Source organism: Streptomyces sp. H27-H1 (assembly GCF_026627445.1).
In the GTDB taxonomy this organism is placed as follows: domain Bacteria; phylum Actinomycetota; class Actinomycetes; order Streptomycetales; family Streptomycetaceae; genus Streptomyces.
This window is the reverse complement of sequence record NZ_JAPNLJ010000013.1, coordinates 1-57,671: the sequence shown is the minus strand read 5'-3', so window position 1 is coordinate 57,671 and position 57,671 is coordinate 1. Positions and strand designations below refer to the sequence as shown.

The 57,671-nt window shown below is 70.9% G+C and carries 44 protein-coding genes (1 of these 44 running past the window's edge); 11 read left to right on the top strand and 33 right to left on the bottom strand.

The annotated features are described in order from the left end of the window. From OTB20_RS16375 to OTB20_RS16320, 12 genes are all read right to left on the bottom strand, one after another. Positions 1–652: the 5' portion of an ABC transporter ATP-binding protein gene (locus OTB20_RS16375; RefSeq protein WP_267757442.1), read on the bottom strand. It extends 323 nt beyond the left edge of the window; the window shows 652 of its 975 coding nt (coding positions 1–652); it begins with the start codon at positions 650–652; its stop codon lies beyond the left edge, outside the window. A 12-nt stretch (positions 653–664) separates the two neighbouring features. Then, entirely contained in the window at positions 665–1,675 is a 1,011-nt protein-coding gene (locus OTB20_RS16370) for an ABC transporter permease (RefSeq protein WP_267818235.1), read from the bottom strand. Continuing rightward, positions 1,668–2,591: an ABC transporter permease gene (locus OTB20_RS16365; protein ID WP_267818233.1), complete on the bottom strand. Its 924-nt coding sequence runs from the start codon at positions 2,589–2,591 to the stop codon at positions 1,668–1,670. Before OTB20_RS16365 ends, OTB20_RS16370 begins: the two co-directional genes overlap by 8 nt. A 30-nt stretch (positions 2,592–2,621) precedes the next feature. Continuing rightward, the gene (locus OTB20_RS16360; protein WP_267818231.1) at positions 2,622–4,250 is read right to left on the bottom strand and encodes a peptide ABC transporter substrate-binding protein; all 1,629 of its coding nucleotides are present in this window, start codon (positions 4,248–4,250) and stop codon (positions 2,622–2,624) included. 135 nt (positions 4,251–4,385) lie between these two features. Next, the gene (locus OTB20_RS16355) at positions 4,386–5,309 is read right to left on the bottom strand and encodes a GNAT family N-acetyltransferase (RefSeq protein ID WP_267818230.1); all 924 of its coding nucleotides are present in this window, start codon (positions 5,307–5,309) and stop codon (positions 4,386–4,388) included. A gap of 90 nt (positions 5,310–5,399) precedes the next feature. Then, a complete protein-coding gene (locus OTB20_RS16350) occupies positions 5,400–6,452 on the bottom strand; it encodes an ABC transporter ATP-binding protein (protein WP_267818229.1) in 1,053 nt (350 codons plus the stop codon). Next, a complete protein-coding gene (locus OTB20_RS16345; protein WP_420716421.1) occupies positions 6,445–7,491 on the bottom strand; it encodes an ABC transporter ATP-binding protein in 1,047 nt (348 codons plus the stop codon). Before OTB20_RS16345 ends, OTB20_RS16350 begins: the two co-directional genes overlap by 8 nt. 20 nt (positions 7,492–7,511) lie before the next feature. After that, positions 7,512–8,462 carry an ABC transporter permease gene (locus OTB20_RS16340; RefSeq protein ID WP_267818226.1) on the bottom strand — a complete coding sequence of 317 codons (951 nt, stop codon included), beginning with the start codon at positions 8,460–8,462 and terminating at the stop codon, positions 7,512–7,514. Next, positions 8,455–9,387 (bottom strand): ABC transporter permease, encoded by a 933-nt coding sequence (locus OTB20_RS16335; protein WP_267818398.1) that lies wholly within the window; start codon positions 9,385–9,387, stop codon positions 8,455–8,457. Before OTB20_RS16335 ends, OTB20_RS16340 begins: the two co-directional genes overlap by 8 nt. A gap of 174 nt (positions 9,388–9,561) precedes the next feature. Beyond that, positions 9,562–11,196: a peptide ABC transporter substrate-binding protein gene (locus OTB20_RS16330; RefSeq protein ID WP_267818225.1), complete on the bottom strand. Its 1,635-nt coding sequence runs from the start codon at positions 11,194–11,196 to the stop codon at positions 9,562–9,564. Between the two features lie 454 nt (positions 11,197–11,650). Next, the gene (gene typA, locus OTB20_RS16325) at positions 11,651–13,558 is read right to left on the bottom strand and encodes a translational GTPase TypA (protein WP_267818223.1); all 1,908 of its coding nucleotides are present in this window, start codon (positions 13,556–13,558) and stop codon (positions 11,651–11,653) included. Positions 13,559–13,876: 318 nt separating this feature from the next. After that, positions 13,877–16,279: an ABC transporter substrate-binding protein gene (locus tag OTB20_RS16320; protein WP_267818221.1), complete on the bottom strand. Its 2,403-nt coding sequence runs from the start codon at positions 16,277–16,279 to the stop codon at positions 13,877–13,879. A gap of 358 nt (positions 16,280–16,637) precedes the next feature. Between OTB20_RS16320 and OTB20_RS16315 the strand changes: the two genes are divergently transcribed. The 6 genes from OTB20_RS16315 (at position 16,638) to OTB20_RS16290 (ending at position 23,868) form a co-directional block, all read left to right on the top strand. Next, entirely contained in the window at positions 16,638–16,859 is a 222-nt protein-coding gene (locus tag OTB20_RS16315; protein ID WP_267818220.1) for a hypothetical protein, read from the top strand. Between the two features lie 108 nt (positions 16,860–16,967). Then, on the top strand, positions 16,968–17,792 hold the full coding sequence (locus OTB20_RS16310) for a hypothetical protein (RefSeq protein WP_267757430.1): 825 nt from the start codon (positions 16,968–16,970) through the stop codon (positions 17,790–17,792). A gap of 1 nt (position 17,793) precedes the next feature. After that, the gene (locus OTB20_RS16305) at positions 17,794–19,722 is read left to right on the top strand and encodes a fumarate reductase/succinate dehydrogenase flavoprotein subunit (protein ID WP_267818218.1); all 1,929 of its coding nucleotides are present in this window, start codon (positions 17,794–17,796) and stop codon (positions 19,720–19,722) included. Continuing rightward, the gene (locus tag OTB20_RS16300; protein WP_267818216.1) at positions 19,719–20,492 is read left to right on the top strand and encodes a succinate dehydrogenase/fumarate reductase iron-sulfur subunit; all 774 of its coding nucleotides are present in this window, start codon (positions 19,719–19,721) and stop codon (positions 20,490–20,492) included. Before OTB20_RS16305 ends, OTB20_RS16300 begins: the two co-directional genes overlap by 4 nt. A 520-nt stretch (positions 20,493–21,012) precedes the next feature. Next, positions 21,013–23,112 carry a TPM domain-containing protein gene (locus OTB20_RS16295; RefSeq protein WP_420716420.1) on the top strand — a complete coding sequence of 700 codons (2,100 nt, stop codon included), beginning with the start codon at positions 21,013–21,015 and terminating at the stop codon, positions 23,110–23,112. Between the two features lie 45 nt (positions 23,113–23,157). Continuing rightward, positions 23,158–23,868 carry a PspA/IM30 family protein gene (locus tag OTB20_RS16290; RefSeq protein ID WP_267818214.1) on the top strand — a complete coding sequence of 237 codons (711 nt, stop codon included), beginning with the start codon at positions 23,158–23,160 and terminating at the stop codon, positions 23,866–23,868. Between the two features lie 83 nt (positions 23,869–23,951). Here the strand turns inward: OTB20_RS16290 and OTB20_RS16285 are convergent, their stop codons facing one another. The 8 genes from OTB20_RS16285 to OTB20_RS16250 all read right to left on the bottom strand — a co-directional run bounded on the left by OTB20_RS16285 (position 23,952) and on the right by OTB20_RS16250 (position 33,886). Continuing rightward, a complete protein-coding gene (locus tag OTB20_RS16285) occupies positions 23,952–26,552 on the bottom strand; it encodes a SpoIIE family protein phosphatase (protein WP_267818394.1) in 2,601 nt (866 codons plus the stop codon). A 184-nt stretch (positions 26,553–26,736) separates the two neighbouring features. Then, positions 26,737–27,165 carry an ATP-binding protein gene (locus OTB20_RS16280; protein ID WP_267818213.1) on the bottom strand — a complete coding sequence of 143 codons (429 nt, stop codon included), beginning with the start codon at positions 27,163–27,165 and terminating at the stop codon, positions 26,737–26,739. Positions 27,166–27,417: 252 nt separating this feature from the next. Next, entirely contained in the window at positions 27,418–27,816 is a 399-nt protein-coding gene (locus OTB20_RS16275) for a (deoxy)nucleoside triphosphate pyrophosphohydrolase (protein ID WP_267818211.1), read from the bottom strand. Between the two features lie 40 nt (positions 27,817–27,856). Further along, complete coding sequence (locus OTB20_RS16270) at positions 27,857–28,060, bottom strand: SPOR domain-containing protein (protein WP_254382854.1); 204 nt, start codon at positions 28,058–28,060, stop codon at positions 27,857–27,859. Between the two features lie 160 nt (positions 28,061–28,220). After that, positions 28,221–29,906 (bottom strand): purine-cytosine permease family protein, encoded by a 1,686-nt coding sequence (locus OTB20_RS16265; protein WP_267818208.1) that lies wholly within the window; start codon positions 29,904–29,906, stop codon positions 28,221–28,223. 191 nt (positions 29,907–30,097) lie between these two features. Next, positions 30,098–30,850: a GntR family transcriptional regulator gene (locus tag OTB20_RS16260; RefSeq protein WP_267818207.1), complete on the bottom strand. Its 753-nt coding sequence runs from the start codon at positions 30,848–30,850 to the stop codon at positions 30,098–30,100. Positions 30,851–30,968: 118 nt separating this feature from the next. Beyond that, the gene (locus OTB20_RS16255) at positions 30,969–32,171 is read right to left on the bottom strand and encodes a DUF4190 domain-containing protein (protein WP_267818205.1); all 1,203 of its coding nucleotides are present in this window, start codon (positions 32,169–32,171) and stop codon (positions 30,969–30,971) included. 140 nt (positions 32,172–32,311) lie between these two features. After that, the gene (locus OTB20_RS16250; protein ID WP_267818204.1) at positions 32,312–33,886 is read right to left on the bottom strand and encodes a S8 family peptidase; all 1,575 of its coding nucleotides are present in this window, start codon (positions 33,884–33,886) and stop codon (positions 32,312–32,314) included. A 225-nt stretch (positions 33,887–34,111) separates the two neighbouring features. Here OTB20_RS16250 and OTB20_RS16245 point away from each other — a divergent pair, with 225 nt between their 5' ends. Together OTB20_RS16245 and OTB20_RS16240 are read left to right on the top strand one after the other, a co-directional pair. Further along, on the top strand, positions 34,112–35,233 hold the full coding sequence (locus OTB20_RS16245; protein WP_267818203.1) for a threonine synthase: 1,122 nt from the start codon (positions 34,112–34,114) through the stop codon (positions 35,231–35,233). Positions 35,234–35,319: 86 nt separating this feature from the next. After that, positions 35,320–36,210, top strand: a complete 891-nt coding sequence (locus tag OTB20_RS16240; protein WP_267818201.1) for an EamA family transporter — start codon at positions 35,320–35,322, stop codon at positions 36,208–36,210. Between the two features lie 30 nt (positions 36,211–36,240). Here OTB20_RS16240 and OTB20_RS16235 read toward each other — a convergent pair whose 3' ends face one another. From OTB20_RS16235 to OTB20_RS16220, 4 genes are all read right to left on the bottom strand, one after another. Next, positions 36,241–37,125, bottom strand: a complete 885-nt coding sequence (locus OTB20_RS16235) for a trypsin-like serine peptidase (protein ID WP_267818199.1) — start codon at positions 37,123–37,125, stop codon at positions 36,241–36,243. Next, the gene (locus OTB20_RS16230) at positions 37,041–38,222 is read right to left on the bottom strand and encodes an alpha/beta hydrolase (RefSeq protein WP_324290377.1); all 1,182 of its coding nucleotides are present in this window, start codon (positions 38,220–38,222) and stop codon (positions 37,041–37,043) included. The genes OTB20_RS16235 and OTB20_RS16230 overlap by 85 nt, the downstream gene beginning before the upstream one ends. 136 nt (positions 38,223–38,358) lie before the next feature. After that, complete coding sequence (locus OTB20_RS16225; protein WP_267818197.1) at positions 38,359–39,414, bottom strand: alpha/beta hydrolase; 1,056 nt, start codon at positions 39,412–39,414, stop codon at positions 38,359–38,361. A gap of 292 nt (positions 39,415–39,706) precedes the next feature. Beyond that, complete coding sequence (locus OTB20_RS16220; protein ID WP_267818196.1) at positions 39,707–40,144, bottom strand: MarR family winged helix-turn-helix transcriptional regulator; 438 nt, start codon at positions 40,142–40,144, stop codon at positions 39,707–39,709. 77 nt (positions 40,145–40,221) lie between these two features. Between OTB20_RS16220 and OTB20_RS16215 the strand changes: the two genes are divergently transcribed. Beyond that, the gene (locus tag OTB20_RS16215) at positions 40,222–41,235 is read left to right on the top strand and encodes an SMP-30/gluconolactonase/LRE family protein (protein WP_267818194.1); all 1,014 of its coding nucleotides are present in this window, start codon (positions 40,222–40,224) and stop codon (positions 41,233–41,235) included. A gap of 24 nt (positions 41,236–41,259) precedes the next feature. Here OTB20_RS16215 and OTB20_RS16210 read toward each other — a convergent pair whose 3' ends face one another. Then, a complete protein-coding gene (locus tag OTB20_RS16210) occupies positions 41,260–41,895 on the bottom strand; it encodes a response regulator (protein ID WP_267818193.1) in 636 nt (211 codons plus the stop codon). 68 nt (positions 41,896–41,963) lie between these two features. After that, a complete protein-coding gene (locus OTB20_RS16205) occupies positions 41,964–43,238 on the bottom strand; it encodes a sensor histidine kinase (protein WP_267818192.1) in 1,275 nt (424 codons plus the stop codon). A gap of 109 nt (positions 43,239–43,347) precedes the next feature. On the opposite strand from OTB20_RS16205, the gene OTB20_RS16200 reads away from it, so the two are divergent. Continuing rightward, entirely contained in the window at positions 43,348–45,255 is a 1,908-nt protein-coding gene (locus OTB20_RS16200) for an FtsX-like permease family protein (protein WP_267818191.1), read from the top strand. Between the two features lie 74 nt (positions 45,256–45,329). On the opposite strand, the gene OTB20_RS16195 is transcribed toward OTB20_RS16200, so the two are convergent. The 7 genes from OTB20_RS16195 to OTB20_RS16165 form a co-directional block, all read right to left on the bottom strand. Next, positions 45,330–46,430: an AfsR/SARP family transcriptional regulator gene (locus OTB20_RS16195; RefSeq protein WP_267818189.1), complete on the bottom strand. Its 1,101-nt coding sequence runs from the start codon at positions 46,428–46,430 to the stop codon at positions 45,330–45,332. A gap of 337 nt (positions 46,431–46,767) precedes the next feature. Further along, positions 46,768–47,766 (bottom strand): class I SAM-dependent methyltransferase, encoded by a 999-nt coding sequence (locus OTB20_RS16190; RefSeq protein ID WP_267818187.1) that lies wholly within the window; start codon positions 47,764–47,766, stop codon positions 46,768–46,770. Continuing rightward, positions 47,763–48,842, bottom strand: coding sequence for a type III polyketide synthase (locus OTB20_RS16185; protein ID WP_324290376.1), 1,080 nt, complete (start codon positions 48,840–48,842; stop codon positions 47,763–47,765). Before OTB20_RS16185 ends, OTB20_RS16190 begins: the two co-directional genes overlap by 4 nt. A 339-nt stretch (positions 48,843–49,181) precedes the next feature. Further along, on the bottom strand, positions 49,182–50,681 hold the full coding sequence (locus tag OTB20_RS16180) for a class-II fumarase/aspartase family protein (protein WP_267818185.1): 1,500 nt from the start codon (positions 50,679–50,681) through the stop codon (positions 49,182–49,184). Next, positions 50,678–52,708, bottom strand: coding sequence for an FAD/NAD(P)-binding protein (locus tag OTB20_RS16175; RefSeq protein WP_420716412.1), 2,031 nt, complete (start codon positions 52,706–52,708; stop codon positions 50,678–50,680). Before OTB20_RS16175 ends, OTB20_RS16180 begins: the two co-directional genes overlap by 4 nt. 122 nt (positions 52,709–52,830) lie before the next feature. Beyond that, a complete protein-coding gene (locus tag OTB20_RS16170) occupies positions 52,831–53,967 on the bottom strand; it encodes a DegT/DnrJ/EryC1/StrS family aminotransferase (protein WP_267818182.1) in 1,137 nt (378 codons plus the stop codon). A gap of 15 nt (positions 53,968–53,982) precedes the next feature. Continuing rightward, positions 53,983–54,540: a cupin domain-containing protein gene (locus OTB20_RS16165; RefSeq protein ID WP_267818180.1), complete on the bottom strand. Its 558-nt coding sequence runs from the start codon at positions 54,538–54,540 to the stop codon at positions 53,983–53,985. Positions 54,541–55,648: 1,108 nt separating this feature from the next. On the opposite strand from OTB20_RS16165, the gene OTB20_RS16160 reads away from it, so the two are divergent. Beyond that, entirely contained in the window at positions 55,649–57,649 is a 2,001-nt protein-coding gene (locus tag OTB20_RS16160; protein WP_267818179.1) for a 4-hydroxy-3-methylbut-2-enyl diphosphate reductase, read from the top strand. The last annotated feature ends 22 nt before the right edge of the window (positions 57,650–57,671 follow it).

Sequence of the window (57,671 nt, the reverse complement as noted above, 5' to 3'; positions counted from 1 at the left end):
CGACCACACCGAGGTCGTGGGTGATCAGGATCAGGCCCATGTTGAGCTCGCGCTGCAGCTCGGCGAGCAGGTCCATGACCTGGGCCTGGACGGTGACGTCCAGGGCCGTGGTCGGTTCGTCCGCGATGATGAGCGAGGGTTCGAGGGCCATCGCCATGGCGATCATGATGCGCTGGCGCATACCGCCGGAGAACTGGTGCGGGTAGTCGCCCACCCGCTCCCGCGCCGCCGGGATCTTCACCCGGTCCATCAGCTCGACCGCCTTGGCCCGGGCGTCCTTGCGGGACATCCCGCGGTGGACCTCGTACATCTCGCCGAGCTGCGCGCCCACGCTCAGCACCGGGTTGAGGGAGGACAGCGCGTCCTGGAAGATCATGGCCATCCCGGCGCCCCGGATCTTCCTGCGGTCCTCCTCCTTCATCTTCAGCAGGTCCTCGCCCTTGAAGAGGATCTCGCCGCCCGCGATGCGCCCCGGTGGCATGTCGAGGATGCCCATGACGGCCTGGGCGGTGACCGACTTGCCTGAGCCGGACTCGCCGAGCACGGCGAGGGTCTCCCCTTCGGCCACGGAGTAGTTGACCCCGTTGACGGCCTTGGCGACTCCGTCCCGCGTCTTGAATTCCACGTGCAGGTCGCGCACTTCGAGCAGCATGTGCGGGGCTCCTCAGCGCAGTTTGGGGTCGAGGGCGTCGCGCACCGCGTCGCCGAGCATGATGAAGGCGAGCACGGTGATGCTCAGCGCGCCCGCCGGGTAGAGCAGCATGTGCGGGGCGTTGCGGATCTGGGAGGCGGCGTTGGAGATGTCGATGCCCCAGGAGACCGTGGGCGGGCGCAGGCCCACGCCGAGGAAGGACAGGGTGGCTTCCAGGGCGATGTAGGTGCCGAGTGCGATGGTGGCGACGACGATGACGGGCGCGATGGCGTTGGGCGCCACGTGCCGCAGCAGCATCCGGGCGTTGCCGGCGCCGAGGGCCCGCGCGGCCTGGACGTAGTCGTTCTGTTTGGCGGTGATGACCGAGCCGCGGGCGATGCGGGCCAGTTGGGGCCAGCCGAGCAGCACGATGAAGCCGACGACGGGCCAGACGGTGGTGCTGGTGACCACGGACAGGAAGACCAGGCCGCCGAGGACCACCGGGATGCCGAAGAAGATGTCGGCGGCCCGGGAGAGCAGCGCGTCGCCCCAGCCGCCGAAGAACCCGGCGAGCCCGCCGAGCGCGGAGCCGATCAGGGCCGCGCCGAGGGTGGCGCAGACGCCCACGGTGATGGAGGCGCGGGCACCGTAGACGGTACGGGTGTAAACGTCGCAGCCCTGGGTGTCGTAGCCGAAGGGGTGGCCCGGGGAGGAGCCCTGCTGCGATTTGGACAGGTCGCACTGGAGCGGGTCGCCGCTCGCGATGAGCTGGGGCCAGATCGAGATGACCACGAGGAAGAGGATGAGCAGCGTGGAGACGATGAAGACGGGGTTGCGGCGCAGCTGGTGCCAGGCGTCGGACCACAGGGAGCGGGCCTTCTCCTGCGGGCCGGCGGGCGGGCCCGCCCCGAGCTCCTTCTCCAGGCTCTCGCCCTCCTCCAGGGCGAGATCCATGGCCCCGCCCTGGCCGGTGGGGGCGATGGCCTCGCGGGGGCCGGGACGCAGCGGATCGTAGGCGGGGCGCTCCGGATCGGGCTCAGGCATAACGGATCCTCGGGTCCAGGACCGCGTAGAGCAGGTCGACGAGCAGGTTCGCCAGCAGGAAGACGATCACGAGGATGGTCACGAAGCCGACCACCGTCGGGGAGTTGTTGCGCAGGATGCCCTGGTAGAGCTGGTAGCCGACGCCGTGGATGTTGAAGATCCGCTCGGTGACGATGGCCCCGCCCATCAGGGCGCCGATGTCGGTGCCGATGAAGGTGACCACGGGGATCAGCGAGTTGCGCAGCAGGTGGCGGGTGATGACCCGGCGCCGGGGCAGGCCCTTGGCCACGGCGGTGCGGACGTAGTCGGCCTTGACGTTCTCGGCGATGGAGGTACGCGTCAGCCGGGTGACGTAGGCGAGGGAGACCAGCGCGAGCACGATGCCGGGCAGGATCAGCTCGCTGAAGGGGGCGTCCGGGGAGACGGTGGGCCGCACCCAGCCCCATTTCACGCCGAAGAGGAACTGCAGCAGATAGCCCGTCACGAAGGTGGGCACCGAGATGACCACGAGGGTGAGGACCAGCAGGCTGGTGTCGATGGACTTGCCGCGCTTTAGGCCGCTGACCACGCCGAGGGTGATGCCGACGACGATCTCGATGGCGATCGCGACGATGGTCAGGCGCAGGGTCACCGGGAAGGCCGAGGCCATGAGCTCGGTGACCTTCTGGCCGTTGAAGGCGGTGCCGAAGTCGCCCTGGAAGATCTGGCCCATGTAGTGCAGGTACTGCTTCCACAGGGGCTGGTCGAGGTAGAGGTCCTTGCGGATGCGCGCGGCGGTGGCGGGGTCGGGGGCCTTGTCTCCGAAGAGGGCGGCGACGGGGTCACCGAGCGCGTACACCATGAAGAAGATCAGGAACGTGCTGCCGATGAACACGGGGATCATCTGGAGCAGTCGCCGGATCACATAACGTCCCATGGACTGCTCCAGGATCGATCCGTGGACGGGTCAGCTGACCTTGATCTGGTCGTAGACGGGGACGCTGAACTGGTTGAGCGCCACGTCCGAGATCCGCTCCGAGTGGCCGGCGCTGCCGTTCTGGTACCAGAGCGGGATCGACGGCATCTGGGCGGCGAGGATCTTCTGCGATTCCTGGAACTTGGCCGTCGCCTTGGCCGCGTCGCTCTCCCGGTTGGCCTCGTCGATGAGCTTGTCGAACTCCGGGTTGCTGAACTTGCCGTAGTTCGACGAGGCGCCGGTGTAGTACAGCGGCTCCAGGAAGTTCTGGATCAGCGGGTAGTCGGCCTGCCAGCCGGAGCGGAAGGGGCCGGTGAGCTTGAAGCTGCTCTGCTGGTTGCGGAAGTCCGCGAAGGTGCCGATGGGGTTGACGGTGCAGACCGGTCCCTCGCCCAGCGCGTTGTTGACGCTGTTGCAGACGGCGTCCATCCAGTCGCGGTGCGAGCCGGTGTCCACGTTGGACGTCAGGCTGACCTTGCCGCCGGGCAGGCCGCCCGCCTCCTGGATGAGCTTCTTGGCCTCGGTGGGGTTGAAGGAGCAGGCATCGCCGCAGGCGGTGGCCGAGAAGCCGCCCTTCTCGCCGAGGGCCGGGGAGGTCCAGTCCTTGGCCGGGGTGCGGGTCTCCTTGAAGATCTGCTTGGTGATCTCGTCGCGGTTGATCGCCATCGAGATGCCGCGGCGGACCTTCTCCATGCCCTCCTTGTTCCACTGCGGGTCGTACAGCGGGAAGGTGAGGGTCTGGATGATGAGGGCCGGCTGGTTGATGTAGCGGTCGCCGAGGTCGTTCGCGACGTTCTTGAGCTGTTGCGCCGGGATGTCGTCGACCAGGTCGAGGTTGCCGGAGATCAGGTCGGTGTAGGCGGTGTTGTTGTCGGTGTAGACCTTCAGGTCCACACCGCCGTTGACGGCCTTGTCCTCACCTGTGTAGCCGTCCCACTTGCGCAGCTTCATGCCGGTGCCCTTGGTGTACGAGTCCACCGTGTACGGGCCGTTGCCGACGGGCTTCTTCAGCCAGCCCTCGTGGTCGGTGAAGAAGGCCTTGGGCAGCGGGGAGAAGGCCTGGTAGCCGAGGGTCTCGGGCCAGGTGGAGAACTTCTCCTTGAGGGCGACCGTGAAGGTCTTGGCGTCCTTGACGACCAGGCCGGACATGGTCTTGGCCTTGGGGTCGCCCGCCGCGGGGTGCACGTCCGCGTAGCCGACGATGTCGGAGAAGAACGGCGAGTTGTTCTGCTTCTTGCTGACGTCCGCGCCGAAGTTCCAGGCGTCCACGAAGGACTGGGCGGTGACGGGCTCGTCGTTGCTGAACTTCCAGCCGTCCTTCAGCGTGATCGTGAAGTTCTGGCTGTCGGTGGTCTCGATCTTCTCGGCGAGCATGTTCTTGGCCTCGCCGGTCTTCGGGTCGTACCGCTTCAGACCCCGGAAGAGCATGTCGAGGACCTTGCCGCCCTGGACCTCATTGGTGTTGGCGGGCTCCAGCGGGTTCTGCGGGTCGCCCCACGAGGAGCTGACGATGCCCGCCGCGCCGCCTCCGCCGCTGTCGCTTCCGCCGCCGCAGGCCGTCGCCGCGAGGGCGACGGCAGCCGCACATGCGGCCCACTTGGCGTGGGTGGCTCCGCGCATGGAGTGCCTCCTCATGGATCCCAAGACTCACTTAGGGGCCAATGTCACCCTATGTAGGATCTCGTACACTCCTTGTTGGACCGATTGCACCCTCGCGCCCCCCGCCTGTCACCCCTGCGAGTGCAAAGCCGGCGGTCACAGCATCAGCTCCCAGGTGTCCACCGCGTAGTGCGCCGTCATGCCGTGCGCCTCGTACAGCGCGAGCGCTCCGGTCGCGTTGGCCGTGTCCACGTTGAGGCCGATGGTGGCGCGGCCGCGTGCGGCGTAGGCGGCGAAACCGTGGCGCAGCAGGAAGCTGCCGATCCCCCGGCCGCGCGCTTCCTCGCGTACGCCGAGATGGCTGAGCCAGCCCATGCTGGTGCGGTCGTCGCGGGTGAGCAGGACGCCCGCGTCGCCCAGCGCGGGCAGGCTGGCGATCCACACCAGCGACCAGTCCAGGCCCCGGCCGTCGATGTGGTCCAGCCAGGAGCCGTACGACCGCCGCACGTGCCCGAAGTGCGCGGCGAAGGTCTCCTCGATGAGGGCGTGGGCGCGGCGGCGCTCGCTCTCGTCGCCGTCGCAGGGGCGAAGGGCGAGCCCGGCGGGCGGCGCCGGAGGCGTCTCGGAGGGGCCCAGTGCGCGGGTCATCACCCGGTGGCGCCGCACCGTGCGGTAGCCGCGGCCGGGCAGCAGGACGGGGTCGAGGGTGCGCCCGCTGTTCAGCGCGAGCCGCAGGAAGGCGCCGGGGGCTCCGGCGGCGAGCTGACGGGCCCGGCTCTCCACCAGGTCCAGCAGTCGGGCGGCGGCCCTGCGGTGGCCCGGCAGCACCCGGTAGTGGCAGTCGACGCGGCCGGGGCCGGAGTCGGCCCACACCAGGGCGTAGCCGAGGAGCCGGCGGCCCTGCAGGACGAGGAAGGAGTCCGCTCCCAACTCGACGTCGGGGTGGTTCAGATCGGCCTCGACGGCGGCGAGGTCGGTCTCCGGGCGGCCGATCTCGATCCTGTCGACGGCGTTCAGGAGCCCGCAGATGTCCTCGGCGTCTGAAGGCCCGGCGGGCCGCACGGTGAGCATGGCGGCCATCAGACCACGACGGTGGTCGGGAAGGCATCAGGGCGCCCGCCGCCGGAAAGGATCCGGTGACGGGCGCCCTGAGGTGTCGCGGGAGGAGGATCAGACGGCCAGGACGGCCTTCTCCTCGGCGAAGTGGCAGGCCGAGTCGTGCGCGGCCAGCGTCTTGACACCCTTGAAGCGCTCCGGGATCGCGAGGAGCGGCTCCTCCACGGAGCACTTCTCCTCGGCCTTCCAGCAGCGGGTGCGGAAACGGCAGCCCGACGGCGGGTTGGCCGGCGAGGGGACGTCACCGGTGAGGATGATCCGGTCGCGGCCCGCGCGGGCCTCCGGGTCCGGCACCGGCACCGCGGAGAGCAGCGCCTGGGTGTACGGGTGGGTCGGGTGCTCGTAGATCTGCTCGTCGGTGCCGATCTCGGCCATCTTGCCGAGGTACATGACACCGACGCGGTCCGAGATGTGCCGGACGATCGACAGGTCGTGCGCGATGAAGATGTAGGAGAGGTTGAACTCCTCCTGCAGCTTCTCCATCAGGTTGATGACCTGGGCCTGCACCGATACGTCGAGCGCGGAGACCGGCTCGTCGCAGATGATGATCTCCGGGTTGAGCGCGAGGCCGCGGGCGATGCCGATGCGCTGGCGCTGGCCGCCGGAGAACTGGTGCGGGTACCGGTTGATGTACTCCGGGTTGAGGCCGACGACGTCCAGGAGCTCCTGCACCTTGCGGCGCCGGTCGCCCTTGGGGGCGACCTCGGGGTGGATGTCGTAGGTCTCGCCGATGATGTCGCCGACCGTCATGCGCGGGTTCAGCGAGGTGTACGGGTCCTGGAACACCATCTGGATGTTGCGGCGCACGGCCTTCAGGGCGCGGCCGGACAGCTTGGTGATGTCCTGGCCCTTGTAGAAGACCTCGCCCGCGGTGGCGCGCTCCAGGTTCATCAGCAGCTTGGCGACCGTGGACTTGCCACAGCCGGACTCGCCGACGATGCCGAGGGTCTCGCCCTGGTACAGGTCGAAGGAGATGCCGTCGACGGCCTTGACCGCGCCGACCTTCTTCTTGAACAGGATGCCCTGGGTCAGCGGGAAGTGCTTGACCAGGTTGCGGACCTGAAGGATCGGCTCACGCTCGGGAGCGTTCTTGGTGAGCTCAGCCATGGAGCTGCTCCTTCCAGAAGTGGCACGCGCTGTGACGGCCGGCCAGCTCGCTGCCGTCCTGCTCACTGACGGGCTGGAGGGCGGGGATCTCGGACCGGCAGATGTCCTGCGCGGCGACGCAGCGCGGGCTGAACGAGCAGCCGGTGGGCAGGCGCAGCAGGTTCGGCGGCAGGCCCTTGATCGCGAAGAGCTCCTGGCCCTTCTGGTCCAGGCGCGGGATCGAGTCCAGCAGGCCGCGGGTGTACGGGTGCGCCGGGCGCTTGTAGATCTCGTGGACCGGAGCGGTCTCGACGATCCGGCCGGCGTACATGACCGCGATCTTGTCCGCGACGTCGGCGACCACGCCGAGGTCGTGGGTGATCAGGATCAGGCCCATGTTGAGCTCGCGCTGCAGCTCGGCGAGCAGGTCCATGACCTGGGCCTGGACGGTGACGTCCAGGGCCGTGGTCGGCTCGTCCGCGATGATCAGATCGGGCTCCAGCGCGATCGCCATGGCGATCATGATGCGCTGGCGCATACCGCCGGAGAAGTGGTGCGGGTAGTCGTCCACCCGCTGCTTCGCCGCCGGGATCTTGACCTTCTCCATCAGTTCGATGGCCTTGAGGCGGGCGTCCTTCTTCGACATGCCCTCGTGGACGCGGAACATCTCACTCAGCTGGTAGCCGACGGTGAGCACCGGGTTCAGCGAGGACAGCGCGTCCTGGAAGATCATGGCCATCTTCCGGCCACGGAGCTTGCGCCGCTCCTCGAAGCTCATCTTGAGCATGTCCTGGCCGCGGAAGAGGATCTCGCCCTGCGGGATCTTGCCGGGGGGCATGTCGAGGATGCCCATGATGGCCTGGGCCGTCACGGACTTGCCGGAGCCGGACTCGCCGAGCACGGCGAGGGTCTCGCCGGCGCTCACGCTGTAGTTGACGCCGTTGACTGCCTTGGCCACACCGTCGCGGGTGTGGAACTCGACGTGCAGGTCGCGCACTTCGAGGAGCGGCGTCTGCGGGTCCCCGTCACGCGGGGAGGGAACGCTGGAGGTGTTGTCCATGGTGATCACTTACGCCCTCCTCAGCGCAGCTTCGGGTCGAGGGCGTTGCGGACCGCTTCGCCGAGCATGATGAAGGCGAGGACGGTGATGCTGAGCATGATCGAGGGGTACAGCAGGATGTGCTGCGCCACTCGGATCTGCGCGGCACCGGCGGAGATGTCCACGCCCCACGAGATGGTCGGGGACGCGAGGCCCAGACCCAGGTAGGACAGGGTCGCCTCCGCCGCGATGTAACCGCCGAGCGCGATCGTGGAGACCACGATCACCGGGGCCATGGCGTTCGGCAGGATGTGCCGGAACAGGATCCGGGGAGTGCCGGCGCCCAGGGCCTTCGCGGCGTGCACGTAGTCGGCCTGCTTCACGGTGATGACCGCGCCGCGCATGACGCGGTTGATCTGCGTCCAGCCGAGGAAGGCCAGGGCGAAGACGACCGTCCACACCGTGCGCTTGGTGAAGGCCTGGAGGACGACCATCGCACCGAGCAGGAACGGGATGCCGAAGAAGATGTCGGTGATGCGCGACATGATCGCGTCCGTGACGCCGCCGAAGTAGCCGGCGATCATGCCCGTGAGGGAGCCGACGACCGTGACGATCGCGGTCACCGAGACGGCGACGATGATCGAGGCGCGGGTGCCGTAGATGAGACGGGCGTAGACGCTGCGTCCCTGGCCGTCCCAGCCGAGCCAGTTGGGGGAACCGATCGCTGACAGTTCCGGCTTGCCGAGGAAGTGGTGGACCAGGTCGCCCTTGGTGGGGTCGATGCTGGTGAACCAGCCCGGGAAGGCGGAAATCACGAGGAGCACGAAGATCAGTGCCGAGGAGACGACGAAGTAGGGGTTGCGGCGCAGGTCTGCCCAGGCGTCGCCCCAGAGGCTGCGTGCCTTCTCGGCCTTCACCGGCTCCACCGGGGCGCCGGGCGCCGCGGCAGGGGTCTCGGCCGCCACGATTTCGGTCTTGGTCAGATCAGGCATACCGGATCCTCGGGTCCATGACCGCGTAGAGGAGGTCGACGAGCAGGCTGGCTATCAGGTAGACGACGACCAGGACGGTGACGACACCGACCACGGTCAGGCCCTCGCGGCGGACGACCGAGTCGTAGATCAGACCGCCGACGCCCTTGACGTTGAAGATGCCTTCGGTGACGACGGCGCCGCCCATCAGGGCGCCGATGTCGGTACCGAGGAAGGTGACGACGGGGATCATCGAGTTGCGCATCAGGTGCACACCGATGACGCGGCGCTTGGGCAGGCCCTTGGCGACGGCGGTGCGCACGTAGTCGGCGCGCAGGTTCTCGGCCATCGAGGTCCGGGTCAGGCGGGCCACGTAGGCGAGCGAGAGCGAGCCCAGCACGATGGCCGGCGCGAGCAGTTCGCCCCAGGTCTCGTTGATGCTGACGTTCGGCGCGATCCAGCCGAGCTGGAAGGCGAACACCGACTTGACGATGAAGCCGAGGACGAAGACCGGCATCGAGATGATCAGCAGGGTCAGGATCAGGATCAGGTTGTCGGCCAGCTTGCCGGCCTTGAGGCCGGCGACGATCCCGAGGGTCAGGCCGAGCACGATCTCGATCGCGAACGCCAGGAAGGCCAGCCGGAGCGTGACCGGGAAGGCGGCGCCGATGACGTCGGTGATCTCACGGCCGCTGCGGATCTGGGACCCGAAGTCGAAGTGGAACAGGATGCCGGAGATGTAGTTGTAGTACTGCTGCCAGATCGGCAGGTCCAGACCGTGCTGGTGACGCAGGGCGGCCAGCGTGGCCGGGTCCGTTCCCTTGTCCCCGAAGAGTCCGGCCACGGGATCGCCGGGCAGGCTGTAAACCATCAAGAAGATGAGCAGGGTCGTCCCGAAGAAGACCGGGATCATCTGGAGCAGTCGTCGTGCGACATAGCGCCCCATCATGCCTCCGTAGAAGATGCGGCAGGCGCAGCCGGACGGGCCCTTTCGCCACGCACGCGCGTGACGGAATCGTCACTGCGTCGCGAAAGGGCCCCCCGGGCGCTGCGTATAGGCCCGGATGTGGGCCGGCTCCCCGCCGGCCCACATCCGTCGAAAGGAATTACGCGGTGGGACTTACTTCTTGACCTCGACACCCTCAAGGATCGGGTCGCCGTCCTGGGCGTACTTCACGTTCGAGACCTTCTCCGAGTAACCCGCGTTGACCTTGTAGTACCAGAGCGGGATCGACGGCATGTAGTTGACGAGTTCCTTCTCGATGGCCTGGTAGGCCTTCACGGACTCGTCCAGGCTCGCCGCGGTGTCGGCCGCGGCGATCTTCGCGTCGAGCTCGGGGCTGGTGAAGCCACCCTGGTTGCCACCGGCGCCCGTGCGGAACAGGTCGCTGATGAAGTTCGAGTTCACCGGGTAGTCGAGCACCCAGCCGGACCGGTAGAACGACTTGACCTGCTTGGACTTACGGGCCTGGAGGTCGGCCTGGAAGTCCGGCTTGGCGTCACCGGTGCACTTGACGCCCGTGGCGTTGGTGATGCTGTTGCAAACAGCCTCGACCCACTCCTTGTGACCGCCGTCCGAGTTGAACTGGATGGAGATCTCGTTGTTCGGAACGCCGCCACCCTCGGCGATGAGCGCCTTGGCCGCAGCGGGGTCGAACTTGGTGACGTCACCGGAACCGGTCGGCGTGTAGCCGAGGACGCCCTTGGCGACCCAGCCCGTGGCGGGGTCACGGGTGCCCTGGAGCACGGTCTTGGTGATGGTGTCGCGGTCGATCGCCTTCGACAGGCCCTGGATGACCTTCGGGTTGACCGGCTTCGGGGTCTTCCACTGGTCGGCGTAGAACGCGACGGCCAGCGTCTGGATCGCCGAGTAGGGCTGGTCCACGGCGCGGTCGCCGAGGTCGGCACGGTAGACCGGGAGGTCCTTCGGGCCGATCTGACGCAGGACGTCGACGTTGCCCGACTTCAGGTCCTCGTAGGCGGTCTCGAGGGTGGAGTAGTTCTTGAGGACCACACCACCGTTCTTCGCCTTGTTCTCGCCCTTGTAGTCGTCGAAGCGCGTGAGCTCGATCTGCTTCTTGTGCTCCCACGACTTGAACTTGTACGGGCCGTTGCCGACCGGCTTCTCACCGGCGGCGGCGGGGTCCGCGTAGAACGAGGCGGCGAGCGGGGAGAAGACCTCGTAGCCGAGCTTGTACGCGAAGTACGGCACCGCGTTGGCGAGCTCGATGGTGAAGGTGTTCTCGTCGACGATCTTCAGACCCTCGAGCGCCTCGGCGGTGGGCTTGGCGCCCTCGGCCTCGGGGTGCACGGCGTCGAAGCCCTTGATGTCGGCGAACCAGGACGCGTTGCCCTGCTTGTTGTTGGTGTTCGCAGCCCAGTTCCACGCCTTGACGTAGGACTCGGCGGTCACCTTGGTGCCGTCGTGGAAGGTCCAGCCCGGCTTCAGCTTGACGGTCCAGAGCTTGCTGTCCGTGCTGTTGACCGACTCCGCGTTCACCATGACGAGCTTGCCGTCGGCGTCGTAGTCGACCAGCTGGGAGAACAGACCCGACATGACGATCGAGCCGTTGGACTCCATCGTGTCGGCCGGGTGCAGGAGCTTCTCAGGCTCGCCCACCTCGACCGAGAAGATGCCGTTCGGGTCAACTTCGCCGTTGGCGCCGGCCTTGCCGCCGCCACCGCCACAGGCAGTCGCTGCCAGGGCGACGACAATCGCGCCCGCTACCCACTTGGCGCTCTTGGCACCGCGCATGGGTTTCCTCCTCATGAGTCCACTGTCTGATGTGAGGGACACCACGGTGTGTTTCGCCGACACCCCTGACGGCGATAGGACCGGTGTCCCGAGTGTGCTCGTGAGTCGACGCTCCCCACAGCGTGTGACCCATTGACCCGAGCTCAATGGAGCCATCCTCGGGGACGCCATGACCGTAAACCACACTTAAGTGGTCTCGTTTTCACAACATCGCACTACGGCTAAAACCCGAAATCCGGACAAACTGATAGGAGACAGACATGAACGAAACGGACTGTTAGCTCTTCTTCCGGAGTGTCACGGTCGGTATGCGGACACCGGACCGAAATAATCCGCTTGACAAAAGCGAACAGCCCCTCCCGTCACGGAGACCGTGACGGGAGGGGCTGCTCACAAAGGCCGATGCCGACGAGGACCCAAGTGTGATCTGGGTCCTACTCGACTACGTGCCGGACTACTTGCCGGACTTGGCGCGCGACGCGGAGCGCGAGCGGTCCTTCTGGTCCAGGACGACCTTGCGGATGCGGACGGACTCCGGGGTCACCTCGACGCACTCGTCGTCGCGGCAGAACTCCAGGGACTGCTCCAGGGAGAGCCTGCGGGGCGGCACCACGTTCTCGGTGTTGTCCGCGGAAGCCGCACGCATGTTGGTGAGCTTCTTCTCCTTGGTGATGTTCACGTCCATGTCGTCGGAGCGGGAGTTCTCACCGACGATCATGCCCTCGTACACCTCGGTGCCGGGCTCGGTGAACAGGACGCCGCGCTCCTGCAGGTTGATCATCGCGAACGGCGTGACCGAACCGGAGCGGTCGGCGACCAGCGAACCGTTGTTACGGGTCACCAGCTGGCCGAACCACGGCTCGTGGCCCTCGTGGATCGAGTGGGCGATGCCCGTGCCGCGCGTACCGGTCAGGAACTCGGTACGGAAGCCGATGAGACCGCGGGACGGGACGACGAACTCCATGCGGACCCAGCCGGAGCCGTGGTTCGACATGTTGTCCATGCGGCCCTTGCGGATGCCCATGAGCTGCGTGACCGCGCCCATGTGCTCCTCGGGGACGTCGACCGTCATGCGCTCGACCGGCTCGTGCACCTTGCCGTCAATCTCCTGCGTGACGACCTGCGGCTTGCCGATGGTCAGCTCGAAGCCCTCGCGGCGCATCTGCTCGACCAGGATGGCGAGCGCGAGCTCACCACGGCCCTGGACCTCCCAGGCGTCCGGACGCTCGGTGTCGAGCACGCGGAGCGAGACGTTGCCGACCAGCTCGCGGTCGAGGCGGTCCTTGACCTGACGGGCGGTGACCTTGCGGTCCTTGACCACGGACTTGTTGGCGTCCGCGCCCTTGCCGCTGCCGCCGCGGCCGACCATCGGGGAGGTGTTCGTACCGATGGTCATGGAGATCGCCGGCTCGTCGACCGAGATCAGCGGGAGGGCGATCGGGTTCTCCGGGTCGGCCAGGGTCTCGCCGATCATGATGTCGGGGAAACCGGCGACCGCGCAGATGTCACCCGGGCCCGCCATCTCGGCCGGCTTGCGGGTGAGCGCCTCGGTCATCAGCAGCTCGGTGATGCGGACGTTGGAGATCGTGCCGTCACGCTTGATCCACGCGACGGTCTGGCCCTTGCGGAGCTCGCCCTGCTCGACACGGACCAGGGCGATGCGGCCGAGGAAGTTGTCGGCGTCCAGGTTGGTGACGTGGGCCTGCAGCGGCGCCTCGTCGTCGTACACCGGGGCCGGCACGTGGGCCAGGATGGTGGAGAAGAACGGCTCCAGGCTGTCGCTGTCCGCGGGGACGGTGCCGTCCTCCGGCTTGGTCAGCGAGGCGACGCCGTCACGGCCACAGGCGTAGACGATCGGGAACTCGATCTGCTCCTCGTCCGCGTCCAGGTCGAGGAAGAGGTCGTACGTCTCGTTGACGACCTCGTCGATCCGGGAGTCCGGACGGTCCGTCTTGTTGATGCAGAGGATGACCGGCAGCTTCTGCTGCAGGGCCTTGCGCAGGACGAAGCGGGTCTGGGGCAGGGGGCCCTCGGAGGCGTCCACCAGCAGGACGACCGCGTCCACCATCGACAGACCGCGCTCGACCTCACCACCGAAGTCGGCGTGGCCGGGGGTGTCGATGATGTTGATCGTGATGGGCGCCCCGCCGTCCTTGGGGTGGTACTTCACCGCCGTGTTCTTGGCGAGGATCGTGATGCCCTTCTCACGCTCCAGGTCGTTCGAGTCCATCATGCGGTCGTCGAGGTGCTGGTGGGCGGCGAAGGCACCGGCCTGCTTGAGCATGGCATCGACGATGGTCGTCTTGCCATGGTCGACGTGGGCGACGATGGCGACGTTACGGATGTCGTGGCGCGTGGGCACTTCGGCGCTTCTCCCGGGATCGTGGGTGGCGGCGCGTACGGTCCGGCACGCGAGCCTCGACCGGGCGGAAAACCTGCCACGGCCTTACCCCATCGTACGTCGGCTGGCGGGAACTGGCTGCCGGGGGGTCTGTCAAGAGGCCGGACGACTGAGCGGGGCCGGGTACGGGGTGGGGGGTCCCGGCCATGGGTGGAGCCTGAAAACACGCGGGTCAACGGGTACGTACGACCTTGCCCGCCGGTGATCCGGCGGGCAAGGGACTTGAGTCACATCTGAGCTTGCGAAGCTCCGCTCAACCCTGGATGCACCCCTTCGTCATCACTTCTTCTTCTCGTTCTTGTCCTTGGCCGCCGCCTGCTTCTTCCAGCCGATGTCCTGGTAGCGCGGGGCTCCCAGACCGAAGGCGCCCGCGTTGCCGAGACCCGGCTTCACGGCCACCAGCTCGGGGCGCTGGTAGAGCGGGATGGATCCGGCCGTGGCCCAGATACGGGCGTCGGCCTTGCGCATCAGGTCGCGGGAGGTGGCCTCGTCCAGCTCGCCGAGCGCCTGGTCGAAGAGCTGGTCGATGTGGTCGGTGCCGACCCGGGTGTAGTTCTGTTCGACCAGGAGCGAGCCGTCGGCGGCCGGCTCCGGCTTGGCGAAGATGGGCCGGGCGTCGGTGGCCGGGTAGGCCGTCGCGGGCCACGAGTAGAGCGCCAGGTCGTACTGGCCCGAGGCGATGTGGTCCTTGAAGAAGCTCTCGTCGGCCACCTTGGTCAGCTCGGCCTGCACGCCGACCTTCTGGAGCATCTGGGCGATTCGCTCGCCGACCGTGCGCAGCGCCTCCGAACCGGGACCGGCCGGCAGGACGAAGCGCAGGGTGAGCGGCTTGCCGTCCTTGGCGAGGATGCTGCCGGAGGTGCGTACGGCCTGCTTGGCGGGGGCCGGGGCGGCGCTCCCCTTGGCCGGGTCCGCCGGTTCGGCCGCGGTTTCGGCGTCCAGGGCCGGGCTGCGCTTGCCGTCGTCCACCGCGTCGGCCTGGGCGCGCAGGAGCTGTTCCTGGCGGGCCGCGAACGGGGCCGGGGCGAGCACCGGGGAGGGCCCGCTGCTCTGGTCCGCGGCGAAGGCGTCGGCGTCGACGATCTCGCCGTCGTCGGCGGAGCGGCCGTACCGGCCTTCGGGCAGGTCCTCTCCGGCCGGGTCCTCGGGCCCTTCGGGGCGGCCGTCGGGGTGGTCGGCGCGTACGGCGGCACCGACTGCCCTGGCCGCGTCGCCGGGCTTCCCGTCGTCCTGGCCGACGATGTAGAGGCCGTCGTTCCCGGTGCCCGGGCCCGCCGGGGTCTTCGAGTCGTCCGTCTCCTTCGCGGCCTCCGAGCCGGCCTTCGCGCCCGCCGGCGCGGTGATCTTGCCGCCGCGGCGCCAGCCGGCGTCCGCGAGCAGGGCCTGCGCGGCCCGGGTGTCCTGGCCGCCGAGGGCGTCGCTGTTGTCGGCGTACGCCTGCTGACCGGCCAGCGCGAGGTGGCTGCCGACCGGCTTCGCGGGCAGGCCCAGCGGCTTCAGGACGATGTCGGTGAGGGCCTGGCGGTCCAGGGCGCGGGCCACGGCCCGGCGTACGCGCTCGTCGGCGAGCGGTCCGCTCGCGCCGTTCATCGCGAGCTGCGTGTAGGCGGGTTCCAGGGACTTGCGGACGGTGAAGCCGCGCAGGGCGCTCTGCTCCTCGGCGTACCGCTTGACCGCCTCCGCCTGCTTCTGGCGGGTCGCCAGGGCCTCCTTGGCCTTGTCCTCGTCCGCGCCGAAGGCCAGCGCCCACGACAGGGTGGCCTGCGCGGCCGTCACCGAGGCGGCGGGCCCGTTGGCCCCTTCGGCCTTGGCGGCCGCGCGGCGGGCCAGGGCGATCCGGTCGGCCCCGGTGCGGTCGATCTCCGCCAGGTCGAGCCTGCCGGCGGCCAGCGCGGCGGGGCGCTCGGAGCGGGGCACCGCGGTGAGGACCAGGCTGTCGAGCTTGGCGGGGGTGCCCCACCAGCGCGGGTTGCGGGTCAGTGCGGCGGTACCGGTCTTCTTGTCGATGGCGCCCAGCCCGAAGGGGCCCGCGGTGACCTTCAGGGTGCCCCGGGCCCCCTCGTTGAAGCTCTCCGGGGTGCCGGTGACCTGCTTGGGGTAGAGGGGGGTGAACAGCGAGCGCCAGTCGGCGTACGGCCTGACGAAGGTGACCTTGACCTCCAGGTCCGTCTTGCCGCGCTCGATCTTCTCGATCCGGTCGTAGCCGGCGTTGCGCGCCGTCCAGTACGCGGAGTCCTTGCCGTTCAGGGCCCGCCACTGGGCCACGAAGTCGGCGGCGCCGATCTCCCGGCCGTCGCTCCAGACCGCCTGCTGGTTGAGCTTGTACAGGACGACCTGCTTGGGCTCCCGCTCGACGACCTCGGCCTTCTCCAGGTAGTCGGGATTGGCCACCGGCCGCCCCTTGCCGTCCGGCACGAAGAGCTGGGGCAGTACCGCCCCGGCGATCCGGTTGGTGGTGGCGTCCGCATCGGCCTGGAAGGCGTTGAGGGTGCCCGGCAGGGAGTCGACCGCCCAGCGCAGCACCCCGCCGTCGGCGACCTTGTCGCGGGTGGTGGTCGCGATGTCCTGCCCGGCGGCGGCGGGGCCGCCCTCGTCGTCACCCGCGCCGCAGCCCGCAAGCAGCGGCAGTGCAAGAACTCCCGAGGTCAGGAGCGCCAAGGACCTGCGCCTTCTCTGGGACATGGGTGGTACCTCCGGGGCAGGGCGTGGGGGGTCGCGAAAGGGGTGTCTTGATCACGTTCGGCGGTATATGGAGCTGATCACACTGGGTGCCGAAACCCACTGAAATCGACACCCCGCCGCAGCCGCCGCAGCCGGTCCCCGCCACGCCGCGAACCCCACCCGTGCGGACCAATCCGGCTTGCCTTCCGGGCGCGCGTTCCCCCGTAAGAGGGATGAAAATGGAGCGAGGAGGGGCGCACGGTTCGCGCCTGCGCGCCTGCAATCGCTGCACGTCCCTTCACAACCGGGGACGGGAGGCGCGACACTCGCAGGCGCACATGAGCGTTGCCACCGCACCCAGCGGAAGTGAGGGCAAGTCATGTCCCTGCAAGACGATTTGACCGCCGTACGGCGCAACCTGAACGAGCTGGTCCGCTCCGTGGAGCAGCTGGAGAAGGATGTCGCCCGGCAGACACCGCCCGCCTCCCGGCCTCCGGGAGACGGCGCGATGGTCAGCGTCCCGGACACCCCGTACGACAGCTCGCTGTGGACGGACTCCGACGACGAGGGCCTAGGCGCCCGCGACCGCCACGCTCCCTGACCCACGCGCCGCGCACACCCCACCGGACCCGGTCACGGACCCGGCCGACCGCAGTGGCGGCGGCCGGGTCCCCCGGGCCACCCCTCATCACTCCACCCGGAGTCCCTCTTGGCCACAGGCACCCAACCATCACCCCAGCGGCCCGGCGGCGTCCACGACGCCTCGCGGGCCGCGATCGCGGCCCGGCACCTGCGGACCGACCGGTGGTGGCTCTCTCCCGCCGTCACCGCGGCCGGGCTGCTCGCCTTCATCGTCTACTCGACGTGGCGGGCCTTCGCCAACGCCGACTACTACGCGGCGCCGTACGTGTCCCCGTTCTACTCCCCGTGCCTCGCGGAGAACTGCGAGCCGATGCGCGGCGGCCCGAACCTGGACCTCCTCGGCAGCTGGTGGGGGCTGTCCCCCGCCCTGCTGATCCTGGTCTTCCCACTCGGCTTCCGGCTGACCTGCTACTACTACCGCAAGGCGTACTACCGCGGCTTCTGGGCCTCGCCGCCCGCCTGCGCCGTCGCCGAGCCGCACGCCTCGTACAGCGGTGAGACCCGCTTCCCGCTGATCTTCCAGAACATGCACCGGTACTTCTTCTACGCGGCGCTGCCGGTCGCCGGCATCCTCACGTACGACACGGCGCTGACCTTCCGCGACGAAAGCTACGCGTGGGGCCACATGGGCCTCGGGACGCTGCTGTTCCTGATCAACATCGGGCTGATCTGGGCATACACCCTGTCCTGCCACTCCTGCCGGCACATCATGGGCGGCCGCCTGCGGCACTTCTCGAAGCATCCGGTCCGCTACCGCCTGTGGGGCTGGATCAGCCGCCTCAACACCCGTCACATGCAGCTGGCCTGGGCCTCGCTGATCAGCGTGGCCCTGTGCGATTTCTACGTGTACCTGCTGGCCAGCGGCGCCTTCACCGACCCGAGGATCTTCTGACATGGCCCAAGTGGAACGGCAGCAGTGGGACGTGGTCGTGGTGGGCGCGGGCGGCGCCGGGCTGCGGGCCGCGATCGAGGCGCGCGAGCGCGGCGCCCGTACGGCCGTGATCTGCAAATCCCTCTTCGGCAAGGCCCACACCGTGATGGCGGAGGGCGGCATCGCCGCCTCCATGGGCAACGTCAACGAGCGCGACAACTGGCAGGTCCACTTCCGCGACACGATGCGCGGCGGCAAGTTCCTGAACCAGTGGCGGATGGCGGAGCTGCACGCCAAGGAGGCCCCCGACCGGGTCTGGGAGCTGGAGACCTGGGGCGCGCTCTTCGACCGCACGCCCGACGGGAAGATCTCGCAGCGCAACTTCGGCGGGCACGAGTACCCGCGGCTCGCGCACGTCGGCGACCGGACCGGCCTGGAGCTGATCCGCACCCTCCAGCAGAAGATCGTGCAGCTCCAGCAGGAGGACTTCAAGGAGTACGGGGACTACGAGGCCCGGCTCAAGGTCTTCCAGGAGTGCACCGTGACGCGGGTCCTGAAGGACGGCGAGCGGGTCGCGGGGACCTTCTGCTACGAGCGCGAGTCCGGCCGGTTCTTCGTGCTGGAGGCCCCGGCCGTGGTGCTGGCCACGGGCGGCATCGGAAAATCCTTCAAGACCACCTCCAATTCGTGGGAGTACACGGGTGACGGCCACGCGCTGGCGCTGCTCGCCGGGGCCCCGCTGCTGAACATGGAGTTCGTGCAGTTCCACCCGACCGGCATGGTCTGGCCGCCCTCGGTGAAGGGCATCCTCGTCACCGAGTCGGTGCGCGGCGACGGCGGGGTGCTGCGCAACAGCGAGGGCAAGCGGTTCATGTTCGACTACGTCCCGGACGTCTTCAAGGAGAAGTACGCGGAGTCCGAGGAGGAGGGCGACCGCTGGTACGAGGACCCGGACCACAACCGGCGCCCGCCCGAGCTGCTCCCCCGCGACGAGGTGGCCCGCGCCATCAACTCCGAGGTCAAGGCGGGGCGCGGGTCCCCGCACGGCGGGGTGTTCCTCGACGTGTCCACCCGGATGCCGGCCGAGAGGATCAAGCGGCGGCTCCCGTCGATGTACCACCAGTTCAAGGAGCTGGCGGACGTGGACATCACCGCCGAGCCGATGGAGGTCGGCCCGACCTGCCACTACGTGATGGGCGGCATCGCGGTCGAGTCCGATACGGCCGCCACCCTCGGGGTACCGGGCCTGTTCGCCGCCGGTGAGGTCGCGGGCGGGATGCACGGCTCGAACCGGCTCGGCGGGAACTCCCTCTCCGACCTGCTGGTCTTCGGCCGCCGGGCCGGGCTGCACGCGGCGCAGTACGCGGCGCAGGACGCCCCGGCCGTCGGCGGGCGGCCCGAGGTCTCCCAGGGGCAGATCGACGCGGCGGCCTCGGAGGCGCTGGCTCCCTTCCACGCCTCCGAGGGCGCGGAGAACCCGTACACCCTCCACCAGGAGCTCCAGACGGCCATGAACGACCTCGTCGGGATCATCCGCCGCGCCGGCGAGATGGCCCAGGCGCTGGAGAAGCTCGCGGCCCTGCGCGTACGGGCCGCGCGCGCCGGCGTCGAGGGGCACCGGCAGTTCAACCCGGGCTGGCACCTGGCCCTGGACCTGCGCAACATGCTGCTGGTCAGCGAATGCGTGGCCCGCGCGGCCCTGGAACGCACCGAGAGCCGTGGCGGGCACACCCGCGAGGACTGCCCGGCGATGGAGCGTTCCTGGAGGCCGGTGAACCTGCTGTGCCGGCCGGTCACTGCGCCCGGTGGAAACCTGGCCCCCACGGACCCGGCGGCGGACCGGATCGAGCTGACCCGGGTGCGCACCGACCCCATCCGATCCGACCTGCTCGCGCTCTTCGAGAAGGAAGAGCTGGTCAAGTACCTCGCCGAAGAGGAGCTGTACGGGTGAGTACCTACGATGCCGCGTTCCGGATCTGGCGGGGTGACGCCGAGGGCGGTGAGCTGCGCGACTTCACCGTGGAGGTGCACGACGGGGAGGTGGTCCTCGACATCGTCCACCGGCTCCAGGCCACCCAGGCCTCCGACCTCGCGGTGCGGTGGAACTGCAAGGCGGGCAAGTGCGGTTCGTGCAGCGCGGAGGTCAACGGCCGGCCGCGGCTGATGTGCATGACGCGCATGTCGACCTTCTCCCGCGAGGAGACGATCACCGTGACCCCGCTGCGTGCGTTCCCGGTCGTCCGCGACCTGGTGACGGACGTGTCCTTCAACTACCAGAAGGCGCGCGAGGTGCCCGCGTTCGTGCCGCCCGCCGGGGTGGCACCGGGCGAGTACCGGATGCAGCAGATCGACGTGGAGCGCTCGCAGGAGTTCAGGAAGTGCATCGAGTGCTTCCTGTGCCAGGACACCTGTCACGTGGTGCGCGACCACGAGGAGAACAAGGGCGCCTTCGCCGGTCCGCGCTTCCTGATGCGGGTGGCGGAGCTGGACATGCACCCGCTGGACGCCGCGGCCGAGGCGGGCCTGGACCGCAAGCGCACGGCGCAGGAGGAGCACGGGCTCGGCATGTGCAACATCACCAAGTGCTGCACGGAGGTCTGCCCCGAGGGGATCAAGATCACTGACAACGCCCTGATCCCGCTGAAGGAGCGGGCCGTGGACCGCAAGTACGACCCGCTGGTGTGGCTGGGGAGCAAGATCCGGCGCCGCTCCGGTCAATAGCCGCCCCCATCCGTTCACTTCGCAGGACAGACCGGGCCCGCACGCTGGTGCGTACCGCGCCCGTACGCAGCCCACCTCGGAACCCGACCGCCACACCGCGTGGGCGCCGGCGGCGTACAGGGCGTCGGGCCGGGCATCCGTGCGCCATGCCCGGGCGCCGGGCGTGGCGGCCCGCGCCCCGGTGGGCGTCACGGCGGCCGCCGGGCCCGGAGCGGCCGGTCCCGGCGGTACGGACCTCCCCGGGTCGGCGGCCGCCTCGGCCGGCCACGGAGCCCCGCCGGCCGGGCCCGGCCGGGGGCGACGTCCTGCTGGTCGGCTCCCGCCTGCTGCTGTCCCGCCCGACCCTCTCGGCGTACCCGCTGCCGTAGCCGCTCGGCACCCCGGTGCCGTAGCCGCTCCGGACCCCGGTGGCGGTGGGCGCGGGCGGCTGCGGGGCGGGCGGCTCCGGGTGCGAGGCCATGAAACCGCCCATACTCTCCCAAATGTGACTCCGCCGAGAAGCAGGACGAAGAGACGCACCATCACCGGGATATCCGTCCGGACCGGCCTCGCCCTCGCCGCCGCGCTGCTCGCGCTCACCGGCTGGGCGACGGCCACCGCCCCGGCCGCCCGCGCCGACGACCCCGTCACCTTGTCCCAGCAGGGGCAGATCACCGACCGCGTGGGCGCCCTGGGCGACCGCGGGCCCGAGGTCACCGCCGCGCTGGACAAGCTGTACGCGGACCGGAGGGTCCAGCTGTTCGTCACGTACGTACGCGACTTCTCCGGCCGGTCCGCGCAGAGCTGGGCCGACGCCACCGCCCAGAAGAACGGCCTCGGCCAGAACGACGTCCTGCTGGCCGTCGCCACCGGGGCCCGGCAGTACGCCTATTCGGCCGATGTCGACTCCGGTTTCACCAAGGAGCAGCTCGCGGCGGTGGCGCAGACCGCCATCGAGCCGGCCCTCAAGCAGAACGACTGGGCGGGAGCCGCGATCGGCGCCGCGAACGGCTACGACGCCGTCCTGGGCGGCCTGCCCGTCCCGGTCCCGGCCATCACCCCCGGCGAGGCCGACCCCGGAGGCGCCGCGGCGAGCGGCGGCGAGACCGGCGCCGGGGACTTCGTCCTCCCGGTGGTCGCGGTCGGCGCGGCCGGCGCCCTCGGGGCGTTCGCGTACACCCGCCGCAAGCGCAAGCAGGCGGGCGGCGGCGGTGGCGGTTCGAAGACCACGGGCTGGCCCGGGCAGGGCCCCGCCCCCCTCCCCCTCCCCGAGCTGGATGCCAGGGCCAAGGCCCTGCTGGTGGAGACCGACGACGCGATCCGTACCAGCACCGAGGAACTGGGCTTCGCCACCGCGCAGTTCGGTGAGGAGGCGGTGTCGGCGTTCACGCAGGCGGTGGAGTTCGGGAAGAGCGGGCTGACGGCCGCGTTCCGGCTGCGCCAGCAGCTCGACGACGCGTACCCGGAGGACGACGCCACCCGCCGCCGGATGCTCGACGAGATCGTGGCCCGCTGCACGGAGACGAGCCGGCGGCTCGACGCCGAGTCGGCGGACTTCGACCGGCTGCGGGACCTGGAGAAGAACGCCCCGCAGGCCCTGGCGACCGTGGAGGGCCACTTCCGCGCCCTGACCGGCCGTACGACCACGGCGGAGGCGACCCTCACGGCGCTCGGCCGCCAGTACGCGGACTCCGCGTCGGCGCCGGTGGCCGCCAACCCCGAACAGGCCAAGGACCGGCTGCTGTTCGCGACGACGAACCTGGGCGAGGCCCGGGCGGCCATGGCCACCGACGACAACGGCAAGGCCGCCGTGCACATCCGGGCGGCCGAGGGCGCAGTGGACCAGGCGGCGACCCTGGTCGACGCGGTGGAGCGGCGTGCGCAGGAGCTGGCGGAGGCGGCCGGGAAACTCCCCGGGGCGCTCAACGAGACGGACACCGACCTCGCCGACGCCCGCGGGCTGCTGACCGGCGCCACCGAGGGCTCGACCGCCGACCTGCGCGGCCGGATCAGCCGCGCGGAAGCCGTACTGGCCGACGTACGCCAGGAGCAGGGCGCCGGCCGGTACGACCCGATGGACGCCCTGCGGCGCGTGGAGGAGGCCGACGCGGCCCTCGACGAGGCGCTGGCCGGGGCCCGCGAACGCGAGTCGGGCCGACAGCGGGCGGCGGCCCTGCTGGAGCAGGCCCTGCTCACCGCCCGCAGCGCGATCGGCGCGGCCACCGACTACATCACCACCAGCCGGGGGGCGGTGGGCAGCCAGGCCCGCACCCGGCTGGCGGAGGCCCAGCGCCACCTGGAACGCTCCACGGCCCTCTCGGGCTCCGACCCGGCGGGCGCCCTGGCCGAGGCCCAGCAGGCGGACTCCTTGGCCCGCCAGGCGCAGCAGCTGGCCGAACAGGACGTACGGGGCTACCAGAACCCGTACGGCGGTGGCGGCCGGCAGCAGGGCGGCGGCATGAGCGGCGCGGTGCTCGGCGGGATCATCCTCGGCGAAATCCTGAACGGCGGCCGTGGCCGCGGAGGCGGCGGCTTCGGCGGGGGCGGCGGCTTCGGTGGCGGGGGCGGCGGCGGGCGCGGCCCCGGCTCCTTCGGCGGCGGCGGGACCCGCGGCCGCATGGGCGGCGGCGGCCGCTTCTGACGCACGCACTCCACTTCCACCCTCGTTCCCAAGGAGACAGAGCACATGAGCAAGCAGACCATCCTCGGCCGCGTCACCCAGCTCGCCAAGGCCAACATCAACTCCCTCCTCGACCAGGCGGAGGACCCGCAGAAGATGCTGGACCAGCTGATCCGGGACTACACGAACAACATCTCGGAGGCGGAGCAGGCCGTGGCCACCACCATCGGCAACCTCCGCATGCTGGAGGCGGACCACACGGAGGACGTGGACGCGGCCGCCGAGTGGGGCGGCAAGGCCCTGGCGGCGAGCAAGAAGGCCGACGAGCTGCGCGGTTCCGGCTCGGCGGCGGACGCGGACAAGTTCGACAACCTCGCGAAGGTCGCCCTGGGCCGCCAGATGCAGTCGGAGAAGGAGGCGAAGACGGCCGAGCCGACGATCTCCGCCCAGACCGAGGTGGTCGACAAGCTGAAGTCGGGCCTGATCTCGATGAAGTCCAAGCTGACGGAACTCCAGGCCAAGCGGGACGAGCTGGTGTCGCGCGCGAAGACCGCCCAGGCGCAGAACACGATGATGGACGCGGTCAAGAACATCGACGTACTGGACCCGACGAGCGACATCGCCCGCTTCGAGGAGAAGGTCCGCCGCGAGGAGGCCATGGCCCTGGGCAAGCAGGAACTGGCCGCCTCCTCCCTGGACGCCCAGTTCGAGTCCCTGGACGACCTCGGCAAGACCTCGGAGATCGAAGCCCGGCTGGCCGCCCTCAAAGCCGCCTGACGGCCGACCACACCCCGAAGGGCTCCACGGTCCGATCCCCGTGGAGCCCTTCGCCGTTCAGGACACGCTCCCCCGCGGCCGGACTACCCGTACATGCCCAGCAGCTGTTCCGCCGAGAGTTCCGTCACCGATTCCGCCAACGCGCCCGGGAGGGGGAGTTCGAACCAGACCGTCTTGCCCCGGTGGGTGCGGCGGGTGCCCCAGCCGGCGGAGAGGAGGCCGACCAGTTGGAGGCCCCGGCCGCCCTCGTCCGTGTCGCGGGCGCGGCGGCGGCGGGGCTGGACCAGGTTGGCGTCCCAGACCTCGCAGACCAGGGTGCGGTCCAGGAGGAGGCGCAGGCGGATCTCGCCCTCGCCGTAGCGCAGGGCGTTGGTGACGAGTTCGCTGACCAGGAGTTCCGTAGTGTCCAGGAGTCCTTCCAGGCCCCATGCCGGCAGCTTCGCCCTCGCCAGCTCGCGCGCCCGGCCCACCGAGCGGGCCTCGCGCGGGAGCTGCCAGTCGCCGACCGCGTCGACCGGGAGGCCCTGGACCCGGGCCATGAGGAGGGCGATGTCGTCCTCGCCGTGGCGGGTGTCCAGGGTGTTCAGGACGTGGTCGCAGACCTCTTCCAGGGGGCGGGCGGGGTCCGCGAGGGCGTCGCGCAGGCCCCGTAGGCCCTCCTCCAGCGGGTGGTCGCGGGATTCGACCAGGCCGTCGGTGTAGAGGGCCAGCATGGCGCCTTCGGGGAGTTCGACCTCGACCTCCTCGAAGGGTTCTCCGCCCACGCCCAGCGGCATCCCGGTGGGGATCTCCAGGAGCAGTCCGGGCCGCGGTACGCCGCCCTCCTCCACCGGTTCCACGAGCACCGGCGGCATGTGGCCGGCGTTGGCGATGGTGCAGCGCCGGGTCACCGGGTCGTAGACGGCGTAGACGCACGTAGCGAGGTACACCTCCGAGCGGTCGGCGTCCCGCGAGTGCAGTGCGGCCCGGGAGGCCTGCTGGGAGCCGCCGGGTGCGCCGAGGCCGCGGGCGACCTCGTCGAGGGCCGTGAGCACCTCCGCCGGTTCCAGGTCGAGGAGGGCAAGGGTGCGGACCGCCGTGCGCAGTTCACCCATCGCGACGGCCGCCCGCAAGCCCCGGCCCATGACGTCGCCGACGACCAGCGCCGTGCGGTGCCCGGGCAGCTCGATGACGTCGAACCAGTCGCCGCCGACCTCGGTGGCGGCGTTCCCCGGCAGGTAGCGGCAGGCGATGTCGAGGCCGGCGGCCTCCGGGTCGCCGGGGGGCAGCAGGCTGCGCTGGAGTATCAGCGCGCGCTCGTGCTCACGCCGGTAGAGCCGTGCGTTGTCGATGCACACGGCGGCCCGCGCGGCGAGCTCCACCGCGACCGCCCGGTCGCGTTCGCCGAAGGGCTCGCTGCCCTTCGTACGGGAGAACTGCGCGAGCCCGACCACCGTGTCGTGGGCGACCAGCGGGACGACGAGCGTGGACTGTACGAGGTCCCCGGACTCCGGCCCGCCGCCCTCCACCAGCCGCGGCCGCGCCGTGCGCAGGGCGAACGCTCCCGGCGATCCGGCCGGGTAGCGGTGGATCTCGCCTACGGAGACCAGCGCGCCCGGACCCGACAGCGGCGCGTCCGACACCGCCGAGGCGAAGGCGACCCGCCGCAGCGGCGCCGAGGGCGAGCGTCCCGGTCCCTGGCCGGGCAGGCTGGGCACGCCGGGGCCCTGCGGGCGGGCGGGGCGGTCGTCGTCGCCGAGCAGCAGCCCCTGGTAGAGGTCGACGGCGGCCAGGTCGCAGAAGCCGGGGACGGTGACGTCGAGGAGTTCGCGGGCGGTGGTCTCCAGGTCGAGGGAGTTGCCGATGCGGTGTCCGGCCTCGTTCAGCAGAGCCAGGTTGCGCCGGACCCCGGCGGCCTCGCGGGCGGCGAGGTGGCGGCGGGTCACGTCGATGCCGATGCCGGCGACTCCTACGGGCCGGCCGGTGCCGCCGTGGACCCGGTAGAGGTTGATGGACCAGTGGCGGTCCTCCCGGCTGCCGGGGGCGGCGCCGGCGATCTGCAGGTCGTTGACCGACTCACCGGTTTCCAGGACCCTGCGCAGCGCCTCGGCCATCCGGTCGGCCTCGTGCGCGGGCAGATAGTCGTGGACGGTGCGGCCGCGGTGCTCTTCGGCGGCGCCGCCGAAGACGGTCGCGAAACGGCGGTTGGCCCGCTGCACAGTGAGGTCGGTGCCGAAGAGCAGGAACCCGAACGGAGATTGGCCGAAAATCGCCTGTGAGGCGGCCAGATCGGATTCGATCCGGCGCAGCGCCCGTACGTCGACCACGACGCAGAGCGCGGCCCGCTCGGTGGTTTCGGTCTGGGTCGGCATCACATAGATCTCGGCCACCCCGTGCTCACCGTCGCCACCGGGGATCCGGAAGGGGATCAGGCCGGTCCATTCCTTGCCGTCGAGAATCTCGGCCACCCGGCGGTGTGCGCCGGCGCGCAGCTCAGGGGGCATGAAGGCGTCGACGGGGTCACGACCGACGGCCTCGGCCGCGGTCAGCCCGAAGAGTTCCTCGGCGCGCAGGCTCCATTGGTCGATCAGCCCGTCGGGCCCGATCGAGAAGGAAGCGACCTTTATGTAGTCATATATCGAGCCAGGCGGGCTGCTGTGCCACAGGGAGTCGCGCCAGGTGTCCCCCGACGCTTCCCCGGGCACACGGGCCTGATGTGCCTGTACAGGTATCTCGCTCACGCGACCGTCCCCTCCAGCTCACCGCAACCGGACCGGCCATGACCGAAGTATTCAGCACCACGGCGCTCTGCGACACGGCCTTCGCGATCACAAAAAGATCCCGTTGTTTTCCAGCCAAGGCTTGTGACCGCCGACTGCCCTCACCTTGTTACTCACCAGGAAGGGCCAACTCGAACCACACGGTCTTGCCCGACTTCCCGTGCCGGGTCCCCCAACGCTGCGCCGAGACGGCCACGAGGTGCAGCCCGCGACCCCCCTCGTCGTCGGGTTTGGCGATGCGCTCCTGGGGTGGATCCGGAAGCGGATCCGAAACCTCCACGAGAAGTGCCGGACTCGAGGGAGCCTCGGCGGCGGCTGGATTGCGTCGTACGAGACGGACTCCGATGGGGCCGGAGGCGTACCGCAGGGAATTGGTGACCAGCTCACTGACCAGCAGGACGGTGACGTCGCCGACGGCGTCGAGACCCCAGTCGCGAAGGGTGCCGCGCACCGCGTGGCGGGCGGTGCGGACGGCACCCGGTTCGGCGGGAAAGGCCCATTCGGCGCATTCACCGTCTGTGTCGATCACGCCGATCACTTCCCGGGCCGGCTGGCGACCCCAGTCCGGTTCGACAGGGAGAACGGAACCTCGTTACAAGTACGAGATAGGGATTAATAGCGACATACCCGATATTCACGGCGTCGTACCACTCGGCCCCCCACGGACCGGCGCACTGTGGCGCAGACGGCCTAGCGCGTGCGCTCACGCGCCCCCGCGAACCCTCACAGGCGGCGCTTCGGCCGACCCTCAGCCGGCGGGGCTCAGCCGGCGGCACTCAGCCCGCGACGCTCAGCCGGCAGCGCTCAGCCGGCGCCCGGCCTCGGCGACGGCCGGGCGGTCCTGGTCGAGCCAGTCCACCGAGTCCAGTTCCTCGGGCCCCAGCCAGCGCAGCTCGTCGTGGTCCTCCAGCGGAAGCGGATCGCCCGAGAGCAGCCGGGCCGTCCATACGTGCAGCACGAGGCCGGGCTTCAGCGGCCACTCCCCCGGGATCCGCTCCAGCGCCTCGGTCTCCACGCCGAGCTCCTCGCGCAGCTCCCGTACGAGCGCCTCGGGTACGGATTCGCCCGGCTCGGCCTTGCCGCCCGGAAGCTCCCAGCGGCCGGCCAGCTCCGGGGGCGCACTCCGGCGGGCGGCCAGCAGGCGGCCGTCATGACAAAGGGCTCCGCCCACGACCACTCGTACAGTCATGGGCGGAGCCTATGGCAGCGGCGACGGGGCGCCGCACCGCTCAGTTCCTCGTGCCGGTCCGGCCGGCGGTGCTGTCCTGACCGAGCCGCTCGATCCAGTAGAGCTGCTTGTGTCCTCTGCTTTCGAGGCTGTCGGCGACCTTCTGGGCCTCGGCCCGGGTGGAGTACCGACCCACCCGGTAGCGGTTGCCGTTGTCGTCCTCACGTATGACCAGCCACGGAAGCAGTGCACCGCTGTCGTTCATCGCGTTTCACCCTCCGCCGACGTACCCGCCCGGGAAACCGCATTGCGCATATGCCCGAGCCTACGCCCGACCTTTACTCAGCGGATACGCTTTTTCACGAAGAGGTACCTCACAGGCGTACGCATCCGGCCATGCGTACGAGTGGGCCGTGCGCGCCGGTTCAGCGCCCGCGCACGGTCGGCAGCGGCAGGATCACCGCCCCGCCCGGGTTCGCCTTGCGGCAGACGTCCCCGCAGGTCGCGTCGAGGGAACAACAGAGCGAGCAGATCGGGCCGGACCGGACGGGGCAGTCGGCGATGTCCGGGAGCTCGTACGAGGTCTCGCAGACGGCGCAGAGATGCTCGGCGGTGATGTCCGCGACCTCCACCCCGGGGCCGTTGACCGTGTTCGGCCTGGCCAGGTAGTACTTCCCCTTCGTCGCCCACGCGATCAACGGGCAGAGCACGAGTGAGAGTCCGGCCGCGATGAAAGTGGAGAAGGCTTCGGCGTATGTCCCGAAAAGACCGAAGAAGGCGAGGATCGAGACGGTCGAAGCGATCACCATCGAGCCGAAACCGGCCGGATTGACCGAGTACAGGTAGGCGCGCTTGAACTCGATGTACGGCGGGCTGAGGCCGAGCCGCTTGTTGATCACGAGGTCGGCGGCGACGGCGACGATCCAGGCGATGCCTACGTTGGAGTAGAAGCCCAGCAGCTTGCCGAGCATCGAGAACATGTTCAGCTCCATCAGCGTCAGCGCGATGCCGAGGTTGAGGAAGATGTACCAGACGCGGCCGGGGTGGCGGTGGGTGATGCGGGAGAAGAAGTTCGACCAGGACAGCGAGCCGCTGTAGGCGTTCGTGACGTTGATCTTGACCTGGGACACCACGACGAACAGCGCGGCCACGGGCAGCGCGAGACCGCCGAGCCACGGCCGCAGCGCCTCCAGCTGCGGGGCGATCGGCTCCAGCGCGTGGGTCTTGCCGACGGCTTCCAGCGCGACGAAGGCGAGGAAGGCCCCGCCGAGCTGCTTGGCGGCGCCGATGATCACCCAGCCGGGGCCGGCGGCGAGCACGGCGAGGTTCCAGCGGCGGCTGTTGGCCGGGGTCTTGGCGGGCATGAACCGCAAGTAGTCGGCCTGCTCCCCGATCTGCGCGATGAGCGAGAGCGCGATGCCGGTGCCGAAGCCGAAGCCGATCCAGGAGAAGCCGGAGCCGGCTCCTTCCGTCCCGCCGAAGTGCGCGAAGGCGCCCCAGGCCTCGGGGGCCTCGAAAGCGAGCACGAGGAAGGGCAGGACCAGCCCGATCAGCCAGACGGGCTGGGTCCAGGCCTGCACCTTGGCGAGGGCGCCCATGCCCTTGAAGACGATCGGGATGACGACGAGCGTGGTCAGCAGGTACCCGATCTCGACGGGCAGGCCGAGGGCCTGGTGCATGGCCTGGGCCATGATCGAGCCTTCGAGCGCGAAGAAAATGAAGGTGAAGGAGGCGTAGATGAGGGACGTGAGGGTCGAGCCGAAGTACCCGAAGCCCGCGCCCCGGGTGACCAGGTCCATGTCCAGGCCGTACGTGGCGCACGCGCGGGCGATGGGGATGCCGGTCAGGAAGATGACGGCGGCGGCCGCCAGGATCGCGGCGGCCCCGCTGGTGAACCCGTAGGCGAAGACGATCGAGGCGCCGATGGCGAAGTCGGCGAGGTAGGCGATGCCGCCGAGCGCGGTGCCGGCGACGGTGCCGGGGCCCCAGCGACGGAAGGAGTGGGGCGCGTACCTGAGCGAGTAGTCCTCGCGGCTCTCGTCGGCGGCGAGTTTGGCGTAGCTGCGGCGGGGTGGCGCGGGGGCCGGGGCGGGGGTGACGGTGTCGGTCATACCGCCGGAAGGTAGGCCCGGCACGTGACGGCCCGTCACCCTCGGGCGTTGCCCCCGGGTTACGCCCCCGGGCCCGGCGTCACGGCGGGGTTACGTCCGCCGCGACCCCCTGTCCGCGCTCCGGTGCGGCGCCCCTCCCGGGGCCGAACCCCGGACCCGCGCACCTCGAACTCCCCCTGCTACCGCCGGGGTCAGCGGACCGGCAGGTGGTACGCCAGGCGGTAGCGGTCGGCCGGGACGATGACGTCGGCCGTTTCCACGGCGCGGCCGGACGCGAAGTAGGTGCGCCCGATCACCAGCACCACGTGCCCCGGCACCCCGCCGAGCAGCATGCTCTCCTCCGCCAGGCCCGGGCGCGCCCCGACCTCCTCCACCACGTTGTCGACGACCACGTCGATCGCCGCCATCCGGTCGACGACCCCCGCGCCCCCGAGCGGCCCCTCCTCGGGCAGCATCACCGGCGTCCGCCCGGTCACCGTCAGCGGCTCCCAGGAGGTCGACAGCATCATCGCCTCGCCCGCGTCGCGGAAGACGTAGCGCGTCCGCATCACCCGCTCGCCCGGCTCGATGCCGAGCCGTTTCGCGATGTCCGCCGGGGCGGCGTCCTGTTCGCTGCTGGATTCCCAGGTGCCGCGGACGCCCGCCTCCGCCTGTTCCTGCCGGAAGGGGGTCGAGACCCCGCCCGTGCGGTAGCCGGAGCGGGCCACGCGCCGCGGGACGGGCTGCTCTCGTACGTAGGTGCCGGATCCGGACCGGCCCTCGACCAGGCCTTCCGCCATGAGGACCTTGCGCGCCTCCAGGGCCACCGTGTCGGAGACCCCGTACTCCTCACGGATCCGGGCCTGCGAAGGGAGCCGGGCATGCGGAGCCAGGGACCCATCGACGATCTTCCGTCGCAGATCCCCGGCGACGCGCAGATAGGCCGGCTGCTCGCCGAAAGTCACAAGGCCACTCCCATCAGGTTGACAGACAGCTACACCCTGGCAACCGACGGTTGTCCATCGCAAGCAGAGGCCAGAGTTTCACCCGAAGTGATGAAGCCAGGTCACTCAAACCCACGCGTCACAGAGGCAACACGGACGCCGACGCCGATCCCGAAGCCGACGCCTGCTCCACGGCCGGCTCCCGGCTCGGCTCGCCCGGCCCGCCCGGCCCGCCCGAATCGTTGTCGTCCTGCTCCCGCAGCCACTGCGGCACCTTCGTCGACAGACCGTACGCCCCGCGTACCGCCTTCTCCACCTCCACGGGGAGCGCGACCGCCGCCCGGTCCCACGCCTCCTCGAACTCGACCGCGGTCTTCGCCATCGCCGCCCGATGCCAGTCGCTCCGCGCGACCTCCAGCCGTTCCACCTGCACGCCCGCCGGTCCTGCCAGCTCCGGGCGGGCCTTCGCCTTGTCGAGCAGTCGCGACTCGGCCCCCAGCGCCTTGTCCATCTCCCACGCCCAGCCCTGGTACGCGGTCAGGTGGTCGTCCACGTCCCCGTCCGGCTGGTTGCCCAGCGCCACGTCGACCCCCTGCATCGTGCGCAGGAAGGCCACCTGGTCGGGCGTCAGCATGCCGGCGTCCTTGCGCAGACTGCCCCGGTGGTCCTGCTCCGCCGTCCCGATCACGCAGATGAGCCGCCGGTCACCGTCCTGCCAGCTCGCGCGCGAGGGAGTGAAATAGAACATCTCGGCGTGCGCGGGCAGCGCCCACGTGTCCATCGCGTAGTCGTCCTGCGCGGTCCAGCAGTCCCGCGTCGCGGTGTTCCTCAGCTCCTGCACGCCCGGGAACCGCTCCTCGCTCAGCGACGTGGCGGAGGTGACCTCCGCGTCGTGGACTTCGGCGCAGTCGATCCGGTACACGAGGGTCTCGTCGGCGAGCAGGTCCCCACCGGGGACGTTGAAGCAGTGGCCGACGCGCAGTTCGGCGGAGTCGACGAGCAGGCCCTCGACGTCCTCGTACGACTGCGCCGCGCCCCGGGATCGCGTCCGCTCGTCGAGCGCGTCCGCGGCCCGCCCCACGAAGGGGACCGCGAGGACGAGGGCGACGCTCATCACCAGCGAGACGACCAGCCCGCACACGGCGAGCGCTGTGCCCCGCTCGCCCTTCTTCGCTATCTGTACGAGGGCCACGATCGCGAAGACGGCGCCCAGCGGCGGGAAGCACAGCAGCCCCACGAGCAGCGAGGCGAGCGCGAAGCCGTTGAGGGCGGGTGGCCGCGGCGGCGGGGGCGGGGCGGGCCAGAAGGGCTGCGGCTGACGGCTCACGGGCTGGTTGCTCACGGGGGTGGGGTGCTCCATCAAGGCATGGCGGTGGCGGCGACGGAAGCGTTCGCTCAGGTACTTGCGCGAACGAATGCGCGAATAGTACGCAGCGGGGGCGACCGCCGAAACGGTCGCCCCCGTGGTTCACCGCGCTCAGGTCAGAACTGGAGCGCCCAGGAGTCGATCTTTCCGGTGTCGATGCTCGCGAGGTCCGCGACCCGGAGCTTCCACACGCCGTTGGCCACCTCGGCGGAGGCGTTCACGGTGAAGGTCTGGATGATGTTGTCCGCGCTTCCGCCGGTGCGGTTGCGCAGGTTGTAGACCGTGCCGTCGGGGGCGACCAGGTCGACCTTCAGGTCACCGACGTAGGTGTGCTTGATGTCGACCGGAACGCTCAGCGTGGCCGGGGCGTTGCCGGAGATCCCGCTGACGGTGATCGGCGACTCGACGGTGGCGTTGTCGTTGACCGCGTAGTCGGCCGTGTTCTCGAAGCGGGTGCCCGGGTTCGGCGGGGTGGTGGAGGTCCCGATGTTGAGCAGGCGGTTCGGGGAGCCGGTGCCGGGGCTGGTCACGACGTTCGGGGTGGCCGCGTTCACCAAAGCCGTGGAGACCTGGGCCGGGGTGGAGGCGGGGTTGGCCGCCAGGTAGAGGGCGGCGGCGCCGACCACGTGCGGGGTGGCCATCGAGGTGCCGGAGATGGTGTTCGTCGCGGTGTCGCCGGTGCCCCACGAGGAGGTGATGTTGGAGCCGGGGGCGAAGAGGTCCAGGATCGTGCCGTAGTTGGAGTAGCTCGCCTTGGCGTCGGTGTTGGTCGTGGCGCCGACGGTGATCGCCTCGGCCACGCGGGCCGGGGACTTGGTGTTGGCGTTGGTGGACTCGTTGCCCGCCGCGACCCCGTAGGTGATGCCGCTGGCTATGGAGTTGCGCACGGCGGTGTCGAGCGCGGAGTCCGCGCCGCCGCCGAGCGACATGTTGGCCACGGCCGGCTTGACGGCGTTCGCCGTCACCCAGTCGATGCCGGCGACGACCTGGGCGGTGGTGCCGGAGCCGTTGTTGTCGAGCACCCGGACGCCGACGATCTTCGCCTTCTTGGCCACGCCGTACGAGGTGCCCGCGACGGTGCCGGCGACGTGGGTGCCGTGGCCGTGGCCGTCCTGGGCGGTGTTGTCGTTGTCGATGGCGTCGTAGCCGTCGGAGGCCCGGCCACCGAGGTCCTGGTGCGTCTTGCGGACGCCCGTGTCGATGATGTAGGCCGTCACGCCCTCGCCGGCCTTGTCCGGGTAGGTGTAACTGTTGTCGAGCGGGAGCGCACGCTGGTCGATGCGGTCCAGGCCCCAGGAGGGCGGGTTCGGCTGGGTGGCGTCGATGGTGAAGACGCGGTTCTGCACGACCGACTTGACGGCCGGGTCGGCGGCGAGCTTCTTGGCCTGCGCCTCGGAAACCTCGACGGAGTAGCCGTTGAGGGCCGCGCTGTAGGTCCGGTCGATCCTCGCGCCGTACCGCTTGGCCACGGCCTTTCCGCTGTCGGCGGTGGAGCGGGCGGCGGAGTCGTTCAGGGTCACGATGTAGCTGCCGGAGACGGTGCCCTCGGCGCCGGCGTTCTCGATGACGCCCTGCGGGGCGAGCGGGGCCGCGGAGGCGGGTAAGGCGAGGGCGGCTCCGAGGGCGAGGGCCAGTGTGGCGGTCGCTCCGATGCCGGCGATCTTCCGGCGGGTGTGACGCATCACGGACATGTGACGGGTCCTCCTCATAGGTGGTGCGCTGCGGGGGGTGCGCGGCCAGCCGGGCGAGACCGGTCCGGGCATGGCTGCTTATGCCATGCCCATGACAAGCAATTCGGCCCAACGACGCGCCGCTGACGAAAGGTTGGCCCACGGAGTCGGTCCACCACAAGAGGTCAACGAACGCGTAACATCCGTGCCACACCTCCGCCATGAAAAGGCAAAGGCCCACCGCACATGACGCACGCACTCCCCGGATATCTCTGCGCCGAAGACGGCACCCGCGCCGACGCGCGGACCGCGCCCTGGTGCTGCCCCGTCTGCGCCGGCCCGTGGGACCTCGACTTCACCCCCGACCCGGCCGCCGTGCTGGACCCCGCCGCCGGGCCCAACTCGCTCTGGCGCTACGACTCCGCGCTGCCGCTCACCGGGGCCCTCTCCGTCACGCTGGCGGAGGGCAACACCCCGCTGGTGCAGCTGGCGGAGCGGGTGCACGCCAAGCTCGACTTCCTGATGCCCACGCTGTCCTTCAAGGACCGGGGCGCGGTGATGCTCGCGGAGCTCGCGCGCCGGCTGGGGCCCCGGCGGGTGGTGGCGGACAGCAGCGGCAACGCGGGGACGGCGCTCGCGGCGTACTGCGCGCGGGCCGGGCTCAGGTGCGAGGTGTTCGTCCCGGAGGGCACCTCGGAGAAGAAGATGGAGCAGATGCGCGCGCACGGCGCGACGGTCCGGGTGGTGCCGGGCGGGCGGGAGGCGGCGGCCGTCGCGGCGCGCGAAGCGGCCGGCCTCCCGGGGGTGTTCTACGCCAGTCACGTCTTCAACCCGTACTTCCTGCACGGCACCAAGACGTACGTCTACGAGGTCTGGGAGGCGCTGGGCGGCCACCTGCCCGAGGTGCTCGTCGTCCCCGTCGGCAACGGCACGCTGCTCCTCGGGGCCGCGCTGGCGGTGGAGGAACTGGCCCGCCGCGGGGTCCGCCCGCCGGCGCTGATCGGCGTCCAGTCGGCGGCCGTCGCCCCGCTGGCCTCCGCCTTCCGCTCGGGCGCAGAGAACGCCGAGCCGGTTCCCCAACTCCCCACCCTGGCCGAGGGGATCGCGATTCCGGTCCCACCGCGGGCCCGCCAGATCCTGGCGGCCGTCCGCAAGTCCGGCGGGACCTTCCTGACCGTCACCGACGACCAGGTCCGCGCGGCCCAGCTCGACCTGGCCCGGCGCGGCCTCTTCGTGGAACCCACGGCCGCCGCCTGCTGGGCCGCGGTAGGCCCCACCGCGGCCGAGGACCCCCTCCGGGGGCGTTCCGCGGTCCTCCCGCTCTGCGGCGCGGGTGCCAAGACGGGGCTGGCCGCGCCCGCGGTCTGACCGGGCTGCCGCCTGCCCGGGCGCCCGCCCGGGCGGGCCCGGTCCCCCACGCCGGACGCGAAGGCCGCCGACATAGGCTCCGCGTCATGCGCACCTCAACGACCCGCGTCTGGGTCGCCCTCGCCCTCGTCTACGTCGTCTGGGGTTCGACCTACCTCGGCATCCGGATCGTCGTCGAGACCATGCCGCCGTTCCTCTCCGCCGGGGCCCGCTTCATCGCCGCCGGCCTCGTCCTCGCCGCCCTCGTCGCCTGGCGGGACGGCCCGGCCGCCCTCAAGGCCACCCGCGCCCAGGTGCGCTCCGCCGTCCTGGTCGGGCTGCTGCTGGTCCTCGGCGGCAACGGCCTCGTCGTGCTCGCCGAGACCACGATCCCCTCCGGCCTCGCCGCCCTCCTGGTGGCCGCCGTACCGATGTGGCTGGTCGTCCTGCGCGCCGGCTCCGGCGACCGTCCCGCCCCGCGCACCCTGGCCGGGGTCCTGCTGGGCCTCGGCGGGCTCGCCGTTCTGACCAGCCCGGGGTTCGGCGGCGAGATCGGGCTGGGCGGGGTGCTCCTGGTGCTGGCCGGTTCGGTGCTCTGGTCGCTCGGCTCCTTCTCGGCGGCGAAGCTGACCCTGCCCGCGAACCCCTTCACCGGCAGCGCCTACCAGATGCTCGCGGGCGGGACCGGCGGGATCGTCGTCGGCCTGTGCCGCGGCGAGCAGCACGGGCTGGACCTCACCTCGTACTCCACCGCGTCCTGGCTGGCCCTCGGCTACCTCGTCCTGTTCGGCTCGCTCGTCGGCTTCACCGCGTACGTGTGGCTCCTGCGCGCGGCTCCGCTCTCGCTGGTGGCCACGTACGCCTACGTGAATCCGGTCGTGGCCGTCGCCCTGGGCTGGCTCATCCTCGACGAGGCCCTGACCTTGCCGATCCTGCTCGGTGGCGCGATCGTCGTGGCGGCGGTCTGCGTGATCGTCAGCACCGAGCGCCGCCGCTGACGGGCCTGGCCGGGCGCCTGTCGCCGCCCCTCAGCCCGCCGGCTTCGCCGCCCGTTCGTACAGGGCCTTCGCCCGGTCGTCGAACAGCGCGGCCGTCGAGTCCACGTCCGTGTCCCCGCCGCTCAGCACCCCGATCAGCTGCCCCGGCCGCCCCGGCCCGCCCCGGTCGGCGATCCACGGGCTGCCGCTCGTCCCCGTCCAGAACCCCGAGCAGTTGATGTAGAGCATGGCGGGGTCGTCCTCGTCGTGCCGGCTCTGCGTCGTGCAGGCGACGGGCTTGTTCTGGGGGTTGCGCTCGGATTCGGGATAGCCGACGACCGTGACCTCCCGGGCATAGCCCGAGGTCCACACCGGCTTCGGGGCCTCCCCGTGTCCGACGACCTCCTGCAGGCTGCGCCCCTGCCCGTCCGGTTCGACGCTGAGGAAGGCGAAGTCGGCGGTGTCCTCGCCCCACTTGGTCCAGCGCTCGTCGACCTGCACGGAGCGCACCTTCCACAGCCCGAGGGGCCGGCTCCCGGAGCCCTCCCCGGAGAAGGCGGGGGCGAAGGCGAGCGCGCCGATGGCCAGCCCGTCGTGCGCGGCCTCGCCCGGCTGCCCGTCCTCGCCGGCCGGGGCCACGCAGTGCGCGGCGGTGGCGACGACATCGCCCTGCGGGCTGTCGACGACGCTGGCCGTGCACCAGTGCTCACCGTTGGCCATGAGCACGCCGACGGTGGGGAAGGGGATCACGCCACGGTCCTCGTAGCCGCCGGAGTCCTTGACGAACACCACCGCGAGCAGCGCGGCGACCCCCGCGAGGGCGGCCGAGACGATCCACTTGGCCCCGAGGCTCACCGGGAGGCGGCGCCGCTCGCGCCGCCGCTCGGGGCCGGCCGGGGCTTCGGGGTCGGCGCGGACATCACCTTGCTGATCCACTCCAGTGCGCCCTCCCGCATCCCGCGTACGTACGACTTCCCGTTGTGCTGACCATCCTGGATCACTTGCAGCGTGGTGTGCACGGGACCCCTGCCGTAGTCCTTCATGAACCCTTCGGCCTTCTCCCGGCCGGACTCCGCGGTGCCGATCTGGAAGTTCACGTAGACGTCCGGGCCGCCCGCCGCGATCAGCTTCCCGGCGAGCTTCTGGGGGTTGTCCGCGTCCATGGCCTGCTTGTTTCCCTTCCACAGCGGGGAATCGGGGACGATGTCGACCCCGCTGGCGATGGCCGCCTTGAAGCGGTCGGGGTGCTTCAGTACGTGCTTGAGGGCGCCGAATCCGCCCGCCGAGGAGCCCATGAAGGCCCACCCGTCGCGGGAGGTGAAGGTCCGGAAATTGGCCTTCGTGAAATCCGGGACGTCTTCGGCCATCCAGGTGCCCATCTTGGGCTGGCCAGGGATGTCCGAGGCGTCGAAATGGTGCTTGGTGTCGGCGTTGTGCACCGGCATGACCAGGATGAAGGGCAGGCTCCTGCCGGCCTTCGCCCCGTCGCTCACGGCCTTCTGGAGGCCGAGGCCCGGCCCCGTCCCCCAGTAGTTCGTGGGGTAGCCGCGGCCGCCGGGCAGGGAGATCAGCACCGGGAAGGCGCTGTCGGCGTACGCCGGGTCGTCGTACTCCTTCGGCACCCACACCCATACGTCGCCCGTGAACCCGGACTTCCTGCCCGTCAGGGTGGTCTTGGCGATCTGGGTGCCGTCCGGCAGCCGGGAGGTCCGCACGAACGGCGCCTTCGGCCCGGTCGGCATGCTCACGCCGGGCCGGCTGTGGGAGGCGGCGGACGCGGCCGTATCGGGCTTCCCGAAGGAGGTGGGATCGCCTATGTCCGAGAAGAGGCCGTACTTGTACGCGGCCGCCCCGCCGCCGGCCGCCAGGACGAGGCCGAGCCCGCCGCTGATCAGGATCAGGCGCAGCCGGCGCCCGGGGCGGTGGCCGACCCCGGCCACCGCCGGGGTCTCGGTCCGGCTCCCCGCCGTGGTCATGACCGTGGTCGTGGTCGTGGCCTTGCGGCCGTCGTCACCCTGCTGGTCTTGGTGCACGGAATGTTCCCGTTCCTTCGCCGGCGCCCCGCGGGAGCGCGGGACGACCGATTGGTCCCCCCTTACATCCATAACAGAGGTATGAACGACCGGATGGGTTGCCTGGGACGGGTGGACGTGGCGAGGGCCACGCCGGTCAGCCGTCGGCGGGCTTCGGCCCCTTCAGAACCTTGCTGATCCACTCCAGCGAGCCCTCCTTCATGCCGCGCACGTAGTGCCAGCCGTTGTGCTCGCCGTTCTGGATGTCCCGGATGGTCATCTTGACCGGGCCCTTGGCGTACTTCTGCCGGAACTGCGTCATGCTCTGCTTGCCGGTCTCCTTGGTCCCGATCTGGAAGTTGATGTAGACCTCGGGACCGCCCGCGTCGATCAGCTCCTGGGCGAGCTTCTCGGGGTTGTTCGCGTCCATCTCCGCCTGGTGGCCCTTCCAGAACGGCGAGTCGGGAACGATCTCGCCGCCGCTGGCGATCACGGCCTTGAACTTGTCCGGGTGCTGCAGGACCTGCTTCATGCCGACGAAGGCGCCGGAGGAGGAGCCCATGAAGGCCCAGCCGTCGCGTGACTTGTACGTACGGAAGTTGGCGCGGGTGAAGTCCGGGACGTCCTCGGCGATCCAGGTGCCCATCTTGGGCCGGCCGGGGATGTCGGAGCCGTCGTAGTAGTACTTCGCGTCCGGGTTGAGCACCGGCATGATCAGGACGAACGGCAGGCTGGTGCCGTCCCGCACGCCCTCGCTGACGGCCTTCTGGAGGCCGAGGCTGCGGTCGGCCCAGTAGTTGTTCGGGAAGCCGTTGCCGCCGGGGAGCGCGATGAGGACCGGGAAGGCGCTCTTGGCGTACTTCGGGTCGCTGTACTCCTTCGGCGTCCACACCCAGACGTCACCCTCGAAGCCGGACTTGGCGCCCTTCAGCCGGGTTTTGGCGATGATCGTGCCGTCGTCGAGCTCGGCGGTCTGCTTGAACTGCGCGCGCGGGCCGGTCTCCAGCTGTACGTCCGGATCGCCGATCGGTGCGGGCGGGCTCGCGGGATCGCGGCCCGGGCCCTGCTTCCCCCCCTCCGCACCGGCGGGGGGCGGGGTCTTGCCGAAGCTCACCGCGGAGCCGTTGCCGGAGAACCGGTCCAGCTTCCAGGCGGCGAAGCCGCCACCACACAGGACGAGCACGAAGGCCACGGTCGCGCTGATCCACAGCACGCGGCGGGAACGGGCGCGGCGGCGGGGCGGACGCGGGGGTGCCGGCGGGCCTGGGGGCCCGGGTATGTGCGGGGGGACGTAGGCCTCCCGGCGGTAAGGCTGGTCATCGGGCCGCGGGCGCTGCGGGTCCTGGTGCACGAACTTCGCTCCGAACGGTCATGGCTGCCCCCCGGCGGGACAGAAGGGACTGACGTCCCCCTTGTCCTGATGCGTGAATCCCCCGGAGAGTTCCAAAACGCCGCAAACACATGACCCGTGTCCCGGTCGTACGAAAGCCCGCGCCGCGGGCGCCTCACCTCAGCGCGTCGAGGACTTCCGCGCACCGCCCGAGCAGTGCGATCAGCTGCTCCCGCTCCTCGCCGGTGAACTCGGCGGCCAGCCGCCGTTCCACCGCCACGGCCCCCGCGTCGGCCACCTCCATCGCCGATCGCCCCTCGTCGGTGAGCCGGGTCTCCAGGACGTTGCCGTGCAGTTCGTGCGGGGTCCGCTCGACGAGGCCGCGCTCCTGGAGGTTCTTCAGCACGGTGTTCATCGTCGGGGGCGTCACCCCGCACAGGCGCGCGAGCGCGGCGGCGGAGATCCCGGGCTTCTCGGAGAGCCAGAGCAGGGCGGCGTACTGCGGAACCGTTACTGCGGCCGGCCTCACCGCCGCGTTCTTGGCCCCGAGGAGAGCCTGTTCGGCTCGCTTGACGTGGGAGCCGATGCGCTCCTCCGCGGGCATGGAAGTCATCCACGCATCATAAAGCCCTTGCGTACATTAGGGCTCTAACTTACATTCGCACTCATCCATAGAGAAGAGGACGTCCGATGTCGAAGAAGTTCCTGCCCGCCGCCCTGGTCACCCTGACCGCCGTCCTCACCCTCGGCGCGGCTCCCGCCCCCGCCGCCACGGCATCGGCCGACGGCGCCGCCGAAAGCCGGGACGCCCGTACCCGGATCTCCACGGCCTTCACCCTGCCCGGCGCGAAGGTCTTCCCCGAGGGCATAGCCGCCGACCCCCGCACCGGCGCGGTCTACGTGGGCTCCTACAAGGACGGCACCGTCTACCGGGCCCGCTCCGGCGCGCGCACGGCGGAGGTCTTCCTGCCCGCGGGCACCGACGGCCGCCACACCGCGAACGGACTGCGGGTCGACGGCCGCGGCCGGCTCTGGGTGAGCGACTCCACCTCGGGCGTCTCGGTCTACGACACCCGGTCGGGGGCCCGGCTGGCCCACTTCGAGATCCCCGGGAGCGAACCGCGTTTCCTCAACGACCTGGCCGTCACCCCCGACGGCACCGCGTACCTCACCGACAGCGTCCGCGCGGTGGTCTACCGGGTCACCCCCCAGCAGCTCGCCGCCGGCTCCGGCCCGCTGCTGCCCGCGTACGACCTGAGCGGGCGGCTCACCCCCTCCCCGGCGGGGAGCTTCACCCTCAACGGCATCACCGCGGACCCGGCCGGGCGCTTCCTGCTCACCGTCGACATGACGGCGGGCGAGCTGTACCTCATCGACCCGGTCTCCGGCGCGGTCTCCCGCGTGGCCCTCACCGGCGGTGACCTGAAGACCGCCGACGGCCTCGACCTCGCCCCCGGCGGGGTCCTGCGCGCCGCCCAGAACACGCGGAACACCCTGAGCCGCTGGCAGCTGTCGGCCGACGGCACCCGGGCCCGCCTGGTCCGTACCGTGACGGACCCCTCGCTCCAGATCCCGACCACCCTGGTCCAGGTCCCGGGGCGGACCCTGGTGGTCAGGTCGCAGTTCGACAAGGACGGCGGGCCGATGCCCTCCCCCGGCGGCGCGCCGACCGCGTTCACGGTCGCCTCGGTCCGCGGGTTCTGACCCGCCGCCCCGCTCCCGGTCCGGTCAGCCGCGCAGATAGGCCAGGACGGCGAGGACCCTGCGGTGGGATTCCTGCGCCGGGGGCAGGTCGAGCTTCATCAGGATGTTCCCGATGTGCTTGCCGACCGCCGCCTCGGAGACGGTGAGCCTGCGGGACACCTCGGCGTTGGAGTGCCCCTCGGCGACCAGCGCGAGGACCTCCCGCTCGCGGGCCGTCAGCCGCTCCAGCGGATCGCGCCGGCGGCTGATGAGACGGCGTACCACCTCGGGATCGACCACGGTCCCGCCGGCCGCCACCCGCGCGACGGCGTCGCGGAACTCCTCCACCTGCCCGACCCGGTCCTTGAGCAGGTACCCGACGGCCGTCCCGTCGCCGGAGTCGAGCAGCTCGGCGGCGTAGGAGCGCTGCACGTACTGGGAGAGGACCAGGACGGGCAGGCCGGGCCGGGTCTCGCGCAGCCGCACGGCCGCGCGCAGCCCCTCGTCGGTGTGGTCCGGAGGCATCCGCACGTCGGTGACGACGATGTCCGGCCGGTGCTCGGCCACGGCCGCTTCGAGGGCGGCGGCGTCGCCGACGGCCGCCACCGTACGGTGGCCGAAGCGGGCGAGGAGACCGACGAGGCCCTCGCGGAGCAGCACGGAGTCCTCGGCGAGGACCACGCGCAGCGACTGCGGGCCGGCTCCTGCGGGCTCTGCCGAGCCGTCGGAATCTACGGGGCCTACGGGGCCTACGGAATGCAAGGGATCTCCACACGCAGCAGGGTCGGGCCTCCGGGAGGGCTGGTCAGGGTCAGTCTGCCGTCCACGACGGACATCCGGTCGGCCAGCCCGGTGAGCCCGCTCCCCCGCGCCGCGTCCGCGCCGCCGCGGCCGTCATCGGCCACCTCCACGGTGAGCCGGTTGCCGTCGTGCCGGCCGGTGACGGTGATCCGGTTCGCCCCGCTGTGCTTGGCGGCGTTGGCCAGGGTCTCGCTGACGAAGAAGTACCCGGCGGACTCGACCTGTTCGGGCAGCCGGCCGGGGAGGTCGAAGTCGGTGTCGACCGGGATCGGGGAGCGGTCGGCGATGTCGGCGACGGCGTCGGGCAGGCCCCGGTCGGTGAGCACCTGCGGGTGGATGCCGTGGACGAGCTCGCGCAGCGAGGTCAGCGCCGCCCCGGCCTCGGCGTGCGCCGCGGCCAGTTGCGCGGCGAGCGGGCTGCCGGGCGGGGCGTCGAGCCGGGCCAGGCCCAGCGTCATGGAGAGGGCTACGAGCCGCAGTTGGGCCCCGTCGTGCAGGTCGCGCTCGATGCGCCGCCGCTCGGCGTCGAAGGCGGCCGCCAACCGGGCTCGGGAGCTGGTCAGTTCGGTGACCTTGACGGCCAGGTCGTCGTCCCGGCCGGGGCCGAGCACCAGCCGGGCCAGGGCCGCGCGGGCCGCCGCCGCCGCGCCGAGCCCGTAGAGGCAGAGCGGGAGGAGCAGCAGTCCGGCGGCGGCGCACAGCAGGGCCACCGGGTAGCCGGTGACGCCGTGGAGCTTCAGGGGGTTGGCCTGTTCCCCGTCGAGGGCGAGCATGACGGGCGTGGCGATGAGGTCGCCGGGCACGATGAACGCGGCGCCGAGGGCGAGCAGTTCCAGCGGCCACAGGAGGGTGGCGGCGAGCACCGCGTAGCCGAGTTCCCGCCAGGTCGCCTGCTCGCCGAAGCGGGTGCGGGCCCACGCCGCGAGCCCCGTACGGTCCGGATCGCGGTGCGGGTCGGGCAGCGGCGCGGCGCCGGGGTGGAGCAGCCGCAGCCGACGGCGTTCGAGGGCCGCGAACGGTACTCCGGCCAGCGCGAGCGCACCCAGCAGCGGCAGCCCCACCAGGACGGGGGCGAGCGCCGTCCCGCACACGGCGAGCAGTGTCAGCACGGTGAGCGCGAGGGCTCCGGTGAGGGAGCCGCCGAGCAGGTAGGCGGCGGCGCGCCAGGGCCGGGCGGAGCGCGGGTACCGGCCCGGGGGCAGGACGGGGAAGGTGGGCGGCATGGGTTCACGGTAGGCGGCGGGCGCGGGCGGCACGGTAGGGCTGGCCATACCCCGGGGGCTCGCCCCTGCCCCGCTGACGGGGGGCCGCGCGGCCGGTTGGCTGGGAACCATGCTGAAGATCGCGTTGAGGTCGCTGCGGCGGCGCTGGATGACACAGGTGGGAACGTTCGTGGCGGTGGCCCTCGGGGTCGCGCTGATGACCGTCATGGGACTGGGGCTCGCCGCGTCGGCGGCGATGCCGGCGGGGGCCGACGTGGTGGGCCTCAACTCGATGCTGGGCACCGCGGGCGGGGTGAGCTCGTTCGTGGCGGCGTTCGTGGTGGCGTCGACGTTCTCGTACGCCGTGGCCGGTCGGCGGCGCGAGCTGGGGCTGCTGCGGCTGGCCGGGTCGACGCCGGGGCAGCTGCGGCGGCTGGTGCTGGTGGAGGCGGCGGCCGTCGGGCTGGCCGGGTCCGCGGCCGGGATCGTACTGGGCGGGGCCGGTGCGCCGCTGATGGCCCGCTGGACCGTGGCCGAGGGGCTGGCGCCCGCCGGGTACGCGATCGGGGACCAGGCCTGGCCGCTGCACGCGGCGTTCTGGACGGGGCTGCTCGTCGCGCTGTCGGGTGCCTACGCCGCTTCCCGGCGGGCGGGCCGGGTCGGTCCGCTGGAGGCGCTGCGCGAGGCCGTCACCGACGAGCGGCCCATGACGCCGGGCCGGTGGGTGGCCGGCGGCGGGCTGCTGCTGTTCGCGGCCGTCTTCGTCGGGTGGCGGCTCGGATCGGATCCGGGCGAGCTGCTCAAGCGCAAGACGTACACGTGGCAGCCGATGCTGCTGATCTCCGCGTGCGGACTGCTGGCACCGGTGCTCGTACGGCCCGTCGTACGGCTGCTGATGTGGATCCCGGTGCGGGTGACCTCCTACGCGGGGCGGCTGGTGCGGGCGAACGCCAGTGCCGGGATCCGCCGGACGGCCGCGGTGGCGGCGCCGGTGCTGGTGATGGTCGCGCTGACCGGATCCCTGCTGGGCGCGGCCTCGACCCTGAAGGAGGCGAAGTCGGTGGAGGCCCGTGCGCGGACCGGCGCGGACTACGTACTGACCGGCGGGCGGCTGCCGGACTCCGCGGAGATGGCCCGCATCCCCGGGGCGCGCGCGCTGGCGGTGGCCGATACCGGGCTGACGGTGCTGGAGGAGGGCTTCGTAAAAGTGCGGACGGAGGCCTCGGCGGTCGACCCGGCGGCGCTGGCGGAGGTCTCCCGGCTGCCGGTGGTGGCCGGCTCGGTCGCCGGCCTGGACGACGGCGGCATCATCGTCACCGAGGAGTGGTGGCAGCACCGGGTCGGGGAGGTGGTACCGCTGTGGCTGGCGGACGGCACTGCCGTCCGGCTGCGGATCGTGGCCGTGATGCGGACGGGTACCGGCGACAACGGCGCCTACGTCACCCCGCGCAACGCGCCCGGAGCGAAGGTCTCGCGCGTCGAGGTCAAGGCCCCGGCGTCCGCGGCCGGCGCGGTCCGCGAGACGGCGGCCCGCCACGGGGCCACGGCGCTCACCGCGCAGGAGTGGCTGACGGCGACAAACCCGCGCACGAACCGCTTCACGGTGCTCGGCTACGTCATGGTTCTCGGCATCGCCCTGGCCTACACGGCGATCGCGCTGGCCAACACCCTGCTGATGGCCGCCGCCGACCGGGCCGGCGACCTGCGCCTGCTCCGGCTGGCCGGGGCCACCCGGTCGCAGGTCCTCACCGTGATGACAGCCGAATCCCTGCTGGCGGCCACGGTCGGCGCCCTCCTCGGGACGGCGGTCGCCGTGGTCAATCTGGCGGGCATCCGCGCAGCCCTCGCGGCCCTCGGAGTCGACTCCCCGATGGTCGTCCCCTGGCTCCCGATGGGCGCGGTCGCCGGTGTCTGCGCCGCGCTCGCGGCCCTGTGCACCCTCCTTCCCTCGGCCCGCGCCCTGCGCAGCCGGTCGGGGCGGCGCAGGGCGCGGGCGGGTGAAGTACCCGGTGTGGGAGCCGGGTTGGCCTCGGGCTGAGGCCCGGACTCAAACTCAGACAACAAACTCAGACATCAGGCTCAGAGCTCAGAGCTCAGGCTCAGCCTTCGGGCTCAGTCCAGCGTGGGGGCCTGGCGCAGGATCTCGACCTCGAGGCGCTGGAGCGCGGGGCTCGACGATATGCCCAGGTCCTCGGCCATGCGCCGCTGGTGCATCCTCAGCACCGAGAGTGCGTCGGCCTGTCGGCCGCCCCGGTACAGGGCCAGGCTGAACAGTTCGCAGCCGTACTCGCGCAGCGGATGGGCCTGGGTGAAGCCCGCCAGTTCCGAGACGGCCACTTCGTGGGCTCCCACGGCGATCAGTGCGGCGCAGCGGCCCTCGACCACCGAGAGCCGCAGTTCGTCCAGCCGTACCACCTCGGGCGATACGTGGGTGGCATCGGCCACTTCCGCGTAGGCGTCCCCGCGCCACAGGGCCAGCCCGGTCTCGAACTCGACCAGGGCCCGCTGCGGGTCACACCGGTCCAGCGCCTGCCAGCCGGCCGTCGCGCACGTGCCGAAGCGGTGGGCGTCGACCTCTACGACACTGCTGTCGAGTAAATAGCCGCGACCCCGCGTGCGCAGCACCTTCGCGGGCTTGCGCGGCGCACGGTCCGGCTCCAGGACCCTCCTCAGGTTCGCGATGTAGGCGTGCAGTGAGGAGATCGCCGATTGTGGCGGCTGACCGTCCCACAGCGCTTCCACCAGTACGTCGACGGATACGGGCTGGCCCACCTGGCTGACCAGCAGGGTGAGCGCGGCTCGTTGCTTGGTCGCCCCGAGGTCCACGTACCGGCCACCGATGGTCGCCTCGACCGGACCCAGCACCCGGAACTCCACCTTGACCGGCGCCGCGTCCGGCCCCGGCTCGGGATCCGTGTCCGCCCACCGGAGCGCGCCTCGCGGCCGCGGCACGAGTGGCTGGGACGCGACGGCGTGCGCACCAGACCTCTCGCGGGCAGTCGCCAGGGCGGCGGCGGGGGGCGGGGAGTGGGAATCGAGTTCGAGCGCCATTGTGAAGTACATCTTCAGCGTCTCGTTCGCCTGCCGGAGTTCCCGTACTTCCCGCTCCAGATCGGCGATGCTCCGCGTGGTCCTGTTCCTGCCTCCCAATCGCTGTTCGAGAACAAAGTCCATCGCCTGTCTACCGCCGTCCTCGAGGTCCGCGGTCAACATGCCGAAATCAATTTTTTCGTTCACTGCTTCTGTATTCATCAAGCTCCCCCGAAAGATGCGTACGCCCCGGCCTCGGCCGGATGGCGAGAGTCGCCACCTCTGCACGAGGAAGGATCCAGCATGGCGATCAAGCCTGACAACCCCCGTTGAAAACTTCGTGAGTTGAACTTTGTCCAAGCCTGAAAACCGTGCACCCGAAGCCGTGGTTCCGGGCACATTCGGAGTCCCGCGCTCCTCCATGCGGTGGCGTTCCGCCCATCAGTGGTCATGCTCGGAGCGCCGGGCCGGGGAGCATTCCGCTTCCCCGCCGTCCGGCGCTCCGCAAAAAGATCTCCGACTACCTCGCGAAGATCAACGTGGTCGGCGAAGGCGTGGCCTGGAAGGTGATTTCGCCGAAGCCCGCCTTGGTGAGCCAGGCGTGGTAATCGGCACGCCGCCAGGTGCTTCCGTGCCTGCTCTTGAGCAGCATTTCCGAGGCGAAGGTCAGCGCGAAGGGGGGGCCGCTGCGGTCGTCCTCGACGATGTAGTCGGAGATGACCAGCGTTCCGCCTGGCTTCAGGGCGCTCCGCGCCTTGGCGAAGATCTCCGTGTTCTCGTCCGGCCCTTCCTGATGGGCGATATTGGAGTACATCACGACGTCATGGGCGGAATCGCCAAATCCGGTGGTGTGGAAGTCCCCGTCGACGAAGCTGACGCGATCGGCCACGCCCCGCTCGGCGAGCAGCCTGCGGGCGATCGAGTTGATCGGCGCCCAGTCGAGCTGGGTCGCGCGCGCGTCGGGGTTCAATTCCAGCCAGATGCCCGAGCAGATGCCCGATCCGCCGCCGATGTCGAGGATCGAGACCTCTCCGGCCTCCGCCAGCCGCAGCGTCTCGGCGGCGATCTTCGCGACGGGAACCGACTGCGCGGCGATGGCCTGGACGAGCTGCTCCCAGTGCGGGTTGTCGGCCACCTCCACCACCGCGTCCGTCAGCGGGCCTCCGGCGCGGACGACGTCGGGCAGCGCCGAAAGGCTGCCCATGTGGCCCATCTTGAGCTTGGCGAAGCCGCTCAGCGAGGCGGCCCGGCCGTCCACCAGGAAGGCGGACGCCTCGGCGGTGTTGCGGTATCCGCCGCCGGCCGGCTCGACCAGACCGATGCTGACCAGGCCGTCGAGGAGGGCTTGTGCGCCCCGCTCCGAGATCCCGGCGCGCTCGGCCAGGTGGGCGGCGGAGGTGGCGCCGTCCTCCAGGTGGGTGAACAGGGAGTAGCTCGCGGCCGTACCCAGGATTCCGGTTGCCCAGTACCCGGTGATGAGCCGCATGATCCGATCCGACGTCGGCTGGGTGCTGGTCATGCCGTCCTCACCATGCTTCCCGAAAGCTGACGCGGCACCGACGCGACGGCCGATTTCGCCTCCACGTGCTGCGGGGCGGCCGGAACCCAACTGCCCAATGCCATTTCCGCGGTGATTCCGGGGCCGAATCCGGCGATCACTCCGGGGGATCCCGCCGACAGCCTCTCTGCTTCTTCGAACTGCCTGCGCAGGGCGTCGAACACGACCGCGCTGGCGATGTTCCCGTATTCGGTCAGCGTGGACCAGCTGTGCCGGAAGACCGTCCGGTCCACATTGAGGAACTTGGCGAGGTCGTCGAGAATGCGGGGGCCGCCGGCGTGGATGATGTAGAAATCGAGAGCGCCTATGTCCCAGCCGTGGAGCGCGGCCAGCTCACCCAGCACCGGGGCGATCGGTTCCATCGTTCCGGGAACTCGGCGGTCGAGCTGGAAGTGGAATCCGGTGTCCCGGACGGAGTAGGAGATCCAGTCCTCGGTGTTCGGAATGAGGTAGGAGGCATTGCGCTCCAGCAGGACGCCGGCGCCGCCGCTCCCCCGTACCACCGCGGCCGCGACCGCGTCCCCGAACAGGCCGTCCGACAGCAGCGAGCCGATGTCGTCGGCCTCGGGCTGGTAGCACAGCGAGCACAGTTCGCAGGAGACGATCAGGACGTTGCTCTCGGGGTGCGCCACGCAGAAATCGTGGGCGCGGTTGATCGCCGCGCCACCCGCCGCGCAACCGAGCTGTGCGATGGGCAGCTGCCGCGTGTCGTAGCGGAAGCCCATTGTGTTGATCAGCCACGCGGTGAGCGAGGGCATCATGAACCCGGTGCACGACACGTAGATGATCGCGTCGATGTCCGTCGCCGCCAGGCCCGCGTTCTCCAGGGCCTTTTCTATGACTTCCGGGCACCGCTTCTTCGATTCCAGCTCGTAGATGCGGTTGCGTTCCTGGAATCCGGGGTGGCTCAGCGTCTTCTCGATGGGCTGGACCAGGTGCCGCTTCCGCACCCCCGTGTTCTCTATCAGTCGAAGGGCCAGCGGAAGCTGCGGCTTACCCGCGTGCGCCTCCCTGGCGAATGCCAGAGTGTCTTCCATCGTGATGATGTGTTCCGGCACGCTCACCGAAGGCTTACATAGAATTGGCATACCTGGCATCTATCTCTCTGACGTAGAGAATTTCTGCTGCCCTCACAGCGTGTACGTTCCCCAACATCGCGCATGGCGCTTGCTGCTGGCTTGGCGGTGACTTGCCTTCACCGCGCCCTTTCATCCACCGGATTGGGGCGGTCCGGGGCGCGGGCGGACTGGCCGAAATCCGTCGGTGGCGGGCCCCTGGAAGCGGTGAAGCTCCGGCCGTGGACGGCGACCCCCGAGGTCGTCCGCCCCCAGCCGGAGCCTCACCGCGCCGCCCGGGGAATCCCGCCGCCGCCCTGCCTACTCCGCCTGCGCGGGCGGAGTGGTCCGGACCCCGCCGGCGCCGGCCAACTCCTGATCCACCAGGGCCGATGCGGCTCCGGTGTACCCCTCCGGATCCAGCAGGCGGACGATCTGGGCATCCGTCAGATGCCGCTTCACCTTGGGCAGTGCGCCCAGGATCTCGGCCAGCGAACCGCCGGTGCGTTCCGCCTCGGCCGAGGCGCGGGTCAGCAGCTCCTTGGCACCGGCCTTGCCGAGCCGGGGCGCAAGATGGGCCGACACCCTCTCCGACACCACTTGGCTTCCCGTCAACGTCAGGTTCTCCCGCATCCGCTCGGGCCGAACGACCAGCCCCTCGGCCAGCTCCACGGCGGTGTGCGCGGCGCCGCCGGCCAGCCGCAGGCACTCGCGCAGCAGCTGCCACTCGGCGTGCCACACACCGGCGGAACGCTCGTCCTCGCAGACCAGGCACTGGGTCACCCCCGCCGCCAGCAGCGGCACCTGGAGCGCGGCACTGCGCAGCAGGGTGGCCAGTACGGGGTTGCGCTTGTGCGGCATGGCCGAGGACGCGCCACGTCCTTCCACCGCGGGTTCGGCGACCTCGCCGACCTCGGTCCGGGTCAGCGACTGCACGTCGACGGCGATCTTGCCCAGGGCGCCCGTGACGAACGCCAGGGCGCCGGCGAGGTCGGCCATCGGGGTGCGCAGCGCGTGCCACGGCAGTGGCGGGCGGGCCAGGCCGGTCTCGGCGGCGTAGGCGTCCAGGAGCCGGTCCACGTAGTCGCGGCTCGCTCCGGGCGTGACGGGCACCCCGGCGGTGGGCTCCTCCGCCGCGGACTCCCCCGCGGCGAACTCCAGGTAGCCGGCGAGAGTGCCGGCGGCCCCGCCCAGCGATACGGGAAGGCCGCCGTCGAGTACGGCGGCGACGCGGTCCCGGGCGTCCAGCAGGAGCCGGCGCCAGCCTGCGGCCTTCAGGCCGAAGGTGGTGGGTACGGCGTGCAGCGCGAGGGTGCGGCCGGCCATGACCGTGTCGCGGTGCCGGGCGGCGAGGGCGGCCAGGGCCTCGGCGGCGCGTTCCAGGTCCGCGCGGATCAGGCGGAGCGTGCGGTCGGCGACCAGCATGGCTCCGGTGTCGAAGACGTCCTGGCTGGTGGAGCCGTGGTGGACGAACTCGGCGGCTTCCGGCGACTGGGCGGCGACCAGCCGCGTGAGTTCCCGGACCAGTCCGACCACCGGATTCGCGGTCTCGCGCGCGACCAGGGCGAGCTCGCGCACGTCCAGCAGTTCGGCTCGTGCGACGCGGCTGATGACCGCGGCCGCCTCGGCGGGCACGGTGCCGACCTCGGCCTGGGCGCGGGCCAGGGCCGCCTCCGCGTCGAGCATGGCCTGCAGCCAGGCCAGGTCGGAGGTGACCGCCTCGGCTGGTGTGCCGGCCCGGACCGGGGACAGCAGCCCGGCGTCGGGGCCGTACCCGGCCGGCGGCGCGGGGGGCGCGCTTCCTCGGTTGTCGGCTGTCATGCGTTCACCTCGACGGGATCGGTGGGCGAGTGCCGGTACGAGGACCCGGGTGCACCGGCGTGGGCGGGCAGCGCGAGCACGGCGCGGGCGATGGCGTCCGCGTCGCCGAGCGTCATGGAGTTGACCCCGGGGCGGCTCCCGGCGGCGGTCACCCAGTGCACCGCCTCGGTGGGCACGCCGTAGGCGAACCGGCGCGGGTGGGAGCGGCCTTCGGCGTCGAGGAGCCGGTAGGGGCGCTCGGTGACGGCCAGGCCCTTGGTCTCGTACGCGATGCCGCAGGCGCCCTCGATGCGGTGGCGGGCGGCTTGCCCGCTGTCCAGGAGGTCGCGCAGCAGTGGCTCCGCCGTGCGCGGCAGGTCCGGCTCCGGCAGCCGCGCCTCGATGAGGGCCGTGGCCGTCACCGGGGGTCCGGGGACGGCGTCGGAGCCGACCGTGAACACCGCCGGGCCCGCGCCGCCGTGGCCGCCCCGGGACAGGGGCGAGGACGAGGACGAAGGCAGGGCCGGCGGGGCGTCCAGCCGTACCCCGGGGCCGAGGACCTCCACGACGCCGGCCTCGATCAGCGCGATCAGTTCCTCGATGCGGGAGGCGGGCGGCCCGATGGACAGGAACGCGTTGAGCGGGGTGTACCAGCTCTGGAGGTCGTCCCGGTAGGAGGCGCCCTCCAGCTTTCCGTGGTCGACGGCCAGCCGTATCTCGTTGCGCAGATCGCGCAGGACGTCCAGGGCCGCCTTCAGCGGGCCGCGGACATTGCCGGCCCTGGCCTGGCGCACGTCCTCGGCCAGGTGGGCCAGGAGCCAGGCCCGGTGCTCGGCGCGGTCGCGCAGCAGGTGGCCCCGGTAGGGCCGGGCCAGGGTCTCCCAGTCCCACCGGTCCGCCGCGTCGATGCCGGCGGCGTCCAGGAGCAGGCGCTCGGCCTCGGGGCCCGGCGCGGCCAGGTAGTGCTCGACGAAGGATTCGCGCTGCCGCTCCCGCCCGCGGGCGGCCAGCAGGGCGCCGTAGTAGACGCTCTCCACCTCCTTGGCGATCAGCGGCCACAGGTCGGTGAGGAAGTGCAGCCGTGCGCCGTCCGCCGCGCGCCGGTGCAGCCGGGCGATGGCCCGGGGGGTGAGCAGCCGCGGCTCGTGGCGTTCGTACGGGCCCTTCTGGTTCTCGCCGCGCGCGTGGTAGGGCACGCCGCGCCGGGAGCCGGCGACGATCTTCGGCTCCAGGCCGGAGGGCCGGTAGCGCAGTGCGTCCCCGGCGGGTTCGAAGGTGCCGCCGCGGCCCTCGGTCAGCAGTGCGAGCACGTCGAAGAAGTTCAGCCCCAGGCCGCGGACGAAGACCGTCTCGCCCGGCGCCACCACGGACAGGTCCACGTCCGCGGGGTTCGCGGGGGCGATGTACGTCAGCCCGTGCGCGGCGGCGGCCTCCGCGAGCGCGCTCTCGCCCCGGGTGGGCCTGGCCGGTACGTGGCCCAGGGCGAGGACGACGGCGTCCAGGCCGGTGAGTCGCGTGCCGTCGGCCAGCTCCAGGGTCTGCGGACCGCCGTGCCCGGCTCCGTCGGACAGGGCGACGGCCCGGGTGGGGTGCTCGACGATGGTGACGTGCTCGGGCGCGGCCGCGGCCACGGCGCGGAAGGCGTCCTGCAGGTAGGCGCCGTAGAACGCGCGGGTGGGGTAGTCGTCCGGGCCCAGCCGGCGCGCCTCGTCCAGCGTCCCGGCCAGGAACCGGGCCCGTACTCCCGGCACTTGGGCGGTGCGGGCGAGCCCGGCCGCCCACTCGTACAGGCTGGGGCCCTCCTCGACCGGGCCGTCCATCAGCACGCTGTGGTCGGTGTAGACGGTCACTTGCGAGGCCACCGTGTTCATCAGGAGCTGGCGCGGCTGCTCGGTGCGCCACACCCTTCCCGGTCCGGGTGCGTACGGCTCGACGACGTGCACGGTCACCGCTCGGTGGGACGGGGATGTGCGCTCGTTGGCACAGAGCCGCTCCAGGACCGCGAAACCGCGCGGCCCCGCGCCGACAAGGGAGACCGTAAGCACCAACACTCCTCAACACAGGGTTCCGGCTCGGTCAGGGACGTACGGGGCGAGCGCGGGCGCCGAGGAGGGGCGGCGCTTCGAAGGACGGCGCGGCAGCAGCCGAGTCCCGCTGCCGCGCCGGGGGTTCAGCGGTTCCGTGCGTGGGTGCGCAGCTCGGTCCGCAGGACGTCCACGACCCGCTCGACCTGCTCCCCGCTCAGTTCGGCGTGCATCGGGATGGCCAGGTTGCGCTGGAAGAGGTCGGCGGAGACCGGGCACCTGCGCTTGGACTGGTACACCGGCTGGACGTGGGTCGCCCACGTGCCGTGTCCGCAGCCGATGCCCTGGGCGCGCAGCGAGGCGGCGAGCCCCGCGCGGTCCACGCGCGGGTCCAGGGTCACCATGTAGGACTGCCAGGCGTGGGTGCGGTCCTCGGGCACGTGAGGCAGCGTCAGGAGTTCTTCCTCCGCGAGCAGTTCGCCGTAGTGGGCGGCTACGGCGGTCCGGCGGGCGAGCAGTTCGTCGATCCGGCCCATCTGCACCCGCAGGATCGCGGCGGCGATGTCGGACATCTTGTAGTTGTAGCCGATGTCGGTGAACTCGGGGATCGGCAGGCCGACGATCTGCGCCTGGTCGAAGATGCTGCCGATGCCGAAGGAGGACCGCAGCCGCGCGTCCTGCCCGATCACGGGGTCGGCGGCGAGCAGGGCGCCGCCCTCGCCGCTGGTGGCTCCCTTGCGTCCGTGGAAGGACAGGCAGGCCACCGGCGCCAGCGTGCCCGCCTCGCGCCCCTGGTAGGTGGCGCCGACCGAGCAGGCCGCGTCCTCGACCACGAACAGTCCGTTGCGGTCGGCGATCGCGTTGAGTTCGGCGTAGTCGGCGGGGAGGCCGACCGTGTCGACCGCGATGATGCCCACGGTCCGCGGGCCGATCAGGTCCTCCACGGCCTGCGGGTCCACGGTGGCGGTGTCGGCGCGCACGTCGGCGAAGACGGGGACGGCGTCGACGTAGCGCACGGCGTGGGCGGGGGCCGGGAAGGTGTAGTCGGCGACGATCACCTCGTCGCCCGGTTCGACACCGAGCGCGAGCATCGCCAGGTGGAGCGCGGCGCCGCAGTTGCTGAGCGAGACCGCGTCGCCGACTCCGTAGCGCTCGACCAGCAGAGCCTCCAACGCCTTGCCCTGCGGGCCCTGGCCGGCCGGCCAGCCCGAGGAGAACACCTCGGCCACGGCGGCCAGTTCCTTTTCTCCCAGACTCGCGTGAACGAGGGGAACTCTGTCCATGATGCTCACCTCTCGTTACGCCGTACGGTCGGTCGTGGACCGAAGACTGGGAAGAACGGGCGGTTCGAAGCGCAGGGGCGTGATCTGGTTGACGTCATAGCGTTCGCGCATCCGACGTACCGCCTCGGCGTCGACCGAGGGGCCTGCGGAGAAGATCTCGACGATCTCCTCGAAATAGTGCTCGTGGTCGGGCGAGGGGTAGCTCTGGAAGAGCATGCGCGCCGGACGGTCCGACGCGTTGCGAAATGCGTGCGGGGTACCCGGGGGGACGAACATGCAGCTGCCCGCGGTCGCACGGACGGCCTTGTCACCGCCGGCGGATTCCCAGTCGCGCCAGGTGTCCGTCGTGCGTTCGGCGGGCTCGAACGCCAGGAGTTCCAACTCCCCTTCCAGGACGTAGAAGAACTCCTGCGACTTGGTGTGCGTATGCGCGCCGACGTCGAAGCCCGGCGGCACGATCACTTCGAAGACCGAGATGGAAGAGCCGTCCGCCGCGGTGACCTTGAAGGTCACGTCCTGCGCCTTCGTGACCAGTTTTCGTCCCTGGCCGGGTGGAAGAATTAGCCCGCTCATGTAATTGCTTTCCTCGTAGTCTGTGCGAAATTCCCGCTCAGGAGCGAACGGCTCTACGGCCTGTGGCACGAGCCGACGAGCGCGCCAAAGCCCCTCTGCTTCAAGCCGGTTGACTGGCAGGGGCAGAGGTTCGCGCCCACCCCCACAGGGCCGGCGCCGTGCGCTGGTCGGACGGAAACGCGGTGCGAAGACATGCAGGAGGACATTCCCTCGATGGCCGCAGAACGCCCATGCGCAGGAATCACCCACAGCCAGTCACGCCCCGGCCTTCACCCGTCCAATCATTCCGCGCACTTCACCGCCGTACCGTCCCACCCGTCCGGCAACTTAGCGCCGCCCTCTCTTCTCGCGGATACCGGAACCCGCATTCGGGGCGCCGATAAACAGGTTGCACGAAGAGGATCACCGAGCCGGGACGGATTCGTCAAGGGCCCCTTTCCGCCCGCCTAGAATTCACCAAGTCGGATTTCCGCAGCACCACTTCTTTGCCGCCTCGAGCGATATCCCGTTGACCGTGCGGCCCGCGGGACGCCGCTCCCCGGCCGCCCGGTCGCAGTGGCACCGGGCCCCGGCCGCAGCTGTCCCAACCCATCTGAAAACAAGCCGTGTTCACGAGCAGCGGCGTGGACCCGAGGCTCCCGGGGGACGCGCCGTGAACCGCTCGGGCCCGCACCACGGGCCGAGAGACGCTTCGGGAAATCATTACAGCGGATGCTCCGTGCGTACGCCAACCCGGGACTTGGCGGCGACTATTTTGCGGATTGGTATCGGCTTGCCGCCAAGCCAATACCAATCCACCCCTCAGTCCCCGGCAAGTCATTTGGCCGAAGATGGCCGTCGCAGCTCGGAAAGACCGAAATCCTGCGGCCGAAATTCATTAGTTCTCGGTGGCCGGATCGGTGGCCGTGGGCCCGGGACGGGCCCGAGCCGGGCCCACAGACAGGCCTGAGCCGGCAAGCCCGCGCGCGCCCGGTGCCACCGCACCGGCAGGAACCTTCGGCATCCGCGGGGAGGTCGTCAGAACCGCGCCCGTGTCGAAGACCGCCGAAACAGTCCTCGGAGCCGCCCCCGGTACGGGACGGCCGCCGAGCAACCCGAGGGGAAAACCATGCCGTCTGCCGTAGGCCGAGTCCTGCTCGCCGAGCCCCGCGGCTCCTGCGCCGGTGTGCACCGGGCCATTGAGATCGTGGAGCGCGCGCTCGAGATACACGGCGCGCCGGTGTACGTACGCAAGCAGATCGTGCACAACGAGTACGTGGTGAGCCGGCTCGAGCAGCGGGGTGCCCGGTTCGTCGATTCGGAGAACGACGTGCCGAACGGAGCCGTCTGCATCTTCTCCGCGCACGGTGTCTCCCCGCAGGTGCGCAGCAATGCCGCCGAGCGCGGTCTCCACGTCATCGACGCGACCTGTCCGCTCGTCGCCAAGGTCCACCACGAGGCCCGCCGGTACGCCCGCGACAAGCAGACGCTGATCCTCATCGGGCACGCGGACCACGAGGAGATCGAGGGCACCTTCGGAGAGGCCCCGGACCGTACGGTCATCGTCCAGGATGTGGACGAGGCCCGGCGGCTCGAGCTCCCGCCGGGGGCCTCCGCCGCCTACCTGACCCAGACCACCCTGTCGGTGGACGACACGGCCGAGATCGTCGCCGTGCTGCAGGAGCGCTTCCCCGGTCTGACCGGCCCGGGCAGCGAGGACATCTGCTACGCCAGCCAGAACCGGCAGAACGCGGTGAAGGCGATCGCCGGACGCAGCGACCTCGTACTCGTCGTGGGGTCGGCCAACTCCAGCAACTCGGTCCGGATGGTGGAGGTCGCGCAGGCCGCCGGCGCCGCGGCCCGGCTGCTGCCCGACGTGGAACACCTCGACCCCGCATGGCTGGCCGGCGTCCGCACCCTGGGCCTGAGCGCCGGCGCGAGCGTGCCCGAGGTACTGGTCGAGCAGGTCGTCGAGCGGCTCGCCACCCTCGGGTTCGGCGATGTCGAAACCGAGGTCACCGCCAAGGAGAACGTCGTGTTCAAACTGCCCGCGGAACTCGACCGGCCGACGCCGCAGGCCCCCGCCGCCGGCGGTGTCGTCGGCGGTGACGCCTGCGACGAACTGCTGGCCCGGGTCAGCGTCACCATCGAGGACCTCCTGAAGGCCGAGACCGCGCGCTGGGCGGCTGTCGACGCCCGTGTCGCGGTGCCGGTCGAGGCGGTCGCGGAGATCGTCAGGGCCGGCGGGAAGCGGCTGCGCCCCGCGTTCTGCGTCAGCGGCTACCTGTCGGCCGGCGGTACGGCGGACGAGGAGACGGTCGTCGCCGCGGCTGCCGCGCTGGAGCTCCTGCACGTGTTCGCCCTCATCCACGACGACATCATGGACAACTCCGATACCCGGCGCGGGACTCCCACCGTGCACGCCAAGCACGCCGCCCTCCACGCGGAGCGCGGCTGGGCCGGCGAGCACCGCCGGTTCGGCGAGGGCATCGGCATCCTGGCCGGCGACCTGGCACTGAGCTACGCCAACCGGCTCGCCAGCGGGCTGACCGGCCCGGCCCTGCAGATCTGGAACGATCTGGTCACCGAGGTGATCATCGGCCAGCAGCTGGACATCGCCCTCGCCGCCGAGCTGACGCCGGACCCGGCCCTGTCCCGCTGGGTCGCCGTCTGCAAGTCCGGCCGGTACACCATCCACCGGCCCCTCGCCCTCGGGGCGGCCATCGCCGGACGGCCCGAACTCCAGGTGCCCTTCGAGGAGTACGGGGTCGCGGCCGGGGAGGCGTTCCAGCTCCGCGACGACCTGCTCGACGCCTTCGGCGACGGCGTGGCGACCGGCAAGCCCGCCGGGCTGGACCTCGTGGAACACAAGATGACCCTGCTGCTCGCCCTGGCGGCCACCAAGGACGACCGGGTGGCCCGGCTGGTGGCGGACGGCAGGAACGGCGGCTGGGACCCGGCCGAGCTGCAGGGCGCGCTGCTCGCCTCCGGCGTCCGCCAGGAGGTCGAGGAGCAGATCGACCAGCTCGTCGCCACCGCGTGCGCGGCGCTCGACGACGCACCGCTGGCGGGCGACTGGCACAAGCGCCTGGTCAAGATGGCCGAGCAGGTGGCCTACCGCGACCGCTGAGCCGACAGCACCGGGGCCGGCC

Excerpts from the sequence above, each read along its gene's own strand:
- OTB20_RS16370 (WP_267818235.1), bottom strand. The coding sequence starts at position 1,675 with ATGCCTGAGCCCGATCCGGAGCGCCCCGCCTACGATCCGCTGCGTCCC.
- OTB20_RS16365 (WP_267818233.1), bottom strand. The coding sequence starts at position 2,591 with ATGGGACGTTATGTGATCCGGCGACTGCTCCAGATGATCCCCGTGTTC.
- OTB20_RS16360 (WP_267818231.1), bottom strand. The coding sequence starts at position 4,250 with ATGCGCGGAGCCACCCACGCCAAGTGGGCCGCATGTGCGGCTGCCGTC.
- OTB20_RS16355 (WP_267818230.1), bottom strand. The coding sequence starts at position 5,309 with ATGGCCGCCATGCTCACCGTGCGGCCCGCCGGGCCTTCAGACGCCGAG.
- OTB20_RS16350 (WP_267818229.1), bottom strand. The coding sequence starts at position 6,452 with ATGGCTGAGCTCACCAAGAACGCTCCCGAGCGTGAGCCGATCCTTCAG.
- OTB20_RS16345 (WP_420716421.1), bottom strand. The coding sequence starts at position 7,491 with ATGGACAACACCTCCAGCGTTCCCTCCCCGCGTGACGGGGACCCGCAG.
- OTB20_RS16340 (WP_267818226.1), bottom strand. The coding sequence starts at position 8,462 with ATGCCTGATCTGACCAAGACCGAAATCGTGGCGGCCGAGACCCCTGCC.
- OTB20_RS16335 (WP_267818398.1), bottom strand. The coding sequence starts at position 9,387 with ATGGGGCGCTATGTCGCACGACGACTGCTCCAGATGATCCCGGTCTTC.
- OTB20_RS16330 (WP_267818225.1), bottom strand. The coding sequence starts at position 11,196 with ATGCGCGGTGCCAAGAGCGCCAAGTGGGTAGCGGGCGCGATTGTCGTC.
- OTB20_RS16320 (WP_267818221.1), bottom strand. The coding sequence starts at position 16,279 with ATGTCCCAGAGAAGGCGCAGGTCCTTGGCGCTCCTGACCTCGGGAGTT.
- OTB20_RS16315 (WP_267818220.1), top strand. The coding sequence starts at position 16,638 with ATGTCCCTGCAAGACGATTTGACCGCCGTACGGCGCAACCTGAACGAG.
- OTB20_RS16305 (WP_267818218.1), top strand. The coding sequence starts at position 17,794 with ATGGCCCAAGTGGAACGGCAGCAGTGGGACGTGGTCGTGGTGGGCGCG.
- OTB20_RS16290 (WP_267818214.1), top strand. The coding sequence starts at position 23,158 with ATGAGCAAGCAGACCATCCTCGGCCGCGTCACCCAGCTCGCCAAGGCC.
- OTB20_RS16275 (WP_267818211.1), bottom strand. The coding sequence starts at position 27,816 with ATGACTGTACGAGTGGTCGTGGGCGGAGCCCTTTGTCATGACGGCCGC.
- OTB20_RS16270 (WP_254382854.1), bottom strand. The coding sequence starts at position 28,060 with ATGAACGACAGCGGTGCACTGCTTCCGTGGCTGGTCATACGTGAGGAC.
- OTB20_RS16265 (WP_267818208.1), bottom strand. The coding sequence starts at position 29,906 with ATGACCGACACCGTCACCCCCGCCCCGGCCCCCGCGCCACCCCGCCGC.
- OTB20_RS16250 (WP_267818204.1), bottom strand. The coding sequence starts at position 33,886 with ATGTCCGTGATGCGTCACACCCGCCGGAAGATCGCCGGCATCGGAGCG.
- OTB20_RS16245 (WP_267818203.1), top strand. The coding sequence starts at position 34,112 with ATGACGCACGCACTCCCCGGATATCTCTGCGCCGAAGACGGCACCCGC.
- OTB20_RS16240 (WP_267818201.1), top strand. The coding sequence starts at position 35,320 with ATGCGCACCTCAACGACCCGCGTCTGGGTCGCCCTCGCCCTCGTCTAC.
- OTB20_RS16220 (WP_267818196.1), bottom strand. The coding sequence starts at position 40,144 with ATGACTTCCATGCCCGCGGAGGAGCGCATCGGCTCCCACGTCAAGCGA.
- OTB20_RS16215 (WP_267818194.1), top strand. The coding sequence starts at position 40,222 with ATGTCGAAGAAGTTCCTGCCCGCCGCCCTGGTCACCCTGACCGCCGTC.
- OTB20_RS16205 (WP_267818192.1), bottom strand. The coding sequence starts at position 43,238 with ATGCCGCCCACCTTCCCCGTCCTGCCCCCGGGCCGGTACCCGCGCTCC.
- OTB20_RS16200 (WP_267818191.1), top strand. The coding sequence starts at position 43,348 with ATGCTGAAGATCGCGTTGAGGTCGCTGCGGCGGCGCTGGATGACACAG.
- OTB20_RS16195 (WP_267818189.1), bottom strand. The coding sequence starts at position 46,430 with ATGTTGACCGCGGACCTCGAGGACGGCGGTAGACAGGCGATGGACTTT.
- OTB20_RS16190 (WP_267818187.1), bottom strand. The coding sequence starts at position 47,766 with ATGACCAGCACCCAGCCGACGTCGGATCGGATCATGCGGCTCATCACC.
- OTB20_RS16185 (WP_324290376.1), bottom strand. The coding sequence starts at position 48,842 with ATGGAAGACACTCTGGCATTCGCCAGGGAGGCGCACGCGGGTAAGCCG.
- OTB20_RS16180 (WP_267818185.1), bottom strand. The coding sequence starts at position 50,681 with ATGACAGCCGACAACCGAGGAAGCGCGCCCCCCGCGCCGCCGGCCGGG.
- OTB20_RS16170 (WP_267818182.1), bottom strand. The coding sequence starts at position 53,967 with ATGGACAGAGTTCCCCTCGTTCACGCGAGTCTGGGAGAAAAGGAACTG.
- OTB20_RS16165 (WP_267818180.1), bottom strand. The coding sequence starts at position 54,540 with ATGAGCGGGCTAATTCTTCCACCCGGCCAGGGACGAAAACTGGTCACG.
- OTB20_RS16160 (WP_267818179.1), top strand. The coding sequence starts at position 55,649 with ATGCCGTCTGCCGTAGGCCGAGTCCTGCTCGCCGAGCCCCGCGGCTCC.